Genomic DNA, 53,353 nt, shown 5'->3' with positions numbered 1-53,353 from the left:
CCGCCGGCGGTGGCGGCCTCCTTGCCCTGGTAGCCGGAGAGCAGCTGGATGACCTGCTGCCGGACCCGGTTCAGGTCGGCGCCCAGCTTGACCAGGACCTGCGCGGCGACGCCCTCGCCCTCGCGGATCAGGCCGAGCAGGATGTGCTCCGTACCGATGTAGTTGTGGCCGAGCTGGAGGGCCTCGCGGAGCGACAGCTCCAGGACCTTCTTGGCACGGGGAGTGAAGGGGATGTGGCCGGACGGAGCCTGCTGGCCCTGCCCGATGATCTCCTCCACCTGCTGGCGGACCGCCTCGAGCGAAATCCCGAGGCTCTCCAGGGCCTTAGCGGCGACACCCTCACCCTCGTGGATCAGGCCCAGGAGGATGTGCTCGGTGCCGATGTAGTTGTGGTTGAGCATCCGGGCTTCTTCCTGAGCCAGGACGACAACCCGCCGCGCGCGGTCGGTGAACCTCTCGAACATCGTTAATCGCTCCTCAGAGCGGTCAGGCAGTTAGGGGTCGGTCCCCTCCCTGTCCTTCCGCATGCTAGTCCCGCTGGGCGGGACAGCTCATTCCAACTGCCGACACCCGTCCTTGGCCTCCTGCCCCGAACAGCCGACATCTGCTCCAACCCGATGGTGGGAGACGATGTTCCCGCAGGCCAGGCATATACGCCCACCACCACTACGCCCACGGCGAACGCCCCCTCGGGCCGACACGCCCGCCCGCAGCCCCCCACCACCCATGGTGGCGCGCTCCGGGCGCCGCTATACCGCCTCTTCCCATGGGGAATGTCCTACCCGTGGGCACTGACACTCCATGCGGCGCGGGCCCATTCCATCCGCTACGGGCGAACACCCTCGCGCCACGGGGAGCGCCTGTGCGCCCCTCCCGGTCTATACGCAGCGTGCCCAACTCTCCACACTGCGTAACCTCTTGGGGATTCCACAGTTGCACCGTTCATGACGGTAGTCCTCCCGCGCCCATGTCGCCCCTCGGCCGAGTCGCCGCCGCCCGGTGGACGGCACTCCCGGCGGCACTGGCGCCAGTGGTACGAGTGCGTGCTCGGCTGGCCCACCTCGCCGGCCGCGGCGGAGCGGCCCGTGGAGCTGCTCACCGGGGTCCGGTTCGACGCCCTGGGGATGCCCGCGGAGGCCGGCTTCGCCGTGCTCGGGCGGGTGCCCGCCACGGGCCCGGTCGCGCTGGACCGGCGCGCCCGCAGGATGTGGTTCCTGACCGCCCCGGGCAGCGCCGACGAGCTGCCGGAGCTGCTCGGCTGGCTGGACTGGGGCGGAGTGGCCCTGGGCCTCGTGGCACGGGGGCCGGGCGGCCGGATCGTCGCGCCGGCGCCCTTCGACGAGCGGGCGGGCCGCCGTGGCCGCCTCGGGTCGCCCCGCCCTGAGGACGGGCCGTGCGGGCCGAACGGCCCGCGGAGGAGCCTGGGGGCCGTGGAGGCCGTATGGGTGCGACCTCCCGTACCCGGGTGCGAGGTCGAGCCGACGCTGCCGGTGACCGGCCTCGGGGGCGGTGGTGACGCCCCCGACCTCGTGCGGCTCGTGGGCGCGGCGGCCACGGAGTGCCACCGTGCCCGGCTGCTGCGCGCTGGGAAGGCGCGCAGGGACCGGCCGCCGGGGGATCGGCCTGGAAGGCCGGGGGATCAGGCGGACGATCAGGCGTTGGCCTTCTCGTACGCCTCACGGATCTCGGCGGGGACACGGCCGCGGTCGTTCACGCTGTAGCCGTTCTCCTTGGCCCAGGCGCGGATCTTGGCGGTGTCCTGGGTGGCACCCGTCGCGGCGGCGCGGGCCTTGCCCCGGCCGGTCGCGGCGCGGCCGCCCGTGCGACGGGCCGCCTTCACGTAGTCCTGGAGGGCATCGCGGAGCTTGTCCGCGTTGTCAGTGGTGAGGTCGATCTCGTAGGACTTGCCGTCGAGGGCGAACGTCACAGTCTCGTCGGCCTCGCCGCCGTCGATGTCGTCGACAAGAAGGACCTGGACCTTCTGCGCCACGGGGGATTCCTTTCGTCAGCGGAAAAGGGATTACGAAGGAATAGCAAACCGCCTTTCCCGGAAAAACACAAACCCCCCGGGAAGGTTCAGTCGGCCTTCGGCATGGGAACGATGGCTTCCGGGCTCACACGATAGGGGCGCGATTCGGACATAGGGACCGACGGTCACAGATGCAGAAGCATCCGGCTGTTGCCAAGGGTGTTCGGCTTCACTCGTTCGAGACCCAGGAACTCGGCAACGCCCTCGTCATAGGAACGCAGCAGCTCGCTGTAGACATCACCGTCCACCGGGGTCTCACCGATCTCGACGAAGCCGTGCTTCACGAAGAAGTCGACTTCGAAGGTGAGGCAGAAAATGCGGCGCACACCCAGCCACCGCGCCGTGCGCACCAGCTTGTCCAGCAGCAGGTGACCGACGCCCGCCCCCCGGACATCGGCGTCGACGGCAAGAGTGCGCACCTCGGCGAGGTCTTCCCACATCACGTGCAGAGCACCGCACCCGATGACCGCGGCGTCCTCGTCCCGCTCGGCCACCCAGAACTCCTGGATGTCCTCGTAAAGCGTCACGGTGGCTTTGTCCAACAGGATCCGGTCGCGCGCGTAGGTGTTGATGAGCCTGCGGATCGCCTGCACATCGCTGGTGCGAGCCCTGCGGACGGTGACGGCATTAGTGAGAGCGGACATGTCCGGACGCTATCGCCCCGGGACTCCCGGCGGCTCCCCGGGCCCGTCGAGTTGAGCGACCCGGATCGCATCGCGGAGGGCTTCGCGTTGTTCGGCCGACATCATGCCGAAGAAGGCGACGAGAGCGGCCGCGGGGTTGTCACTGAGGGACCAGGCTTCGTTCATCAGTGCGGCCGAGTAGGCGGCCCGGTTCGAGACCGCCTCATATCGATAGGCGCGGCCTTCGGCTTCCCGCCGGAGCCAGCCCTTCTGATACAGGTTGTCCATTACGGTCATCACGGTCGTGTAGGCGATGGACCGTTCCTGCTGAAGGTCTTCCAGCACTTCCCGAACAGTGACCGGCCGGTTCCACTCCCACACGCGCGTCATGACGGCGTCTTCCAGCTCACCCAGGCGTCGAACCACAAGCGAATAATAGTGGGAGATGTCTCGAATGCCGGTTTATCGGGGCGGCAATCCCCGCAGCAAAAAGGGCGTACGGGCCGGGAAATCGGGTTCCCGGCCCGTACGCCCCGGCGGGACGGCGCCCGCCGCCGGCTTTACGCGCCCTTGGCCGACTGCCGGGCGGCCTCGGCACGGGCCAGTGCGGCGTCGACGATGCCGTCTTCCTTGGCCTTGTTCGCACCACCCTGGCTCTTGACGATCGTCACGATCAGCGCAATGAAAGCCACCGCCATCACCACGGGCGGGACCAGCGCGGCGACATAGTCCATGGCCGTCGGCTCCTTCTGGGTCGGGGGGACCGGGATTTGTGCCCCTACTGAGCGACCCGTCCAGATTACGCGTCCGCCCGGCGGGCACCCCCGCCGGGCGGACCGCCGGTGGTTCAGACCGTCCGGGCGGCCACCAGAGAGCTCCCGGGCGGCGGCGCCGGCTTGCGGCGCGGCGGGAAGACCTCGCCCGGGGTCGGGATGGGCCGGTCGGGCCGGGGGGCCTTCGGGGGCGCGGGCGGCCTGGGCGCGGCCGGGGCGGGCTTCTCCGGCGGCGTCGCCCTCTCCGGCTCCGGGCCCGCACCCGTACGGGGCCCCGCCGGGTCCGTGCAGGGCCCGCTCCCGTCCCGGAGCGGGGGCGCCCCGGGCACCCCGGGACGGGGCCGGGCCTCGGGTACGGAGCCGGGCGCGCGGTCCGTCAGGCGGGCCCGTACGGCCGTCTCGGCGAGGGCCTCGCAGTGCCGCAGCAGCTCGCTGCGCCGGGCGGTCTCGGCCTCGCCGACCGGGACGGTGCAGAGGTGGCGCAGCGCGGCGAGGTCCTCGGCGCCGGGCCGGTAGCCCTCCGCCAGGGCGTCCCGGAGCCGTTCCGCGTAGCCGTGGGCGGCGCCGGGCAGAGCGGACCGGTAGCGGGCCAGGTCGGCGAGGAGGAAGGCGCGCAGCCTGCCGCCTTCGCGGTCGGCCTCGGCCACCGCCGCGGCGAGCCGGAGGCAGTCCCGCACCTCCGCCTCCCGCTCGGGAGCGGGCCGGGGGGCCGCGGAGTGGGGCCGGAGTGCGATGTCGAGGGCACGGCGCAGCACGCGCAGCTCGTCCGCGCTGAACGCCATGCCGCCGCGGGATCCATAGGGCGTAGGCATGAGGTGACTTTAAGTGCTAAGCGGAAAAAATTCGCATAATGCGAGCTTGTGGGCGTGGCTGGCGTGGCTGGGTGGCGGAGCGGCTAGTGCTCCCGGCGGCGGGACAGCCCCAGGGCTATCGCGCCGGCCGACAGCGCGGTCCCGGATGTGGTGGCGATCAGCAGGGTGCCCGGGACGCCCGCCTCCGCCACCAGGCCGCCGCCGACCGCGCCGTCGCGCGCGGTGGACACGACGGTGGCGGAGTCCGTGACCTCCACGAAGATCGGCGCCGCGTCGTTGTCCGGATCCGGGTCGGGCGGGGGGTTCTCGCCGCGGCCGACGATCCGCACCCAGCCCTCCGCGCCCTCGACCTTCCGGTCGATACGGACCCGGAAGCGCGGCGTCTCGCCCTCGCCCGCCGCGAAGTCCTCGTCGATCGCGCACACGTACGTCCGGGCGTCCTCGGCGCTCGCCGCGCAGCGCGGGGAGCGGGCCCGCCCCGGATCGGCGACCGAGACGATCGTGGTGCCCTGGGGGGCGGTGACCTCGTACGCCCGGTCGCCGGCCGCCGCCGCGACGGGGCCGCCGTTGCGCACCCCCAGCTCGACCTCGACGGTCTCGCCGACACGGCCCGCAACGGGGTGGGCGACGGCCTGGTAGTCGGGACGCACCCGGGTGTCCGCGGCGCGGGCCTGGGTGGCGGCGAGGGCCAGGCCCGCCGTCGCGAGGGCGGCTGCCGCCGCCAGTCGCCGTGTCCGCTTCACGCCGCGCCCCATTCGCCCCAGCCCGTTCGGCTGCCGATCCCGCTCTGACAGCTGTCATGACAGCGGCGATCGTCGGTTGGTTGCCTCAAGGGTGGTGATTCCGGGGGTGGGTGACGTGCTTTCGGACTTTCCCCGATCCCGCCCCTTCCCGGCTGTATCGATTTGCGGCTCCGCCGCGCGGGGGGCTTCGCCCCAGACCCCTGGACCGCGCTGCGCGCTGTGTCCTCGGGCGGAGCCCCCGAGCCTCGCCCCCGCGCGCAGCGCGAGGGGGGCTGGGGGCGCAGCCCCCAGTTTCGGGAAGGGGCGGGATCGGGGAAAGCGCCGCAGGCCCCAGCCCTCACGCTGCGCGCGGCGCGAACCCCCTGAACGTCAGCCCCGGGCCACGTTGCGTTCGTACACCAGGCGCAGGCCGATCAGCGTCAGCCACGGCTCGTGTTCGTCGATGACCGAGGCCTCGCCCAGGACCAGCGGGGCCAGGCCGCCCGTCGCGATGACGGTGACGTCGTCCGGGTCGTCCGCCAGTTCGCGGGCCATGCGGTTGACGACGCCGTCCACCTGGCCGGCGAAGCCGTAGAGGATGCCGGACTGCATCGCCTCGACCGTGTTCTTGCCGATGACGCTGCGCGGCCGGGCGATCTCGATCTTGCGGAGCTGGGCGCCGCGGACGCCCAGGGCCTCCGTCGAGATCTCGATGCCGGGGGCGATCACACCACCGACGTACTCGCCGCGCGCGCTGACCGCGTCGAAGGTCGTCGCCGTGCCGAAGTCGACGACGACGCACGGGCCGCCGTACAGCTCCACGGCCGCCACCGCGTTGATGATGCGGTCGGCGCCGACCTCCTTGGGGTTGTCCATGAGGATCGGCACGCCGGTCTTCACGCCCGGCTCCACCAGGATCGCCGGCACGTCGCCGTAGTAGCGGCGGGTGACCTCGCGCATCTCGTGCAGGACCGAGGGGACGGTCGAGCAGATGCAGATGCCCTCGATGCCGTCGCCCAGTTCGTCGCCGAGCAGCGGGTGCCGCCCCATCAGGCCCTGGAGCAGGACCGCCAGTTCGTCGGCCGTGCGACGCGGGTCGGTCGAGATGCGCCAGTGCTCCACGATGTCCTCGCCGTCGAACAGGCCGAGGACGGTCTGGGTGTTGCCGACATCGATGGTGAGCAGCATCAGGGGGTCTCCTCACGGAGGTCCAGGCCGATGTCCAGGATCGGGGAGGAGTGGGTGAGCGCGCCGACGGCCAGGTAGTCGACGCCGGTCCCGGCGTACGCGCGGGCGTTGGCGAGCGTGAGCCGGCCCGAGGACTCCAGCGCCGCGCGGCCCGCGACGAGTTCGACGGCCTCGCGGGTCTGCTCGACCGTGAAGTTGTCGAGCATGATGAGGTTCGCGCCCTCGGCCAGGACGGGCGGGATCTGGTCGATCCGGTCCACCTCGACCTCGATCGCCACGTCCGGGAACCCGTCCCGGACGGCCCGGAACGCCTCGGCGACGCCGCCCGCGGCGATGACGTGGTTGTCCTTGATGAGCGCGGCGTCCGACAGCGACATGCGGTGGTTGACGCCGCCGCCGCAGCGCACGGCGTACTTCTCCAGGGCCCGCAGGCCGACCGTGGTCTTGCGGGTGTCGCGGACGGCCGCCCCGGTGCCCTCCAGGGCGTCGGCCCAGGCGCGGGTCGCGGTGGCGATGCCGGACAGGTGGCACAGGATGTTGAGCATGCTGCGCTCGCCCGTGAGGAGGTCGCGGGTCAGGGTGCGGACGGTCAGCAGCTTCTGGCCCGCCTCCACCCGGTCGCCGTCCTCGACGTGCCGCTCCACCTCGAACTCGTCCGTGCAGACCACGGAGAGGATCGCCTCGGCGACGCGCAGGCCGGCAACGGTGCCCGCGTCCCGGGCGGTGAAGTCGCCGGTGGAGACGGCGTCGTCGGGGATGGTCGCGAAGGTCGTGATGTCCTTGCCGCCGTCGAGGTCCTCCTCGATGGCCAGGTGCGCGAGGTCCTCGATCTGGAGCGGGTTCAGGCCCGCCTCCAGCAGCAGGCGCGTGAGGTCGGGGTCGAGCCCGCACTCCAGCATGTCGTCGTCGTACGCCCCGCCGGCGCAGCCGCAGGCGTCGCCGCAGCCGCCGGCCGCTGCCGGCTCGTCGGGCTCCAGGCCGATCTGGTGCAGCGGACGGTCGTCGTTGTTGCTCACGCGGCTCTCCTTGGGGGCGGCGGGGACGGGAATCCCCCATGCCGATCAGGCTACGGGGACGGGCGGGAAGGCGGCCGATGCGGTGGCGGAGACCGCAAGGGTACGGTCCGGGCGCAGGGTCACGAGGAAGTGGCGGCGCGCATGCTCGTCGTCGCGGTGGGGGTGGTCCTCGCGCCAGTGGCAGCCGCGGGTCTCCTCGCGGCGCTGCGCCGCGGCGACGAGCACCTGGGCGACCAGGAGGAGATTGGTGGTCTCCCAGGCGTCCGTCCCGGGCTCGACCGCCTTCTCGGCGGCCTCCTCCCGGATGCGGGCCAGCTCGGCCGCGGCCCGCTCCAGGCTGTGCGCGGAGCGCAGGACGCCCGCGCCGTGGGTCATGGCGCGCTGGATCGCGATGCGGGCCTCGGGGGCGATCAGGGCCGCCTCCGGCCCGTCCGGCTCCCCCGCGGGGGAGCCCCCCGGCCGCGGGGCCGTGACGATGTCCGCCGCGATGCGCTCGGCGAAGACCAGGCCCTCCAGCAGGGAGTTGGAGGCCAGCCGGTTCGCGCCGTGCACGCCCGTGCAGGCGGCCTCGCCGCAGGCGTAGAGCCCCGGCACGGTGGTGCGCCCGTGCAGGTCCGTGCGCACCCCGCCGGAGGCGTAGTGCGCGGCGGGCGCCACCGGTATCGGCTCCGTCACCGGGTCGATGCCGTGGGCCCGGCACGCGGCCAGGATCGTGGGGAAGCGCCGCTCCCACATCTTCGCGCCGAAGTGGCGGGCGTCCAGGTACATGTGCTCGGCGCCGCGCTCGCGCATGCGCCGCATAATGCCCTTGGCCACGATGTCGCGCGGCGCCAGCTCGGCCAGCTCGTGTGCGCCCACCATGAAGCGGTGGCCGTCCGCGTCCACCAGGTGGGCGCCCTCGCCGCGCACCGCCTCCGACACCAGGGGCTGCTGCCCCTCCGCGTCGGGGCCGAGCCACAGCACCGTGGGGTGGAACTGGACGAACTCCAGGTCGGAGACCTCCGCTCCGGCCCGCAGAGCGAGGGCGACGCCGTCGCCGGTCGAGACGGCCGGGTTCGTGGTCGCGGAGAACACCTGGCCCATGCCCCCGGTGGCCAGCACCACCGCACCGGCCCGGACCGCGCCCACGCCGTCGTGCTGCCCCTCCCCCATGACGTGCAGGGAGACGCCCGCCGCGCGGCCCTCGGCGTCCTTGAGGAGGTCGAGGACCAGGGCGTGCTCGATGGTCTTGATGCCCGCCGCGCGCACGGCCTCCACCAGGGCCCGGGATATCTCCGCGCCCGTGGCGTCGCCGCCCGCGTGGGCGATGCGGTTGCGGTGGTGGCCGCCCTCGCGGGTCAGCAGGATCTCGCCGGTGTCCGCGTCGGTGTCGAAGCGGGCGCCGGTCGCGATGAGCCGGCGCACGGCGTCGGGGCCCTCCGTGACGAGGGTCCGCACGGCCTCCTCGGAGCAGAGGCCCGCACCCGCGACGAGGGTGTCCTCCAGGTGCTGCTCGGGGGTGTCGCCGTCGCCGAGGGCGGCTGCTATGCCGCCCTGGGCCCAGCGCGTGGAGCCGTCGTCCAGCCGCGCCTTGGTGACGACCGAGACCCGCGCGCCCGCGGCCGCGCAGCGCAGCGCGACGGTGAGCCCGGCCACGCCGGAGCCGATGACGACCACGTCGGCGTCGACCGTCCAGCCGGGGCGGGGCGCGTGGAGTCGTATGCCGGTCATCGCTGCACCCCGAGGGTCAGATGGACGTTGTCGATCAGGCGGGTGGTGCCCACCTTGGCGGCTACGGCGAGGACGGCCTCGCCGGTGTGGCCGTCGCGGGCCTCGGTGAAGTCGGCGGGGTCCACGAGGGCCAGGTAGTCGAGGACGACCGGCGGCTCCAGCTTCGCCGCGGCCTCCAGGACCGTGCGCGCGGCGTCGCGGACCGCCTCCGCGCCGCGCCGGGCAGCCGCCTCGGCCGCACCCGCGAACAGGGCGCGGGACAGCTCCAGCGCCGAGACCCGGTCGGCATCGGACAGGTACCGGTTGCGGCTCGACAACGCGAGGTTGTCGCCCTCGCGCACCGTCGGCACGCCGACGATCTCCACGGGGAAGTTGAGGTCGCGCACCATGCGGCGGATCAGGGCCAGCTGCTGGGCGTCCTTCTGGCCGAAGAGCGCCACGTCGGGGGCGGTGAGGTGCAGCAGCTTGGCGACGACGGTGAGCATGCCGTCGAAGTGGCCGGGGCGCGAGGCGCCTTCGAGGCGCTCGCCCATGGGGCCCGCGGTGATACGGACCTGGGGCTCGCCGCCGGGGTAGACCTCGTCGGCGGACGGGGCGAGGACGACGTCGGCACCGGCCTGCTCGGCGATCAGGAGGTCGGCGTCGAGGGTGCGCGGGTAGCGGTCGAGGTCCTCGCCCGGGCCGAACTGGAGCGGGTTGACGAAGACGGTGACGACGACCTGCCCGTCCGGCCCGGCCAGCCGGCGCGCCTCGCGCACGAGCGTGGCGTGCCCCTCGTGCAGGGCGCCCATGGTCATCACGACGGCGCGGCGCCCGGCACGCGGCAGGGCGTGCAGTTCCCCGGCGTCACGGGCGAGCTGAATGGTCACTTGGTGCCTCCGTCCGCGAGGACGCCGAGCAGGTCCTCCGCCAGTTCGGGCTTGAGCAGGCCGTGCGCGAGGGCGCGGTCCGCGGTCGTACGGGCCATGGCCAGGTATCCGGCGACGGCCTGGGGGGCATGGGCGCGCAGCTGCGCGATGTGGGCGGCGACGGTGCCCGCGTCGCCGCGCGCCACCGGGCCGGTCAGCGCGGCGTCGCCGCTGCGCAGGGCGTTGTCGAGGGCGGCGCCGAGGAGCGGGCCGAGCATGCGGGCGGGGTTCTCGACGCCCGCCGTGCGCAGCAGCTCCATGGCCTGGGCCACCAGGGTGACCAGGTGGTTGGAGCCGATGGCGAGGGCCGCGTGGTAGAGCGGCCGGGCGGCCTCCTCGATCCACTCGGGCTCGCCGCCCATCTCGATGACCAGGGCCTCCGCGGCCAGCCGCAGCTCCTCCGGGGCGGTGACGCCGAAGGAGCAGCCCGCCAGGCGCTGGACGTCGACCGGGGTGCCGGTGAAGGTCATCGCGGGGTGCAGGGCCAGCGGCAGGCCGCCCGCGCGGGTGGCCGGCTCGAGGACGGCGATGCCGTGCCGGCCGGAGGTGTGCACCAGCAGCTGCCCGGGGCGGACGGCGCCGGTCCGGGCGAGCCCGGCGACCAGGTCGGGCAGGGCGTCGTCGGGCACCGTCAGCAGGACCAGCTCGGCGCGGGCGAGCACCTCCGCGGGGGCCACGACGGGCACGTCGGGCAGCATCGCGGCGGCGCGCTTCAGGGAGGCGTCGGAGACGCCGGAGACGGCGACCGGGCGGTGCCCGGCGAGCTGGAGCGAGGCCGCCAGCGCGGGGCCGACGCGGCCGGCGCCGACGACGCCGACGGTGAGCCGGGCGGGGCGGTCCTGAGGGCTCGCAGGCTCGGGGGAGAGGTGTGCGTTCACGCGGCGGGAGGCCTTCCGTTCCAGTCCGCGGGGGTACCGGACGATTCGCTTGTCATGCTACGCGAGGCGGGCCGGATGGCCCCGGGCGTCCCCAGGGCTGTGGACAACTGCACACCGCGGGCGCTCCCGGTCGGACACGCCCCCTAGGCGGTGCCCCCACGGCTGCCCGCCGGGCAGCCGCCCGGGACGCGATCGGCGGGCGCGGCCTGCGGCCGGGGCGCGGGGACGGTGACCGGGCGGGCCGAGCGGGCCGCATGGGCCGCGCGGGCCGGCCGGAGGAAGCGGAAGGCCGCCGACCAGAAGGCCCTGCGGCGGGCGGCGCGCTCGTCGACCACGGCCCGGAAGGCGAACCAGGTCCGGAGCGACCGGACGGCCTGCCAGTCACCGGTGCCGGGCGCGGGCGGGGCCTGCTCGCCGAGACTGGCGGCGCGGTGGAGATCGAGGAGGTGCTGCTGCGTGGCGTTCATGTCCCCACCGTGCGACGGCCGCCGGGCCCCTGGCGCTTCGTTTGACGAGGACCGTCAAACGACGGCCCGACCTGCGGAAAGGAAGGCACGATGAGCACATGAGCGTGACGATCGACATCGCCGGGCTGCCGTCCGAGCGCCTGGTGTTCCGGCCCTCGCCCCTGGCCGAGCTGTGCACCTCGCTGCACGCCCTGGCCGAGCCCGGGCACCACCCCGGACTGCACGGCTGGACCACCGCGACGAGTTCCGCCCTCAAGCCCGACCTCGCGGACCGGCTCTGCGAGGCGGAGTTCCTGTGGGGCTCGACGTTCTCCGACATCAGCATGCCGTTCGCCGCGCTGCCGAGTGTGCAGGGCCAGCCGGGCGCCACGCTCGCCGAGGACCTGGACCTCCTGGACAGGCTGGACGACGAGGTGTTCGCCAACGCCGCCCTGGAGATCTCCTGCTCCAGCCAGTACACCAAGCGCGGCGCGTCGCCCCTGGTCAATGCGGAGGCCCGGGAGCTGGCGCTGGAGCGCGCCATCGCACGCGGCCCCCGCCAGCTGGAGTTCGCCAAGCGGCTGCTGGAGGACCCACCGGCCGTACGGGCCTGGATACGGCGCCTGTTCGAGGACTGCGGGGAGGCGTTCTTCAACGATGTCTGGCAGCGGGTGCGGGTCCAGCTCGCCGCCGACGCCCGGCACAAGACGGAGGTGCTGCGGCGCAGGGGCCTGGCCGAGGCGCTGGCCGAGGTGTCGCCCGCGCTGTCGCTGACGGAGGGCGGCTCCCGGATCACCGTCGACAAGATCGGCACCGGCCGTACGACCGCTGTCGACCCGGCGGTCGGCGCGGGCGTCACCTTCGTCCCGTCCTCCTTCGGCTGGCCCCACCTGTGGGTGCTGCACGCCCCCGACTGGCGCCCGGTGATCCACTACCCGGCGGCCGCGCCGGAGCTGCCGGGCCCCGCCTCCCTCGACCTGCTCAAGCTCCGCCTGGACGCGCTGGCCCACCCGATGCGGATGCGCATGTGCCGCTATCTGGCGCGGGCGCCGTTCACCACGGGCGAGCTGGCGACGGCGCACGACATCAGCGCGCCCGAGGTGTCCCGGCACATCGCGGCGCTGAAGAAGGCGGGCCTCGTCACCACGCGCCGCCGCGGCCGGTACGTGCTCCACCAGCTGGACCTGACGGTGGTGGCCCGCCTGGGCAGCGACTTCCTGGAGGGCGTGCTGCGCTAGGACGGGCCCCGACCGGGTCAGCGCAGCGGCCCGCCCCCGCCCGCGCGCACCAGCCCGCTCTCGTACGCCAGCACCACCACCTGCACCCGGTCCCGCAGCCCCAGCTTGGTGAGGATGCGCCCGACGTGCGTCTTCACCGTGGCCTCCGACAGCACCAGCCGCGCCGCGATCTCGCCGTTCGACAGCCCCTGGGCCACCAGCAGCATCACCTCGCGCTCCCGGTCGGTGAGGCGGCCCAGCTCGGCGCTGGTCGGCTCGTTGCCCGCGCTCGGCAGCATGGGGGTGAAGCGGTCCAGCAGCCGCCGCGTCGTGCTGGGCGCGACCACCGCGTCGCCGCTGTGCACGGCCCGGATCGCGCCCAGCAGCTCGGCCGGCGGCACGTCCTTGAGCATGAAGCCGCTGGCCCCGGCCTTGAGCGCGGAGAAGGCGTACTCGTCGAGGTCGAAGGTGGTCAGGATCAGCACCTTCGGCGGATCGGCCTGGACGCAGATGCGGCGGGTCGCCTCCACGCCGTCCAGCCTGGGCATGCGGACGTCCATCAGCACCACGTCCACGGGGGTGCGGGCCAGCACCTCCAGCGCCTCGGCGCCGTCCCCCGCCTCGGCGACGACCTCCATGTCGGGCTGCGCGGCCAGCACCATGCGGAATCCGGTGCGCAGCAGCACCTGGTCGTCGACGAGCATCACGCGGATGGACATGCGGGGGGTCCCTCTCGGATCGGATGTGTGCGGTTGCAGAGCAGTTGTGGCAGGTGGGGCGGGGTGGTGCGGACGTACGGGCGGGCCGGTCAGCGGCCTCCGGGCCTGATCGGCAGGAGCACACTGATCCGGAAACCGCCGCCGGGACGCGGCCCCGCGTCCAGGGTGCCCCCGACCATGCCGACGCGCTCGCGCATGCCGATCAGACCGTGCCCCATGCCGTCGGCGCCACCCGAGTCGTACAGCTCGTGCTGCGCGCCCCGCCCGTCGTCCTCGACCAGCAGCCCCAGCCCGTCGTCGAAATAAGTGAGCCGCACGCTGGCCGCCACGTCCGGGCCGCCGTGCTTGCGGGTGTTGGTCAGCGCCTCCTGGACGATGCGGTAGGCGGTCAGCTCGACGCCGCTGGGCAGCGGCCGGGGCGCGCCCTCGACCTTGAAGTCCACCGGCAGCCCCGCGCTCCGCACCTGCTCGACCAGGTCCCCGATCTGCTCCACGTCGGGCTGCGGGACGTACTCGCCGGTCTCCGCGCCCTCGTCGGTGCGCAGCACGCCCAGCAGCCGGCGCATTTCGGCCAGCGCCTGGCGGCCGGTGCCGGAGATCGTCTCCAGGGCCTGCTTGGCCTGCTCGGGCGAGGAGTCCAGGACGTAGGCGGCGCCGTCCGCCTGGACGACCATCACCGAGACGTTGTGCGCGACGACGTCGTGCAGCTCGCGGGCGATGCGCGCCCGCTCGGCGGTGACCGCGATCTGGGCCTGCCGCTCGCGGTCCTTCTCCAGGCTCCGGGCCCGCTCCTCCAGCTGGGCCCAGTAGGCGCGCCGGGTGCGCATCGAGTCGCCCAGGACCCAGGCGAGGACGAAGGGGACGGTGACGAAGACGGTCCCCAGGACGCCGACGCCCACGGACTGGCCGGGGGTGGGCCAGCGGACCGCGGCGATCCACGGCGCGAGCAGGCCGGCGACCAGGGCGAAACGCGAGGCCCAGCGGGTGTTGCCGGAGGCCACGGTGTAGACGATCACGAGCATCGCGAAGTCCGCCGGGACCACCGGGACGTTCAGGCCGACCTGGACGACTCCGACGGCGGCCGTCAGCAGCAGCATCTTCTCCGGCCACCGCCGCCGCAGCGCGACCACCGCGCAGAGCACGACGGACACGGCGGCATCGGCGGCGGCCGACCTCTGTCCGCTCTCCGCGATGATGGACAGTCCGCTGAGCCCGAGCAGCAGAAGGGCCCAGAAGGAGTCCACACCCGTGGGGTGTCTGCGGAGGAAGTCGTAGAGGCGCTGCACGTCACCCAGCGTAGGCACGCCGAGCCCCCGCCGGGGTCCGCCCGGCGATCGATCCGGTTCCGCCCCGTCTACTCCCCAAGGTGGAGGCACCGCGCCCGGCGGGCCCGCCCGCTCCGCCCGTCTAACGTGTGCATATGGCAAGCGGAACGAGAACCTGGCGGGAGGCGACCGAGGCCGCCCTGTACGGACCCGGCGGCTTCTACCGCCGCCCCGAGGGCCCCGCAGGTCACTTCCGCACCTCCGTGCACGCCTCCCCGCTGTTCGCCCGTGCCGTGGTGGAACTGCTGTGCCGCGTCGACGAGGCGCTCGGGCACCCCGCAGAGCTGGCGTTCACCGATATGGGTGCGGGGCGCGGCGAGCTGGTGACCGGGGTGCTGGCGCACTGCCCCGCAGAGCTGGCGGCCCGGCTGCGCCCGTACGCCGTGGAGATCGCGGACCGGCCGGCCGGGCTCGACCCCCGGGTGACCTGGCTGGACGCTCCCCCCGACGGGGTCCACGGCCTGCTGTTCGCCAACGAGTGGCTGGACAACGTGCCGCTCGACGTCGCCGAGGCCGACGGCTCGGGCACCCCCCGGCAGGTACTGGTCCAGCAGGACGGCGAGGAGCTGCTCGGCGACCCGGTGACCGGCGAGGACGCCGACTGGCTCGCCCGCTGGTGGCCGCTCGAGGGTGCGCCCCCCGGCTCCCGCGCCGAGATCGGCCACCCCCGGGACACCGCCTGGGCCCGGGCCGCCGGCGGGCTGCACACCGGGCTCGCGGTGGCCGTGGACTACGCCCACGGGCGCGCGGCCCGCCCGCCCTTCGGCACCCTCACCGGCTTCCGCGACGGCCGCGAGGTCCGGCCCGTGCCGGACGGCAGCTGCGACATCACCGCCCATGTGGCGCTGGACGCCTGCGCGGCGGCCGGGCCCGGCCCGGCCGGCACGGTGCTCCCCCAGCGCGAGGCGCTGCGCGCGCTCGGCGTGGACGGCACCCGTCCCCCGCTCTCGCTCGCTTCCTCCGACCCGGTCGCCTACGTACGGGCGCTCAGCGCGGCCGGCGAGGCGGCGGAGCTGACGGCCCCGGCCGGGCTGGGCGGCTTCGGCTGGCTGCTCCAGCCGGTGGGCGGCGTGTGCGCGGGGCTGCTGGACGCGGACCGGGGCTCGGCCGGACCTTCCGCGGAAGGCTGACAGACTGTTCCCATGAGGGAGACGACAGTCGGCATCGGCGGCGCCGCGGAGAGCACCGACATGGTGCTCAACATCGGGCCTCAGCACCCGTCCACGCACGGCGTGCTGCGGCTGCGCCTCGTCCTGGACGGCGAGCGGATCAGGCACGCCGAGCCGGTCATCGGCTATATGCACCGGGGCGCGGAGAAGCTGTTCGAGGCCCGCGACTACCGGCAGATCGTGGTGCTCGCCAACCGCCACGACTGGCTGTCGGCCTTCTCCAACGAGCTGGGCGTCGTCATCGCCGTCGAGCGGATGCTGGGCATGGAGGTGCCCGAGCGCGCGGTGTGGGCCCGCACACTGCTGGCCGAGCTGAACCGGGTGCTCAACCACCTGATGTTCCTCGGCTCCTACCCCCTGGAGCTGGGCGGCATCACGCCGGTCTTCCACGCCTTCCACGAGCGGGAGGTGCTGCAGACGGTCATGGAGGAGGTCTCCGGCGGCCGCATCCACTACATGTTCAACCGCGTGGGCGGCCTGAAGGAGGACCTCCCGGCGGGCTGGCTCGGCCGTGCCCGGCACGCCGTCGCCGAGGTCCGCTCCCGGATGGACGTCTACGACCGGCTCGTCCTCGGCAACGAGATCTTCCGGGGCCGTACGCGCGGGGTGGGCGCCCTGTCCCGCGAGACCGTGCACGCGTACGGGGTGAGCGGCCCGATCGCCCGCGCCTCGGGCGTCGACTTCGATCTGCGGCGGGACGAGCCGTACCTGGCCTACGGCGAGCTGCAGGACGTCCTGAAGGTCGTCACCCGGGAGGAGGGCGACTGCCTGGCCCGCTTCGAGTGCCTGCTGGAGCAGACGCACAACGCGCTGGACCTGGCGTCCGCCTGCCTCGACCGCCTGGCGGACCTGCCGCCCGGCCCGATCAACCAGCGCCTGCCGAAGGTCCTCAAGGCCCCCGAGGGCGCGACCTACGTCTGGACCGAGAACCCGCTGGGCCTCAACGGCTACTACCTGGTCTCCAAGGGCGAGAAGACCCCCTACCGCCTCAAGCTGCGCTCGGCGTCGTTCAACAACATCCAGGCCCTGACGGAACTGCTGCCCGGCACGCTGGTGGCGGACATGGTGGCGATCCTGGGCTCGATGTTCTTCGTGGTGGGCGACATCGACAAGTAAATCCAGCCCGTCCGGCGATTGAGGACCGGGGGTCCGGGGGCAGAGCCCCCCACGCGGCGGAGCCGCAAATCGGTACAGCCGGGAAGGGGCGGGGTGGGGAAAGGCGCCGCAGGCCCCTACGAGATCGCCGTCCGCAGCTCCGCCACGTCGATCTGCTCGGTCTCGTCATGCGCCGTCAGGTCGATGACCTCACCGTCACCCTTGTCCTCGGCCTCGGCCCCGGCCTCCGCACCCGCCTCCGCCAGCGCCTCCTCCCCGACGACGTCCGCCAGGTCCTGCTCCTCGACCGGCCGGGCCGCAGCCTTCTTCGCGCTGTTGCCGAAGAAGTCGAACCCGCCCTGCGTCCGCACCGCGGGACGCCGCGCCACGGGCACGTCCGACGGCAGGGCGACGGCAGCCCCCGTCTTCACCGGCGCCGCAGCAGCCTTGCGCCCGAGCGCCCGCAGCGCATCCGCCGCCTTGCGGTACGCCTCGGCGTCAAGGCCCGTACCGGGACCGGAAGGTCCGGACGTTCCGGACGTTCCGGACGGAGCAACAGGCGCAGACGGCGCGGCCGGCGCCGCAGCGGGCTCCAGCTCCTTCACGCCCGAACCCTTCGCACTCTCCGCCCCCTTGGCCAGCAGACGCCGCCCCTCGAGCGCACTGGCCCGCTCCGTCTCCGCCGTCGCATAGCGCCGCAGCAGATCCGCGTGCTCGGTGCGCAGCCGCGCCAGCTCGGCCCGCTTGGCGCGGAGCTTGCCCTCGAGCCGGGTGCGCACCAGGCGCGTCTCCTCGAGGTCGGTCTCCACCTCCGCCAGGCGCTCGTCGGTCTTCCACTCCTCGCGCGTACGAGCGGCGGTGAGCTGCGCGACGCGCTTGCCCGCGGCGTGGTCCCAGCGGCGCATCATCACCGAGCCGACGACGGTGGCCGCTGAAGCGGCCACCGCGAGGGCGCGGATGACGACCGTTTCGCTCACCACCAGCGTGCCGGCGGCGCAGACGACTGATGTCGCGGCGACCGCCAGCGGGGGAAGAAGCCGGTGCAGGGGTGCGGAATGGCGGTGGCGTCCTCGTGGCATGGCCTGAAACTTACCGTGCGTTGCGGCAGGAGTGTGACTCCACCACCAAACTCTTCCCTTGATCTTACTTCTCCCCTACTTCGTCACTTGGCCTCGTCACTTGGCCTGGTCACTTGACCAGAAGCTTCTTCTCCTTGAGGTAGCGGGCGGCCACATCGGCCGGCTTGCGCCGCTCCGCATCGACCTTCTTGTTGAGTTCGGTCAGATCAGCCGTGGTCAGCACCCTGTTCAGCTTGCCGAGGGCATCGGCGACCCCCTGCGCACCGGCCTTCTCGGCATTCATCACCGGCAGGACGTTGTCCGAGTTCTGGAGCTTCTTGTCGTCCTTCAGCAGAACGAGCCCGAACTGTTCGAGCGTGGCATCCGTGGTGGTCGTCAGCAGCAGTTGGTCCTTGCCCGCCTTGACCGCCTGCTTGGCCTGGGTGCTGCCCACCTCCAGCGGGTCGAGGCCCGTGATGCGGATGCCGTAGGTCTTCTCCAGACCGGGCCGGCAGAAGGGCCGCCGGGAGCATTCGTCACCGGCCGCCAGCTTGACCCCGACCTTCGCCTTTCCAAGATCAGAAAGGGTCTTGAGCTGGTGTTTCTCCGCGAACTCGGCGGTAACGGCGAAGGCGTTCTGGTCCACCGCGCGGCCGGGGTCGAGCACCTTCAGACCGCGCGGCTCGGCGAGTTTGCGGAGAGCCTTCACCGTGGCCGCGGCATCGGGGGAAGCGACCGGCGGGGCGTCCTTCCCGTTCTGCTTCTTGTTCAGGAATTCGGTGAGCGTCGCCGCATACTCCGGCACCACATCGATCCGGCCCTTCTCCAGCTCCGGTTCATACAGCTCACGCGCGTCCGCGGTCTGGATCGACGTGGAATATCCGGCGTCCCGCAGCAGCCCCGCGTATATCTCCGCGAGCACCCTGGACTCCGTGAAGCCGGCCGCCCCGACGACCAGCGAACCCTTCCCCCCGGCGCCTCCCCCGGCGGACTTCTCCAGGCTGTTGCCGGCGCATCCGGCGAGGGCCGCCGCCAGCACGGCCGCACCGGCCGCCGCCGGGAGGCCGCGGGCGGTGCGCGCGCGGCGAGGGCTGCTGGTCATACGGGCCTCCATTGGTCGGCAGGTTCAGGCCCCGGCGGGCCGGGCGGCGGCCGCCGCCCGGGGGCGCGGGCGCCGGCGCATCGGGTCGAGCAGCCGCTGCGCCAGCACGAACGCGCCCTCGACCAGCAGCGCGAGCGTCGCCACCAGCAGCGCCCCGGACACCACCTGAGCCGTGTCGGTCAGCCGGAACCCCGCCGTGATGATCCGGCCGAGCCCACCGCCGCCGGGCAGCGCGGCCAGCGTGGTCGTGGCCACCACCTGCACGGCGGCGGACCGTATGCCCGTCACGATGAGCGGAAAGGCCAGCGGCAGCTCCACCCGCAGGATCACCTGACCGCCTGTCATCCCCATGCCCCGCGCCGCCTCGACCATGCTCCGGTCCACCTCGCGCATGCCCACATAGGCGTTGGTGAGCAGCGGGGGTATCGCGAAGAGCACCAGCGCGATGACGGTGGGCCAGGAGCCGTGCGTGCCCAGCGGGCTGAGCAGCAACAGCACCAGCACGGCGAACGTGGGCACCGCTCGCCCCGCGTTGGCGAGGTTCACCGCCAGCGCCCCGCCCCGGCCCACATGGCCGAGCGCCACGGCGACCGGCAGCGCGATCGCACAGGAGATCAGCAAGCAGACGACCGTCAGGAAGAGGTGCTCGCCGAGCCGGTGCCACACCCCGTCCGTGCCGGACCAGTGCGCGCCGGTGGTCAGCCAGCTCCAGGTGCGCGAGACGACGTCCATCAGGCGGCCACCGCCTTCTCCGCGACGCGGCGGACCCTCGCCTGACGCTTCGCCCGGCGCTTCGTCCGCGTCCAGGGCGTCAGCAGCCGCTGGACGAGCAGCAGGGCCAGGTCTGCCACGACGGCCAGCAGCACGCACAGCACGGATGCGGTGAGCACCTGGGCCTTGAAGTAGCTGCGCATGCCCTCGTAGATGAGATTGCCCAGGCCGCCGTAGCCGATGATGGCGCCCACGGTGGTGAGCGAGACCGTGGAGACCGTGGCGATCCGCAGACCGGCCATCAGGGCCGGGACGGCCAGCGGGAGTTCGACGGCGAACAGCAGGCGTATCGGCCCGTACCCCATGCCCCGCGCCGCCTCCCGGGCCTCCTCCGGCACCGAGGCGAGGCCGGCGAGGATGTTGCGCACGAGGATCGTCAGCGAATACAGCACCAGGCCCGTGATCACCACGGCCGGCGACAGCCCGAAGACCGGCACCAGCAGCGAGAACATCGCCAGCGACGGCACGGTGTAGAGGATCGTGGTCGCCCCGAGGACGGGCCCGGCCACGCCCCGCCACCTGCGGGCCAGCAGCGCCAGCGGGAAGGCCACGAGCAGGCCGAGGACCACGGACGCGAGCGTGATGCCGATGTGCTGGAGCGTGGCGTCCAGCAGCTCCGGGCCCCGGCTCCGCACGTACTCGCCGCAGATCCAGGCGTTGCTGATGAGGCAGTTCTGGTCCGCCATCCGCGCCCTCACCTCCCCCTCGGCCTTCACCGTCGGTCACCAGCGACCCTAACCCCGGGCACTGACATTCGCCTCCGGCCACAATGGGGAACCATGATCCGATTCGAGCACGTCACCAAGCGCTACGCCGACGGCACGACCGCCGTGGACGACCTGTCCTTCGAGGTGGCCGAGGGCGAGCTGGTCACCCTCGTCGGACCGTCCGGCTGTGGCAAGACCACCACGATGAAGATGGTGAACCGGCTGATCGAGCCGACCGGTGGCCGGATCCTCGTCGGCGGCACCGACATCGCCTCGGTCGACCCGGTCGAACTGCGGCGCGGCATCGGCTATGTGATCCAGCAGGTCGGCCTCTTCCCGCACAAGACCGTGCTGGAGAACACCGCGACCGTGCCGCACCTGCTGGGCTGGCAGCGCAAGCGGGCCCGCGCCCGGGCGGCCGAACTGCTCGACCTCGTCGGGCTCGACCCGTCCGTCTACGGGGACCGCTACCCCGACCAGCTCTCGGGCGGCCAGCGGCAGCGGGTCGGGGTGGCCCGGGCGCTCGCCGCCGACCCGCCCGTCCTCCTGATGGACGAACCGTTCGGCGCCGTCGACCCGGTGGTGCGCGAGCGGCTCCAGACCGAGTTCCTGCGGCTGCAGTCACAGGTGCGCAAGACAGTGCTGTTCGTGACCCACGACATCGAGGAGGCTGTTCGACTGGGCGACCGCATCGCGGTGTACGGGGAAGGCCGGATCGAACAGTTGGACGCGCCCGCGGCGGTGCTCGGGGCGCCCGCCACCCCGTACGTCGCCGACTTCGTCGGGGCCGACCGGGGCCTGAAGCGCCTCTCGGTGACGGCCATCGAGGCCGGCGACCTCGAACAGCCGCCCGTCGTCCACCTCGACGACCGGCTCACCGAGGCGGCCGAACGGCTCGCCCGCGAAAACGCGCGCTGGGCCGTCGTCCTGGACGACGCCGAGCGGCTGCACGGCTGGATCTCCGCGGAAGCGGTGGCGTCCGGGGGCGCGACGGTGCGGGTGCGGGAGCGGGCGCGGCACATGGACGCGTGGCTGCCGCTGGGGGCTTCGCTGAAGCAGGCGTTCAGCACGATGCTCCAGCACGACGCGGGGTGGATCGCCGTCCTCGACGGGGACGAGGCGGACCACTTCCTGGGCGTGCTCACCCCGGCGCGCCTCCACGAGGCACTGCGCCGCTCGATCGAAGCCGACGCGCGGGGCGCTGCGCGCAGCGAGGCAGAGGTGGAAACGGTGCCGGGGGCGTAGGCAATTCCAGCCCGTCCGGCGTTTGAGGCTGCGCTCGATGTGCGGCTCCGCCGCGCGGCGCGCGCAGCGCGGTCCGGGGTCCGGGGCGCAGCCCCCCACGCGGCGGAGCCGCACATCGATGCAGCCGGGAAGGGGCGGGATCGGGGAAAGAAAACCCCGCCCCCTACGCTCGCGCCGCCCCCTCGCCCCCACCCTGATCGTCCTCGTCCTCCGGCAGCTTGCAGACCCGCTCCATGAAGAACGCCGCAGCTATCACGCACGCCCCCGCCAGCACCGACGCCCCCGCATAGATCGCCTGGTCGCGCCGCGCCGGGACGTCGAGGCCGTCGATGAGGAAGAAGACGCCCACGCCGCCGTACATGCCCGAGACCAGGGCCGCCACCAGCGCGCTGGCCTGGCCGAAGACGACCGCCCGCGCCGCCAGCAGCGGGTCGACGCCCTTCGCGCCGGGACGGCGCTCACGCTGCGCCCGCAGGCGGGCGCGCAGGGACAGGGCCGTCGCGAAGAGGACGACCGCGATGACCGCCAGCACGATCGGCGCCGCCACCGGCACGCTCGGCAGCGTGCCGAAGGAGTCCCACAGCCGGGCGGCCGCCCAGGCCAGTACCCCGGCCACGGCGAACAGCCCGGCCAGCACTCCGATCCGCAGTTGCTTCACCTGGCCGTCGCCCCTCATCGTCACATCGTCCCCAACGCACAGCAGCCCGCACGGGCCCACGGCCCACCGGGCCAACGGCTACTCCGGCAGCCGGAGTTCCAGGTCGGTGCGGGGCTCCACCCCGGCGAGCCCCACCACGGCCAGCAGCTCCACCACCGGCCCATGCCCCGGAACCGTGGCCTCCGGGTCCACGTCGTGCCACGGCGCCAGCACGAAGGCCCGCTCGTGCGCACGCGGGTGCGGCAGGGTGAGCCCCGGATCGTCGGAGACCACGTCCTGGTAGGTCACGATGTCGACGTCCAGGGTGCGCGGGCCCCAGCGCTCGTCCCGCACCCGCTCGAAGGCCTCCTCGATCGCGTGCCCCCGCTCCAGGAGCGAGTCCGGCGGCAGCGTGGTCTTCACCAGCACGACCGCGTTGAAGTACGACGGCTGGGAGCCCGGCTCGACGCCCCAGGGCTCGGTCTCGTAGACCGGGGAGACGGCCTTGACCCGCAGGCCGGGGGTGTCCTCCAGGGCGTCGATGGCGCCCTGGAGCGTCTCCAGACGGTTGCCCAGATTGCTGCCGATCGAGATCACGGCTCGCTTGGGATTGCTCAGCGTCACATCCGCGGCGTCCACGCGCTCCACTACGGAGGCGGGCACCGGCTGCACGGTCGGGTCGCTGCTGCTCATACTCGGCTCCGGGTGATAGTGACGGTCACGTCGTCGAACGGGACGGTGATCGGGGCGTCCGGCTTGTGCACGATGACCTCGACCTCCCGTACCGGATCGTGCTTGAGGCACTGCTGGGCGATCCGCTCGGCCAGCGTCTCGATGAGGTCGACGGGCTCGCCCTCGACGATGGCCACGACCTCCTCCGCGACGATGCCGTAGTGCACTGTCTTCGCGAGGTCGTCGTCGACCGCGGCAGGGCGGGCATCCAGGCTCAGCACCAGGTCCACGATGAAGGTCTGGCCTTCCTCGCGCTCACGGGGGAACACCCCGTGGTGGCCACGAGCCTTCAAGCCGCGCAGCGCGACACGATCCACACGAATCACTCCAGCTGGTTGTCGGTATGGGAGCGCGCCCGCCGCGGCCGGCGCATCGCCCTTCCCTGCCTTCGGCCGGGTTGCCCACTCTCGAATCTACCTGCGGGCACCGACAGCGCCCGGCCGCGGGTGTCCCGACGGCTCCCGCCGCGCTTACCCGAAGATCCTGCGCTTCACCCCTACCCAGGCCAGGAGAAGCTCGAACGAGTGGTCACATTCCCCCACACTGACACGTGGCGGCAAATCGGACACAAGCCTCGAACAAAGCGGAAACAAAGCGGAAACATCCTGGCAGAGACGGAAGATCACACGATCGACTGGCAGGTCACGCCATCGGCCGGAAGGTCACACGCCCGAACCGCCCGGTTCGTCCTCCTCCTCGTCCTCCTGCCCCGCCAGCACCGGCGAGCCGTGGTGCGACCACACCTTCCACTCGTCCCCCGCCCGCCGGAACACGTTGGTGGCCACCACCAGCTGTCCCACCAGCGGCCCCAGCTCGCCCTCCTTCTCCGCCGGGGCACTGCTGAGGATGTTCTCGGTGCAGGTCACCAGCGCCGTGTCGCCGGCCACCGACACCTCGACGTCCGTCAGGAAGAACTGGATGTAGTCGGTGCTCGCCATGATCAGGGCGTACGAGCGCAGGACCTCGCTGCGCCCCCGCAGCACCGGCCAGCCGGGGTGCACGCACGAGACCTCGGTGCCGGGGTCGTTCAGCCAGAGCCGGTCCATGGCCGTGGTGTCGCCGCGCTCCATCGCCTCGTACAGGGCGGTGTTCGCCAGCTCGACCCGCTCGCCGTCCGTACGGGCGGTGCTCACACAGCCCCCTCGGCGGCCGCCGCGCGCTCCACCGCCCGGACCACCCGGACCGCGTCCGCGCTGGCCCGCACCTCGTGCACCCGGACCGCCCACGCGCCCTCCCGGGCCGCGAGCGCGGAGACGGCGGCCGTGGCCGCGTCCCGCTCGCGGGCCGGCGGCGGATCGGCGTCGGGGCCGGCCAGCACCCGGCCGAGGAAGCGCTTCCGGGAGGCCGCCACCAGCACGGGCAGCCCCAGCTCCCGGCGGAACCGGCCCATCCGGGCGACCAGCGCCAGATCCTGCTCGGCGTTCTTGGCGAAGCCCAGGCCCGGGTCGACCACCAGCCGCTCGGGGGCGATGCCGCCGTCGACCACCGCGTCGATGCGCTGCCGCAGCTCGTCGATGACCTCGCCGGCCACATCGGGCCCGTAGACGGCCCGGCTGTTCATGTCCTCGCTGAAGCCGCGCCAGTGCATCACCACGAACGGCACCCCGGCCGTCGCGACCACGGGCACCATCGCCGGATCCGCCAGGCCGCCGCTCACGTCGTTGACGAGCACCGCGCCCGCCTCGATCGCGGCCTCGGCCACCGAGGCGCGCATGGTGTCCACCGACACCACGACGCCCTCGCCGGCCAGCTCGCGGACCACCGGCACCACCCGGCGCAGCTCCTCTTCCTCGTCGACCCGCAGCGCGCCCGGCCGGGTGGACTCCCCGCCCACGTCGACCAGATCGGCCCCGCCCCGGACCAGCTCCAGGCCGTGCTTCACGGCGAGGGCGGTGTCGAACCAGCGGCCGCCGTCCGAGAACGAATCGGGCGTGACGTTCACCACGCCCATCACCGCACAGCGATCCCACTCGGGCAGTCCCACCGGCCCCGGACGGCCGTGCAACGACGTACTCATACCAACCAGCCTAGGGCGTGCGGACCCGGCGCCACCCCCCGGCCGGAGACCCCGGAACGGAAGGACCCTCCCCGGACGGTGTCCGGGGAGGGTCCTCGACGGGAAGACGGGCGGGAGACGCCGCCCGGCGTCACGCGGCGCGCGTGACCTCGCTCTGCACCCGCTCGTCGCCCTCGTCGTGCATGAGGGTCTCGGGAGCGACGGGGCGGCGGCGCAGCAGGCGCGGCAGCTCCAGGAAGCCCTCCGCCTGCATCATGGCGAAGCCGATGCGGGGCAGGTCGCGGCTGTTCGGGAAGACGATGAAGCGGGGCTCCCAGCGGGGCCGGAACTTCTCGTTGAACTTGTACAGCGACTCGATCTGGAACCAGCGCGAGAGGAAGAGCAGCACCGTGCGCTGGATGCGGACCACCGGGCCCGCGCCCAGCTTCCCGCCGCGCTCGAGGGCGGAGCGGAAGAACGCGAAGTTCAGCGACAGGCGCTTGACCTTCAGCTCGGGCGCGGCCTGCAGGAAGGCGACGATCAGCAGCTCGTTCATGCCCGGGTCGGCGCTGCGGTCACGGCGCATCAGCTCGAGCGAGCTGCCGTCCTTGCCCCACGGCACGTAGTGCTGCATGGCGCGGAGGTCGCCGAAGGGGAGGTCCTCGCCATCCTCCGGGTCCTTGTGGGCCGTCGCGATGATCGCGTCCAGGTCCTTGGGGTCGCCGATGCGGCCCAGGGCCATGGAGAAGCCGCGCTCGTCCTCGGTGTCGCGCCAGGCGTTGGCGGCCTTCTGGACGGCGTCCAGCTCCTCGGGGGTCAGGTCCCCGACGCGGCGCACCTTGGTGGAGTAGCCGTTGCGCTCGATGCGCTTGACCATCTGGCGGACGTTGCGCATGGAGCGGCCGGTCAGGCTGAAGTCGGCCACGTCGACGATGGCCTCGTCGCCCATCTCCAGGGCGTCCAGACCGGTCTCGCGGGTCCACACCTCGCCGCCGGTCTCGCTGCAGCCGGCGACGGCGGGCGTCCAGGAATGGCGCTTGGCCAGCTCCATGAACTTCTCGATCGCGCCCGGCCACGCCTCGACGTCACCGATCGGGTCACCGCTGGCGAGCATCACGCCGGAGACGACGCGGTAGGAGACGGCGGCCTTGCCGGAGGGCGAGAAGACGACGCTCTTGTCGCGGCGCAGCGCGAAGTGGCCGAGCGAGTCGCGCTCGCCGTGCTTGGCCAGCAGCTCGCGCAGCCTGTCCTCATCCTCCTCGGTGAGGACGGGCGCCGGGTACGCCGGGCGGAAGGCCAGGAACGCGGTGGTGGCGACGGTCAGCAGGCCGAGGGCGCCGAGGGAGTAGCCGACGGTGTAGTCGACGTGATCGGTGTAACGGATCGAGCCCTCGAAGCCGAAGAGGCCCCATATGACGTGCTCGATCTGCTCGAGCACCGGCGGGTCGCCGATCATCCTGTTCGAGTGGGAGCCGACGATCACCCAGCCGAGGCCGAAGCTGGCCCCGCCCATGACCACGAAGTTGACCGGCGCCATCCAGCGGCTGCGCGGGTCCGGCAGGGCCACGAAGGACTTCTTGTGCCGGAGGAGGTAGATCCAGAGCAGCAGGGAGAGGGTGCTGCCGATGTACGAGTGCCGGTATGCCACTTGCGCGACGATGCCGATCGGCAGCAAGATCACGGCTGCCAGCCAGGCCTGCTGCTTGGCGCGCTTGAGGCCGTGGGAGAGCATCAGGAGCAGGATGCCGACGATGATCGAGCCGGCCGCGGCCAGCTGGGTCACCGAGCCGGGCAGCACCTCGGACAGGGCGTGCACCTTGCTCCAGCGGTACCGGGGGATCACCCCGGCCGCTATGTCGGCGAGACCGATGAGGGCCCCGACGGTGCCGACGACGGCAGGCACGTTCTCGGGCTTGGGCCCCTTGACGATACGTGCAAGCCCCGACAGCCGCTTAGGTCCCGGAGGAACCTCGTCGGACTTTTTGCCATCTACCCTGACAGACATCTCTTCCCGTCGTCCTGTCGAGTGGGCCTGCGCCATCTGGCGGCAGCACCCGGACAATGTGCGCCCTGTAGGACGACGGTTTCGGGGTTGAGGTTCCGTGGGGGGCCGAGCCCGGAAAGAAGTAACCATTCCGCGACTCGGCGCCGGGTCGCCTCGGCAGAAAGCACCTCATGGGTCTCACCAGCATGCCAGTACTGCTGCTGGCCATCGCATCTGCGGTAGCACTCTTCGCTCTGACCATTTGGCTCTGGCCCCGCCTCGGCAAGAAGGGCGTCGGCTCCGTCCTCGGCCGGGTGGGCATGATGCTGGCCACCCAGATCTCCCTCTTCGCCGCGATCGGCCTGTGGGCGAACCAGTCCTTCGGCTTCTACGGCTCCTGGGCCGACCTCTTCGGCCAGGTGAAGGACGAGGGCGTCGTCGTCGACCACAGCGCCTCCGGCAAGCGGGTGCAGGTCGTCGGCGTCCAGGCGGTGAAGGTGCCGCGCGGCAACGTGCCGCGGGTGGGCGGCAAGATCGAGAAGATCAACATCGCCGGCGTGGACTCGAAGGTCAACGGCCCGGCCTATGTCTACCTCCCCCCGGAGTACTTCCAGCCGCAGTTCGCGAACAAGACCTTTCCGGCCTCCGTCGTCCTGACCGGCTACCCGGGCACCGCCGAGGCCCTCGTCAAGGGCCTCGACTACCCGGTGCGCGCGCACAAGCTGGCCAAAGAGAAGAAGATGCAGCCCACCGTCCTGGTGATGATGCGTCCCTCGGTCGTGGGCCAGCGCGACACCGAGTGCATGGACATACCCAACGGCCCCCAGGTCGAGACCTTCTTCACCAAGGACCTCCGCAAGGCCATCTCCCAGCAGTACCGGGTCGGCGAGAAGCCCGCGAACTGGGGCATGATCGGCGACTCCACCGGCGGCTACTGCGCCCTCAAGATCGCCATGCGCCACCCCGACTCGTACGGCGCCGCGGCCGCGCTCTCCGGCTACTACAAGGCTCCGCAGGACCCCACCACCGGCTCCCTCTTCGGCGGCAGCAAGCAGCTGGAGAACGAGAACGACCTGCTGTGGCGCCTGAAGAACAAGAGCCTGCCGCCCGTCTCGCTGCTGGTGACCACCAGCAAGAAGGGCGAGCACAACTACAAGGACACGATGAAGTTCATCGAGATGGCGGCGAAGAACCCCACCCACGTCTCGTCGATCGTCCTGGACACGGGCGGTCACAACTTCAACACGTGGCGCCGTGAGCTGAACCCGACCCTGAAGTGGATGGGCAGCCGACTGACCGCGTGACGCCTTGCGGCTCATAGGGGGCGGGGAGGGACGTCGACCGGCTGCGTGTCGGCTGTGGCTGGTGGCGCAGCTCCCCGCGCCCCTTACGGGGCGCTAGCGCGCCATGATCAGGCTCATCGCCTCGGCGCGGCTCGCCGCGTCGCGCAGCTGGCCCCGCACCGCGGAGGTCAGCGTCTTGGCGCCGGGCTTGCGGATGCCCCGCATGGACATGCACATGTGCTCGCACTCGATGACCACGATCACGCCGCGCGGCTCCAGGATCTCCATCAGGGAGTCGGCGATCTGCGTGGTGAGGCGCTCCTGCACCTGCGGGCGGCGGGCGTAGACGTCCACCAGCCGGGCCAGCTTCGACAGCCCCGTGATCTTGCCCGTCGTGGACGGGATGTAGCCGATGTGCGCCACTCCGTGGAACGGCACCAGGTGGTGCTCGCAGGTGCTGTACACCTCGATGTCCCGGACCAGCACCATCTCGTCGTGGCCGAGGTCGAAGGTCGTGGTCAGCACGTCCTCCGGCTCCTGCCAGAGCCCGGCGAATATCTCCTTGTAGGCCCGCGCCACCCGTGCCGGGGTCTCCCGCAGCCCCTCCCGGTCGGGGTCCTCGCCGACCGCTATCAGCAGTTCACGGACGGCGTTCTCGGCCCGCTTCTCGTCGAAAACGCCGATGGAGTGCTCGGCGTCCAGCGTCACCGGGTCGGTCATGGGCTTGCCTCGTTCTCTCGTACGTCACGCCGTCTGCGGCCACAGGGAACGCGGCCCGGCGCGAAAATGCGCGATGCCGCGCCCCCAAGGCTAAAACCTGGGTGGCGCGGCATCCATTCCGGGCCTGGTGGGCCCGGGCACACTTGCACGGACCGGGTGGCGCTTACGCCTCCGGCGTGCTCGGACTGTCCTTCGACAGCTCGACCGAGTCGACGGTCGCGGCGCCGTTGCTCGGGGCCAGCTCCTTGGGGGAGAGCACCGGCGGGCGGCTCGACGGCGTGCGGCGCGAGGAACCCGTCCAGGCCGGGCGGGCCGGGCGCTTCACGACGTGCCGGAAGATCTCGGCGATCTCCTCCTTGTTCAGCGTCTCCTTCTCCAGGAGGGCCAGAACCAGGTTGTCGAGAATGTCGCGGTTCTCGACCAGGATCTCCCAGGCCTCGTTGTGCGCGGTCTCGATGAGCTTCTTGACCTCTTCGTCGACCAGCGCGGCGACCTCTTCGGAGTAGTCCCGCTGGTGCGACATCTCGCGGCCCAGGAACGGCTCGGAGTTGTCGGAGCCGAACTTGATCGCGCCGAGCCGCTCGGTCATGCCGTACTGGGTGACCATCGCGCGGGCCGTGGCGGTGGCCTTCTCGATGTCGTTCGCGGCGCCCGTGGTCGGGTCGTGGAAGACCAGCTCCTCGGCCGCGCGGCCGCCCAGCATGTAGGCCAGCTGGTCGAGCATCTCGTTGCGCGTGGTCGAGTACTTGTCCTCGTCCGGCAGCACCATGGTGTAGCCGAGCGCACGGCCCCGGGACAGGATGGTGATCTTGTGGACCGGGTCGGAGTTCGGGGAAGCCGCCGCGACCAGGGCGTGACCGCCCTCGTGGTACGCGGTGATCTTCTTCTCCTTGTCGCTCATGATCCGGGTCCGCTTCTGCGGGCCGGCCACGACGCGGTCGATCGCCTCGTCCAGCATGTGGTTGTCGATCAGCTTGCGGTCGCTGCGGGCCGTCAGCAGGGCGGCCTCGTTCAGGACGTTCGACAGATCGGCACCGGTGAAGCCGGGGGTACGGCGGGCGACGGCCGCGAGGTCGACGTCCGGGGCGACCGGCTTGCCCTTCTGGTGGACCTTGAGGATCTCCAGACGGCCCTGCATGTCCGGGCGGTCGACGGCGATCTGCCGGTCGAAGCGGCCCGGGCGCAGCAGCGCCGGGTCGAGGATGTCGGGCCGGTTGGTGGCGGCGATCAGGATGACGCCGCCCTTGACGTCGAAGCCGTCCATCTCGACGAGCAGCTGGTTCAGCGTCTGCTCACGCTCGTCGTGGCCGCCGCCGAGGCCCGCACCGCGGTGCCGGCCGACGGCGTCGATCTCGTCGACGAAGACGATGGCGGGGGCGTTGGCCTTGGCCTGCTCGAACAGGTCACGGACCCGGGAGGCACCCACACCGACGAACATCTCGACGAAGTCGGAGCCGGAGATCGAGTAGAAGGGGACGCCCGCCTCGCCCGCGACGGCGCGCGCGAGCAGCGTCTTACCCGTACCGGGCGGGCCGTAGAGCAGCACGCCCTTGGGGATCTTGGCGCCGACGGCCTGGAACTTCGCGGGCTCCTGGAGGAACTCCTTGATCTCGTGGAGCTCCTCGACCGCCTCGTCGGAGCCGGCCACGTCGGCGAACGTCGTCTTCGGCGTGTCCTTGGTGATCAGCTTGGCCTTGGACTTCCCGAAGTTCATCACCCGGGAGCCGCCGCCCTGCATCTGGTTCATCAGGAACAGGAAGACCACGACGATCAGGACGAACGGCAGCAGCGAGAGCAGCACCCCGACGAAGGGGTTCTGCTTCGACGTCGCGATGTTGTAGCCGTCGGGCAGGGTCTTGGGGTCGTCGTCGTCGGCACGGGCCTGGAGGTCCTTGGAGATCTCGACGCCCTGGTCGCCGATGTAGTTCGCCTGGACCTTGCTGCTGCCCTTGATCTTGTAGCCGGGCTTGAGCTCGACCTTGATCTTGTTCTCGTCGCCCGTCGTCAGCTCGGCCGACTTCACCTGGTTCTTGTCGATCGCGTTGACGACAAGGCTGGTGTCCACCGACTTGTAACCGCCGGACGAGCCGACGACCTGCATCAACACGACCACGGCGAGGACGGCCAGCACGATCCACATGACCGGCCCACGGAAGTAGCGCTTCACGTCCATCCATACGGGGCGCATGCGCCCCGTCCCTCCTGCCACAGTGAGGCACGGCCACCCCGGGACGGGGTGCCTGTGCGTGCGGTGTCCTGCTCGACCTTCTCGACCTTGCAGTGCCTGAAAAAGAGTGCTTGAAAAAGGCTGACCTTCGGACGGTACCCCAGCATTGTCACCCGACGCCGCCGCGGACGGTCAACAAATCCGCCCTCGCATGCTCCAACGGCGGGAAACCGGGATGGGTTCCCGCACGCCGGGAGGCACACGAGGGGCACGGTCCGGGAACCGGGGTGCTCAGCCGCCGTAGACGTGCGGCGCAAGCGTGCCCACGAAGGGCAGATTGCGGTACTTCTCGGCGAAGTCGAGACCATAACCGACGACGAACTCATTCGGAATGTCGAAGCCGACCCACTTCACGTCGATGGCCACCTTCGCCGCCTCCGGCTTGCGCAGCAGCGTCACGACATTGAGGGACGCGGGCTCGCGGGAGCCGAGGTTCGACAGCAGCCAGGACAGGGTCAGCCCGGAGTCGATGATGTCCTCGACGATCAGGACGTGCTTGCCCTTGATGTCGGTGTCCAGGTCCTTGAGGATGCGCACCACACCGGAGGACTGGGTGCCCGCGCCGTAGGAGGACACGGCCATCCAGTCCATCGTGACCGGGTTGGACAGCGCGCGCGCCAGGTCGGCCATCACCATGACGGCGCCCTTGAGGACGCCGATGATGAGCAGGTCCTTGCCCGCGTACTCCGCATCGATCTTCGCGGCCAGCTCGGCCAGCTTCGCGTCGATCTCTTCCTTGGTGATGAGCACCGACTTCAGGTCGGTGCCCATGTCCTTCTCGTCCACCCGCGCCACTCTCGCTCGTTCACGACTCGTCCGGCCTGCGGAGTTCGCTGCACCCCGCGCGCATCAGCCCCGCGCATCAGCCCTGCCGGAGGACCAGTCTGCCACCCTGCCTGCGAACCGCGACGCGCCCGGGCAGGTTGATCGCGCCCTGACCGCGCCAGCTCGTGATCAGCCGGTCGACTTCCTCCAGGTGCCGGGCGAAGAGCGAACCGGCCGGGGAGCCCGCTGCGATGGCCGCGCGGCGCAGCACCCGGCGGCGGACCGCAGGGGGAAGGGCGAAGAGCTTGGCGACCTCCAGAGCGCCGGAGTCGTCCCGGACGGACGGCTCGACGGCGGCGGCCCAGGAGTCCAGCGCGTCCGCGTCGTCCCGGGAGAGCTGGGCGGTCCGGGCGAGGGCCTCGACGACGCCCTTGCCGAGCGCCTTCTCCAGGACGGGCAGCGCCTCGTGGCGGACCCGGGAGCGGGTGTAGGCGGGGTCGGCGTTGTGCGGGTCGTCCCACACGGGCAGGGACTGGACCATGCACGCCTTGCGCGCGGTCTGGCGGTCCAGCTCCAGGAAGGGCCGGCGGTAGCGGCCGCCGACGCCGGAGGCGACGGCCATCCCGGACAGCGACCGGATGCCGGAGCCGCGGGCCAGGCCCAGCAGGACCGTCTCCGCCTGGTCGTCGCGGGTGTGGCCGAGCAGGATCGCGGCGGCGCCGTGCCGCTCGGCGACGGCGTCCAGCGCGGCGTAGCGGGCGTCGCGGGCGGCGGCCTCGGGGCCGCCCTCCCGGCCCACGTCGACCCTGACGGCCTCCACGGGGTCCAGGTCGAAGGCGGCGAGCCGGCTGACGACCTCGGCGGCGCGGAGGTCGGAGCCCTCCTGGAGGCCGTGGTCGACGGTCACCCCGCCCGCCCGGACCCCCAGCCGGGGCGCCTCGAAGGCGAGGGCGGAGGCGAGCGCCATGGAATCGGCACCGCCGGAGCAGGCGACCAGGACGAGCGGCTGCTCCCCGGCCGCGCCGGAGAGGGAAGCGGGCGGGGACATGCTGAGAACGTCGTGGAGTGCGCGGCGGACCGCCAGGCGTATCGCCGCGACCGCGGGGTGTGGACCCATGTCCGTGTGTCCAATCGTTCCATCGGGAGGGGGACGGAGTCGTTCTGACGTCGAGATGACCTCGGGGTGACCTCGAGCCTCAGTCACGCTGTGTGCGTCGATGGTGACAGAGACGAGCCATTACCCGAGCATCGCACGCCCACCCTTGACACACGGTCCCTCGGACGGGTGATTACGGGAGCGTTCTTCCGGTACGGGGCGTGACGACGTCACGCGCCGGTCCGCCCGTGCACCCGTGCGACCCAGTCCGCCGGTTTGGCGATCTCGGCCTTGGTGGGAAGCGTGTTCGGGGACGTCCAGACCCGGTTGAAGCCCTCCATGCCGACCTCGTCGACGACGGCCCGTACGAACCGCTCGCCATCACGGTACTGCCGCAGCTTGGCGTCCAGTCCCAGCAGCTTGCGCAGTGCCGCGTCCAGCCGGCCCGCACCGCTGGCCCGCCGCTTCTGGAACTTCTCCCGGATCTCGGTCACGGACGGCACGACCTGGGGGCCGACCCCGTCCATCACATAGTCCGCGTGCCCCTCCAGCAGCGACATCACGGCCGTCAGCCGGGCCAGGATCTCCCGCTGGGCGGGCGTCTGCACCAGCTCCACGATGCTGCGGCCGCCCTCCTCCTCCGGCGGCCTGCCGCCCGCCCAGGACTGGGCGGCCTCCCTGATCCGCTCCAGCAGCGTGACGGGATCGACCTCGGTCTCGCCCAGGAACGCCTGGATCTCGCCCTCGAGGTGGTCGCGCAGCCAGGGCACCGCCGTGAACTGCGTCCGGTGCGTCTCCTCGTGCAGGCACACCCACAGCCGGAAGTCGTGCGGCTCGACCTCCAGCTCGCGCTCGACGTGCACGATGTTCGGCGCCACGAGCAGCAGCCGGCCGCCCCCGGCGGCGGAGCCCGGCAGCTCCCTGCTGGCCGGCGCGAACGTCTCGTACTGCCCCAGCACCCGGGAGGCCAGGAACGACAGCAGCATGCCCAGCTCCACGCCGGTGACCTTGCCGCCGACGGTGCCGAGCACGTTCCCGCCGGGCAGGTTGGTGCGGCGGTCCTGCATCTTCTCCAGCAGCGGCCCGAGGACGGCCCGGAAGCCGGCGACGTTCGCCCTGATCCATCCGGCGCGGTCCACCACCAGCACGGGCGTGTCCGCGCCCCCGCCCGCGGGGGGCGCCATGCGCGTGAACGCCCGTACGTGCTCCTCCGACGACCGCGCGTGCCGCCGCAGCTCGGCGACCACCTCGCGGGCCTCGTCCCGGCTGACCTCCGGCCCCGGCCGTACGAGCCGAGTCGCGGTCGCCACCGCGAGCTTCCAGTCGACCATCTCCGTACCACCGACGCTAGTCATGCCTTCACGTTACGTGCTGAGCGGGCCGGTGGGAGGGGGTCACCCGGACTGCGCGAGCGCCGACGCCAGGCGGTCCAGCGCCGCCTGCGCCGACCCGGGGTCCGTCGTCCCCGAGGCCATGAACGCGAAGGCGAGCAGCCGGCCCCCGGGCGTCACGGCCGTGCCGGCCAGCGTGTTCACCCCGGTCAGCGTCCCGGTCTTGGCGCGCACGGCGGCCCGTCCCGCCGCCTCCCGCGGGTACCGGTCCCGCAGCGTCCCGGTGAAGCCCGCCACAGGCAGCCCCGTGAGGACCGGCCGCAGCCGTCCTCCGTCCGGCCCCGATGCGCGCACCAGGAGCCGCGCCAGGAAGTCCGCGGAGGCCCGGTCGGTGCGGTCCAGGCCGCTCCCGTCGGCGATCCGCACGCCCGCCATCGGCAGGCCGAGCTTCTCCAGCCGGTCCCGCACCGCATCCGCCGCGCCGTCGAAGCTGGCCGGGCGGCCGGAGGCCAGGGCCGTCTGGCGGGCCAGGGCCTCGGCGATGTCGTTGTCGCTGTTGGTGAGCGCCCGCTCGACCAGGTCGGCGAGCGGCGCGGAGGCCACCGCCGCGAGCCGCTCCGCCTTCGGGTCCGCGTGCCCCTCCGCCGGCTCGCCGTCGACCTCCACGCCGCGCTCGCGCAGCAGCGCGGCGAACTTCCGGGCCGCGTCCCCGGCGGGGTCGGCCGTGCGGTCGGCGACCCCGCGGTCCGAGTCGTCCAGGCGGCCCTCGTCGGCCATGAGCGCGCTGACGGGGGCGAGGTTCTCGTTGGGGCCGATCGGGTGCTGGGCCGGGCCCGAGTAGCGGGAGGCGTCGTAGGCCAGCCCGACCCGGTTCGTCCCGCGCTCCTTCAGCGCCCGCGCCGTCGCGTCCGCGAGATCGCGCAGGCTCGCGAACCGCGGCCCGTCGCCCTGCGCCGGACGCGCCGTGAGCGTCGGGTCGCCGCCGCCGACGAGCACGATGCCGCCGGGCCCGGCGACCACCGCGGTCTCGATGCGGTGGTCGGGCCCCAGCGCCGCGAGCGCGGCCGCCGCCGTGGCCAGCTTTATCGTCGAGGCGGGGGTGTACGAGCCGTCCTGCCCGGCCCCGTACAGCGGCTCGCCCGTGACCGCGTCGTACACGGCCGCCGACGGCTCGGACCCCAGCGCGGCATCCTTCAGGAGCGGTTCGAGCACCCCGGCAAGGGCGCCCTTCGCCCCGGCGGCGCCGGCGGAACGGCCGAGCGCACCGAGCACGGGCGGCGCAGCGGCAACACCGGAACCGCCCCGTCCCCCGTGACCCTCGCCACCCGGGTGTGATCTCGCACCGGCGCGGTCCCGTTCGGCCTTACGCTGACCTCCGTCCCAGGGACCGGCGGCGGCCACCGCACCGGTCGCCACCACGAGGCCGGCCACGGTGGACACGGCGACGTACCGCACGGTGCGGCGCTGTGACACGGGGGCGTCCCGCCAGCGTCTGAGCCACCACCCGACCTGCCAGCGTCCGGCCTCAGGCACGACGGACCAGCCCCTTTCGCCACCACACACCTGCGTGAGGGACACTTAATCACCAGACGTATGTGTTGATCATGAAGGAGCCACCCGTGGAGTTCGACGTCACCATCGAGATCCCGAAGGGTTCGCGGAACAAGTACGAGGTGGACCACGAGACCGGTCGCATCCGTCTGGACCGCCGCCTCTTCACCTCGACCAGCTACCCGGCCGACTACGGCTTCGTCGAGAACACCCTCGGCGAGGACGGCGACCCGCTGGACGCGCTGGTCCTTCTCGACGAGCCGACCTTCCCCGGCTGCCTCATCAAGTGCCGCGCCATCGGCATGTTCCGCATGACGGACGAGGCCGGCGGCGACGACAAGCTGCTGTGCGTCCCGGCGAACGACCCGCGCATGGAGCACCTCCGCGACATCCACCACGTCTCGGAGTTCGACCGCCTGGAGATCCAGCACTTCTTCGAGGTCTACAAGGACCTCGAGCCGGGCAAGTCCGTCGAGGGTGCCGACTGGGTCGGCCGCGCCGAGGCCGAGGCCGAGATCGAGGCCTCCTACAAGCGCCTCGAGGCTGCGGGCGGCGCGCACCACTGAGCCTGAGCGCTCGACCCGATCGGACGCGCGGCTTCTGAAAGCTTCCAGCAGCTTTCAGATTTCAGAAGCCGCGCGTCCGCTTCGCTGCCCGGCGCCCCGCACCCTCGCCGGGCACCTTCAGGAACAGCCGGGCCATCTCGGACCCCAGGTTCACCCCGATGGCGATCGCCAGTGCGAGGGCGGCGGCCTTGGTGAGGCTGGAGATGCCGGTGTTCAGCTCGTTCTTGGCGAAGTTCAGCAGCGCGAAGTAGACCGCGCTACCGGGCAGCAGCGGCCCGATCGCCGCCGTCACATACGGCAGCACCGACGCGTGCCGGTAGCGCGCCATCAACTGGCCGAAGAGGCCCACGAGACCGGCGGCGACCGCCGTGGCGGGCACCGGATCGGCCCGGATCGTGTCGGCGAGCGCCCCGTAGATCACCCAGGCGACCCCTCCGTTGAGCGTGACCACCCACACGGTGTGACGTTCCTGCTGGAGCAGCACCGCGAAGGCGAAGACCAGCACCATCGCCGCGATGATCTGGATGACGGGCCGTTCCCGGTGCTGCAGCGCCGCCTCCGGGCTGAGCGTCCTGCCGCCGATGTGCACACCGCCGTAGAGCACCACGAGCACGCCGCAGACGATCCCGACGATGAGGTAGCCGACCTCCAGCAACCGGGCCGCGGCCGTGATGTAGAAGCCCGTCAGACCGTCCTGCACGCCCGCCACCAGGGCCCGCCCGGGGATCAGGGCGAACAGCCCACCCGTGATCACCGCGGACGCCTGTACGGGCGCATGGCTGGCGCTCAGCGCCACGCCCATCGCGGCGGGCGCCATCGCCGCCGCCACGAACTGGTAGAACTCCGGCAGCCCACGCCCCGAGGCCAGCCACGCCAGCCGGTCGCCGAGCATCGCCCCGGCCGCGGCCGCCAGGAACACCACGACCCCGCCGCCCACGAGCGTGCTCGCCGCGCCCGCGAGCAGTCCGGCGGCCGCGGTGAGCGCCCAGCCGGGGTAGGGGTGGCGGTTGCGGCGTATCTCGGCCAGCCGGCGGTACGCCTCCTCCAGGGTGAGGCCCTGCGAGGTGATGTCGTGGACGAGCCGGAAGACGGCGTTCAGCCGGGTGTAGTCGGTGCCGCGCCGCCGCACCGTGCGGTTGGCGGTGACGGGGTCGTCGACGAGCGAGGGCTGGTAGCTGACGGTCAGCAGGGTGAAGGTGACGGTCGGCTCGCAGCGCGCCAGACCGTAGGCGTGCGCAACGCCGAACATCGCCGCCTCCACGTCCTCGGCGCCCTCGCCGCCCGCGAGCAGCAGCTCGCCGATGCGCAGCGTCAGGTCGAGCACGCGGGGTACGGGCGGGCCGGGCTCCTCCGGCTTCTCCGGCCGCTCCGGCACCGGCCGCTCGCCGAGCGGCATGCGCAGCATGGTGCGCATGCGGTCCGGCCAGGGCTCCTCCTTGACGAGGCTGATCTTGGGTATGCCGTGGGGCGGGGTGAAGGCGGGGTAGGCCGCGGTCTGCGTGGCGCCGGCGGCGCCCTCGGCCTTGCCGCCCGGCTTGACACCGGGCCTGGCGAACGCCGACCCCTCGCGCTCGCCTTCCGGCTCCGGGGTGACGCCCTCCGGCAGGGCGAACTCCGAGGTGGGGTGCTCGTCCTCGGGCGAGGGCGGCAGGGGCACGCCGAGTGGGGGCGTGAAGGCGCTGTGCGCCTCGTCGGACTGCGGTTTCCGGTCCTCGATGGGATCCGGGTCCGTAGCGCCGCCCCGCTGCCGATCCGCCACCGCGTGCTCCTCGTTACGCCCTCCTGCTAGGGCCACCATGCCTGATGGGACCTACGGGCGCGCACCGGGGGCCGGTTAACCGGAATGGAAACCTCAGCGACGGGCGTGACGGCCACGCGAGGTGGGCGGCCAGTCGGGGCCGCCGCCGTCCTGGTCACCGCCGTGGCCGCCGTGACCGTCGCCGTGGGCGGGGTCGTCGTAGTAGTAGGCGTCGGCCTGGGGCTCGCCGTAGCCGCCGGGGGCGGGGGCGGGGGCGCCGTAACCGCTGTTCTGGGGCGGCACGCCGTAGCCGCCGGGGTGGGGGGCGTTGTAACCGCCGGGAGCGGGGGCGGGCGCGGGCGCGGCGTAGTGGCCACCGGCCTGCGGCGGCACGCCGTAACCACCCGGGGCGTCCCCGTAGCCACCGGCCTGGGGAGCGCCGTAACCGCCGGGGGCGGGGGCGCCGTAACCGCTGCTCTGCGGCGGCACGCCGTAACCACCGGCCTGGGGGGCACCGGGGACGTAGCCGCCCTGGGGCCCCCGGACACTGCCCTGCCCACCGTGCCCGCCGGGCACGGCACCGAAGACGTCGCTCCGCACACCCCCCGGAAGCCCGGCACTGCCGAGGGGCGGAACGGGAGCAGCAGCCTCGGCGTCGACCTCCCCGGCGGCCGCGGCCTTCTTCGCCTTCGACCGGGCCCGCAGGAACTCGATGGCGATCGGCACGACCGAGATCAGCACGATCACGACCAGCATGGCCTCGATGTTCTTGTGGACGAACTCGACCTTGCCCAGCGCCGCGCCCAGCGCCGTCACACCGGCGCCCCACAGGGTGCCGCCGATGATGTTGAAGATGAGGAACGAGCGGTAGTTCATCCGGCTCACGCCCGCGATGATCGGCGTGAAGGTCCGGATCACGGGCACGAAGCGCGCCAGGACGAGCGACTTCGGCCCGTACTTCTCGAAGAATTCGTGGGCCTTCTCGACGTTCTCCTGCTTGAAGAGCTTCGAGTCGGGGCGCCGGAAGAGCGAGGGCCCCACCTTCCGGCCGAAGAGGTAGCCGGCCTGGTCACCGAGGACCGCCGCGAGCGCGACGAGGGCGCACACCATCCAGATCGGGTACTTCAGCTCCCCCGTGGTGACCAGCAGGCCGGTCGTGAAGAGGAGGGAGTCGCCCGGCAGGAAGAAGCCGATGAGGAGGCCCGACTCTGCGAAGACGACGGCCAGGACGCCGACCAAGCCGAAATGGTTGATCAGGTAGTCCGAGTCCAGCCACTGGGGGCCGAGCGCAAGGGTGGTCGGGGTCACGGGTGTGAGGCTCCTGGGTCGGGGGCGCAGGCTCGTGCGAGGCCCGGGCACAGGCGGTGGGGTGGCGGTTGCCTGATGTGGTGCCCCAAGTTATCAACGCGCCCGTCGCTCCCCCGGTTCCAGAGGACCACCGGCCCCCCGCCCCCGATCGGAGCAACCACGCCCCTCCAGAGTGCGTCAACGACGGCGACCGGCAAAACTGCACAGACAGACGAGAGGCGGAGCGATGGGCATCGACGAGTACGGCGGCGGCCAGCACGAGAAGTCGGATGTGCTCGTGGTCACGACCAACGACGTACCCGGCTACCGGGTCGACCGGGTGATCGGGGAGGTCTTCGGACTGACCGTCCGGTCCCGGCACATCGGCAGCCAGATCGGAGCGGGCCTGAAGTCCCTCGTCGGCGGCGAACTGAAGGGCCTCACCAAGACCCTGGTCGAGACCCGGAACCAGGCGATGGACCGCCTGATCGAGCAGGCCCGCGCGCGGGGGGCCAACGCCGTGCTCATGTTCCGCTTCGACGTCACGGAGGCGGCGGACGTCGGCACGGAGGTGTGCGCCTACGGCACGGCGGTGGTGATCAGCCCGCACGCGTGACGGGTGTGCGGGACGGATCGGTTGGCGATGGCCGCGTCCCTCAGGAACGCGGCCATTCCCGGCATGATCGGCGCCGGGATCGTCCAGCGGGACCGCCACCTCTCGGAAGTGCAAGTCGCTCCGCCGAGGGGCAGAGGAACGGTTACCCAGTCACTCGTGTGAGCGGTGCCCGGCCCTTTCCGGGATATGCGCCCGTTCCTCGTACACGATCACGGTCCATGGAGGCCAAAGAGCGAGCCACTTCCGAGAACTGGCTGAACCCGCCAGGAGGTGGCTGGACCTGCGACCACGTGGAAGACCTGGCCCTGCCCTTCGACTGGGAACTGCGGGACGGAAGGATCGTGCCGTGTGGCGACACCCCGTGGTGGCACGATCAAGTGCGGGACGGACTGTACTGCCGGCTCCGGCCCGCCAGGCGCGAACCGTTCAGCCTCAATGTCGCGCGGTGGACCTCATTCGGTAAGGACACTGCGCTCACACCCGATGTCGTGGTCTTCGACAGGCACAGCCTCGACATCACCCCTCTGGCTTGGCTCCCTGCAGAGAATGCCGTCCTCGCCATCGAAGTGGTCGCCCCCCATTCCCGCAGCGACGACGCATATCTGAAGCCGGGCCTGTACGCCAAGGCCGGAATCGAGCGCTATTGGCGTATCGAGCGCGGCCAGGACGACTTTCCCGAGGTGTACGAGCACCGGCTGACCCCTAGGACAGGTCGCTACTCAATCGAGCCCACGCACCATGTCGGCAGCTTCAAGACCGACTTCCCCTTCCCCGTCGAGATCGACCTCCGCAGCCTGATCGAGGTCTGACTGACCCAGTGGCCGACACCTATCTATGACCGACCTGCCTGACTGGCTGCGCCCGCCGCGTGCGGAAGGCTGGTTCGCGGAGGACTTGGACCACCATCCGGAGGCGCCACGCCACACCGAGCTGACGGACGGAACCTCGTGTTCCACATGTGGCCGCAGCGGTGGTGGCACAGCCGTGTCGTCACCATCGACCTGAACCGGCTCACGCCCGGCCGGAGCGACTGACGGGCCGGAGCCCTCCCGGCAGCATCAGCTCGCACCACACCGTCTTGCCGACCCCGTGCGGGCGCGGCACCGCCGCCCAGTCGTCGGCGAGCTTGGCCACGAGCGCCAGCCCCCGCCCCGCCTCGTCGTCCGCCGACGCTTCGCAGGGCTCCGGGAAGCCCTCGCACGCGTCCGCCACTTCCAGCCGCAGCTTTCCGCCACTCACGACGCAGAGCGCGTACACCTCACGGCTCGCGGACGTGCACGCCTGCTTGCATGCGTTCGTCATCAGCTCGCTGAGCAGCAATGTCGCCGTCTCGACCGCCCCTTCCGGCACCCGCCACGCACGCCCCTGTTCGCGCAGCAGCCTGCGGGAGAGGCCGACGCTGCGCGGGTGGTGCGGGAGGTACCACCAGACGTACTTCAGCGGGGCGTCGGCGTCGGGATGTTCGGTCGTCATCGGTGTCCTCGTTGCTCAGGCATCACTCGGGAGCGCGCAGTTTCCCCACCGCGCGGCTCAAACAGTGCTGTCCTGGGCAAGGCTTGGGGAGTAACGAGGTGGGTACGGAGACGTGCTGTACCCCTCGCGTACCGGGAGCGGAGCGGGAGAGGCGGGGGTGTGATGACGGGCGACACCGCCCAGCCGCCGATGGCGTGGCGCTATTGCGGCAACCAGATCAAGCTCTGGCGCATGCAGGCAGGGGTCAGCCGGGAGGCGCTGGGCAAGGAGGCCGGGTACGAGTACGAGACCGTCAAGTCGATGGAGCAGGGGCGGAGACGGCCGACGGTTCGGATGCTTGAGGTTGCGGATGAGATGTGCGGGGCGCGGGGGAAGTTGTTGGCTGCGCAGGAGTACCTGAAACCGGAGAGATACGCCTCGTTCTCGCTGGATTTCATCCGCTACGAAGCCGAAGCGATTGCCCTCACCTCATACCAGCCCCTGCTCATTCCGGGGTTGCTCCAGACCGAAGAGTACGCACGCACATTGATCAGCGCGCACTGGCCGCCTCTGGACGACGAGACGATCGAAGAGCGCGTCACTGCCCGTCTGGAGCGTCACGCCTTACTGGACAAGCAAGCAAGTGCCTTCTCCTTCGTCATCGGGGAGGCACCGCTCTGCCATCCCCTGAGCAGTGAAGCGGCGCACAAACGACAACTGCGGCATCTTCTGGAGGCAGGCAATCGGCGAAATGTGACCATCCAAGTCATGCCCAGCCGAGGTGCGCACGCCGGGCTCAGTGGCCCTCTCGTGTTGATCGAGACATCTGAGCATGAGCGTCTCGCCTACGAGGAAGGGCAGACGGACGGCGTACTGTATGCCAACCAGCAGAGGGTCAGCATTGCCACCCAGCGCGTCGGCATGATCTCCAGGCAAGCCCTCAGCCCAGAGGAATCAAAGGGCTACATCGGGAAGTTGGCGGAGGAAGCATGAAGACGGAGCTGGCCTGGTTCAAGTCCAGTCATAGCGGGTCCGAGGGCGGAGACTGCGTTGAAGTCGCCCTGTCGTGGCTCAAGTCGAGCCACAGCAGCAGCGGGGGCGGCGAGTGCGTCGAAGTCGCCGCCCTCCCCCACACCGTCCACGTCCGGGACTCGAAGCTCGGGCCCCGGCGCAGCCCCCAACTCGCCGTCCCTCCCCACGCCTGGGCGGCATTCATACGCGGCATACGCACCCCGTGAACGCCCCGCAAACCACCCGAGCTTCGGGCCCCGGGACCCAAGCCCTCTATCCAAGGAATGGGCGGTGAGTACAACCCACCCACCCTCCCAATTCCCGCGCCAGCACACCCGGATGACTTTCCGCAACTGAGTCGCCACACCCCGCACCCGCCCTGTAGCGTGCGCAGCAACAAGCAACCCCCGCCGGTGCTCGCAACACCAGACGGGGGTCTAACCATCAAGATCGCTGTTGCCTAAAGGACCGATCCAATGGCTGTTGCCAACCCTACCGTCACCCCCTGCCCGTCCACTCCCCCAATGGCCTCCCCGGGCTACGGAAAACGCTCCGCACCCGACCAGGAGCCCCGCACCCGGGACACCTTCGCCAGCCTCCCCGCCCGCGAGGCGTACATCGCTTCGTACGTCGACCGGCTGCCCGACGGCGCGGCCATGGACGCGAAGACCTTGGCCAAGGAGCAACCCCTCTACGGCCAGCAGGCCGTCCGCAGCGCCCTCAACGCACTCTCCGAGGCCGGGTACCTCCGCCGCATCAGCGAACCCGTTGGCAAAGGGCGCACCCAGCTGGTGACCCGCACCTACTTCTCCCGTACGCCGCGCAGCGACGCATGGTGGGAGCAGCTCCTGGCCGGAAACGTGCCGAAGCCGGAGAAGGAGACGGCGGCACGGCCTGCGGGCAAACCCCGCCGCTCCGAGGCGTACGACGCACTGGCCGCCCTGGGCCGCACTGAACCCCGCATGGCCCTCTCGGCCGCGGAATGCGAGTCGTTGACGGCCCTCGCCGCGGAGTGGCTAGCGCGCGGCGCGTCCAAGGAGCACCTGATCCGCTCCCTCACGTCCGGGCTCCCGGAGCCGCTGCACTCCCCGGGCGGGCTGGCCCGCAAACGCCTCATCGCCAAGCTGCCTCCCGAGCCGGCCCCGGCCGCCCCCGCCCCGGCCGGGCGCCGACTCATGGAGTGCACGAACTGCGGGGTCCCGGGCTACCCGGAAGCGCTCCCCGGCGGCCTCTGCCGCCCCTGTCACGGGGAGCGGGAAACCGCAGACTGCGCAGACGTCGCCGCAGACGTACGGGCGCGTACCGACGCCCTGCGGGCAGCCAACCGCGCCGGGCGGGACAGATACCGCGCCCGTACCTCTACTGCGGCCGCGTCAGGAACTCCAGCTGGTGCCCGTCCGGGTCGGTGACATAGAAAGCACGGCTGCCGTTCAGGCTGTTCACCTCCTGCGGCCTCTTGTGGTACGGGTCGGCCCAGTAAGGGAGTTCGCGCTCGACCACGCGGGCGTGAATGGCGTCGAACTCCTCGTCCGAGACGTGGTAGGCGAAGTGCTGGAGCACTATCTTGTCGGCCGGGACGACGTGGTCCGCGTAGTCGATGGTCACGCCGTTGTCGAGGCGGATGGCGGCGAAGGGGCCGTTGACCTCGGCATCGGATATGCCCAGCAACTCCGTGAGGAAGCGGGCGCCTTCGAAGCGGTTGCTGCTGTTGACGATGGTGTGGTCGAGACGAATAGGCATCCTGGACTCCTTGAACAGTCTCTGCTGTAAGGGACACTTCCGGTCTGCACCACTGACGCTACTCACGCCCGGGGACAGTCCACATCGGGCGTTGGGCCTAGGTCCCGGGACGCAGCGCCCGAGGTTCACCGGAGAAGCGTTTTCCCGTTCAGATAACCGAATTTGATATTGCGTCATTCACGGCCGAGCGCCACAGAACAGGCACTAGGGTTCCTGTTTGCGCGCCGAGCGCGCCCCCCTTCAGAGAGGGCCGATTCACGTCGGGCTCGGGGAGGGCCCGATAACGGGTTCCTCCGGTAGCGGTCACCGGGCTTTGGCCGCGCTGCATGAAGGGGGGCGCCATGGGGCGTCACCGAAAGATCCGCCTGTCGATCTGGAAGCGCACTGCGCGGAAGGTGAGGCGGTGATTCGCGGGCCGATGACCTGCCAGTCCTCAGAAGGATTGAGGGCTGACAGGTAGGCCCATCGGGTCGGCCCTTGTCATGGATGCCTGGTCCACGGCGGGGGCCACTTCATTGCCAGTGCTCACGCCCTCGACGGAAGTCCGGCCGACCGAAGGCGTTACCGAGCGCAGCGCCCCGTCAGGGATACCGCCGAGCAGCACCATACCGGGCCCGCCAGCCACACGGAACGGGAACACCCGTTGCCCCTCGGGGGATACCCCGCCGGAACGCAGTCCTGACGGATGCAAGAAAACAGGTGTGCCGGAATCGTTGACCGGACGGCTCCGACACACCTGATGGAGGCCCCATCCCTGGGGCGTCACCGGAAGAACATCACCGTACGCTCACGCTGCCCGGCAAGAACACCTTTGGCCAGGCCCTGACTACTCCACGGTCCCCGCCCACGGATCACCCTCATCCGCCATCACGTACGCCCCGCCCTCCAGCCGCTCGATCAGCCCGCGCGTCCACTCCGCACCGCTGTCCAAGGAGTGCACCCACATGCCCGGGATCTCGCCGATGTGGCCCCAGTCCTCGCCCTCGGCGGGGGTCCAGCGCTTGCGGATGTCCTCGCGGCGCTCCTCCAGCGCCGCCAGGCGGCGCTTCAGCAGGGCCACGGCCTCGGCCCGCGGCAGGTCGACGATGAAGCCGACACCCGCCGTGAGGACGTCGACCTTCTCGCCGAAGGAGCAGAGGGACTCGCGCAGCAGCTTGAAGTACTCCTCCTCACCCGCCGCAGTCAGCTCGTACTCCGTCCGCGGCGGGCCGCCGGCCTCGCTGGGGGCCGTGTCGTGGGCCAGCAGGAGGCCCTGCTTCGCCATGGCCTTGAGCGCGTGGTAGATCGACCCGGGCTTGGCGTTGGACCACTCCTGGGCGCCCCACATCTCCAGATCGCCGCGGACCTGGTAGCCGTGGGCACGGCCGTGCTGGCGGACGGCGCCCAGCACGAGCAGCCGGATGGCCGACATGGTCGCTCTCGTCTCCTCGTCGCCGCGCACTGCCACGTATGGCTTCTACGCGGCCCAGCGTAGGCCCCGGCGGTCGCACCGGCCGGGCGGGCCCTACTCCGCCTGCTGCTTCTCTTCCTCCGCCACCAGCTCGAACGCCGTCCTGCCGTCCAGCGACTCGCGGATCACATCCGCGTGCCCCGCGTGCCGCGCCATCTCCTCTATGAGGTGCAGGACCAGCCACCGCATGGACACCCGGGCCTTCGGGAACCAAGGGGCGTCGGGCAGGGCGAAGGAGTCCTCCAGGCTCGGCACGGACTGGATGAAGCGCTCGGTCTCCGCCGCCGCGTCCGCCCAGCAGGCCAGCTGGCCCGCCACCGTCTCGTCCTCGACCAGGCGGAAGCTGTCCGGCCAGTTCGACTCGTCCCGCTTGATGTGCGGCTCCAGGCCCTGCGCACGGCGGACCCAGAACTGCTCGACCTCCGCGACGTGCTTGAGCAGCCCGCCCAGCGACAGCTCGCTCGCGCTGGGCTTCGCGGCCGCCTGCTCGTCCGTCAGGCCGAGCAGCGCGCGGCGCAGGCCGCCGCGCTGGGCCTCCAGAAAGGCCAGCAGCGTGGCGCGCTCGTCGGAGAAGTCCTTCTCGATCACGTGCGTGGGCATAATCCGTCCGCCTTCCTCAGCCTTCGCCGTCCTTCGGCGAGACCAACACTAGGAGGGGATGCGGTCAGATCCTGTCCTATATCCACAGGCGATCCGGAATCGTCGGATCATCAGAACGGGAACCGGCTCCGCCCATGCTGGATCGAGATCCACTTCGTCGTGGTGAACGCCTCCACGAACGACTCCCCGTTCAGCCGCCCCACCCCCGAGTGCTTCTCACCGCCGAACGGCACGATCGCCTCGTCGTGCACCGTCCCGTCGTTGACGTGCACCATCCCGGATTCGATGCGCTTCGCGACCCGTACGCCGCGCTCCACGTCGCCCGTGTGCACCGCGCCGCTCAGCCCGTACGGCGTGGCGTTGGCCAGGCGCACGGCCTGGTCCTCGCTGTCGAAGGGGACGATCAGCGCCACCGGGCCGAAGATCTCCTGGCCCAGGATCGGCGCGTCCTCCGGCAAGCCCGTGAGGACGGACGGCCAGACCATCGTGCCCTCCGTCGCCCCGCGTACGAGCGCCGTGGCGCCGTCCGCAACGGTCTGCTCCACGAGCGTGGTGATCGCCTCCGCCTGGCCGGCGTTGATGAGGGGACCGATGTGCGTAGCCGGGTCGCAGGGGTCGCCGACCTTCAGGGTCCGCACCTTGGCGACGAACTTCTCCGTGAATTCGCGCTCCACCGAGCGGTCGACCAGCACCCGGTTGACCGCCATGCACACCTGGCCCTGGTGGATGAAACGGCTGAAAACCGCGGCGTCCACGGCATAGTCCAGATCGGCGTCGGCGAGGACGATCAGCGCGCTGTTGCCGCCCAGCTCCAGGATCGTCCGCTTGAAGTGCGAGGCGGCGACGGTCGCGACGTGCCGGCCGACCTTGTCGGAGCCGGTGAAGGAGATGACCTTCGGCACGGGGTGCTCGATGAGCGCGTCCCCGATCTCCGCGATGTCGGTGACCACGACGTTGAGCACGCCGCCCGGCAGCCCGGCCTCCTCGAAGAGCTTCGCGACGAGGCCGCCGCCGCATATGGGCGTGTTCTGGTGCGGCTTGAGGACCGCGGCGTTGCCCAGGGCGAGCGCGGGCGCCACCGACTTGAGCGACAGGAGGAAGGGGAAGTTGAAGGGGCTGATGATGCCCACCACCCCGACCGGCACCCGGTAGAGCCGGTTCTCCTTGGTGTCGTCCGGGGACGGCAGGATCCGCCCCTCCGCCTGCAGCGCGAGGTGGATCGCCTCCCGGAGGAACTCCCGGGCCAGGTGCAGTTCGAACCCCGCCTTCACGGCCGTGCCGCCGCACTCCGCCATGATGGCCGCGCTCAGCTCGGCCTCGTGGTCGTCGATGATGCGCAGCGCCCGTTCGAAGACGAGCCGCCTGGTGTACGGATTGGTCGCCGCCCAGCCGGGCTGTGCGCGCTCGGCGGCGCGGTAGGCCTGGTCGATCTCGGCGGTGCTGGCCACGGTGATGGAGGCGAGTTTCTCCCCGTTGTAGGGATTGAAGTCGACGATGTCCCACGAGCCGCTGCCGACCCGCCATTCCCCGTCGATGTACTGCCGGTCCAATGCGTCGAAGCAGGTGCCGAAGCCGTAGGACATGCGCCATCCCGTCTGCGAAAAGCGGGGCGCTTGCGACGCCCGTAAACGATGTGCGTGCTCCTGATGCGACGTCATCGTACTGATGTGTCAGATCAGTTGAAGTAGACGGACGATGAGATCCCGGCTCTTTTCCGGCGAGAGGCTGTCGGCGTGCAGCCGCTCCATGACCCGCTCGTACTGGGCCACGTCCTCGGCCTTGTCCAGGTAGAGCGCGCTGGTCAGCTGCTCCAGGTAGACCACGTCGGAGAGGTCCGACTCGGGAAAGCGCAGCATGGTGAAGGCGCCGCTTTCACCCGCGTGCCCGCCGTGCGCGAAAGGCATCACCTGGAGCGTCACATTGGTCTGTTCGGAGATGTCGACGAGGTGCTGGAGCTGATTGCGCATGACCGTTTCGCCACCGTACGGACGGTGCAGCGCCGCCTCGTCCAGCACGGCGTGGAACCGCGGCGCACGCTCGGAGAACAGCAGCTTCTGGCGCTCCATCCGCAGCGAGACCCGGCGCTCGATCTCGGCGTCGCACGCCTTGGGCTGGCCGCGCACGACGACGGCATGAGCGTAGCCCTCGGTCTGGAGCAGGCCGTGCACGAACTGCACCTCGTAGATTGAGATGTGCGAGGCCGCGCCCTCCAGCCCCACATATGTCTGGAACCAGCCGGGCAGCACATCGCCGTAACTGTGCCACCACCCCGCGACGTTGGCCTCGCGGGCCAGGCCCAGCAGGGCCTCCCGCTCGGCGCCGTCCGTGACCCCGTAGAGCGTGAGGAGATCCTCCACGTCCCGCGCCTTGAAGCTCACCCGGCCCAACTCCATACGGCTGATCTTCGACTCCGACGCACGGATCGAATACCCGGCTGCCTCACGCGTGATGCCACGCGATTCGCGCAGCCGCCTGAGCTGAGAGCCCAGGAGTATGCGTCGCACCACCGAACCGCTCGACTCGCTCGTGGCCATCTCTGCGACCCTTCCCCTTCCGGTCCTGTCCGGTGTTGCCGCTTCCGCCCTCCTGAGGGCGACCCCCGCTACCCCCGGCGCCGAAGTCTGCCACTTCCGGGCTCCGCCCCGTGCATGTCCGGTTACCCAGACAAGCCAAGGGCCGATGCGCTACGGCAGGGGGCGTAGGGAGAATTGCCCCCAACCACCTTGTGCGCCCCCAAATCCACCCCGTGCACGTGCATCTGCCCTTGCATCCGCCCCCCGCATTGGCAACCATGGACCTCGCACACGTGCACGTCACGTCCTCGATTGCCAGGAGTGCCTCGGATGGGTACCGAAGGATCGACTGTGCTCTCCCCTTTATGGAGAGGACTCCCCCCGATCGACTCATCCGCCGTCTCCAACTCGGCCTCCTGTACGTTGCCGCCCCGCTTCGAAGCGGTCGGAGCGGCACGCGGGTTCACCAGGAACACGCTCGCCCAGTGGGGACTGGGCGGGCTCTTCGACGATGTCGCGCTGGTCGTCTCGGAGCTGGTGACCAACTCGATGCGGTACGCCATACCGGCGGAGCTCGTAGGCACCGAGTACGAGCCGCCTGTACGCCTGCACTTGATGCGCTGGGCGTCGCGGCTGGTGTGCGCCGTACGCGATACGAGCGAGGCCGGCCCGGTCACGGGCGAGGCCGGCACGGGGGACGAATGCGGGCGCGGGCTGTTCCTGGTGGAGGCGTTCAGCGACGCCTGGGGATGGCATCCGCTCGCGGGGGCGCTGCACGGCAAGGTCGTCTGGGCTCTGTTCCGGCTGCCTCGCGACCACGAGCGGCCCGACTAGATCACGGGGTTGGTCGGTCCGTCGTCAGTCGCGGATCAGGTAGTCGAATTCGCCGTCCTTGATGCCCAGCACCATGGCTTCGATCTCGGCGGGTGTGTACACGAGCGCCGGACCGTCCGGGTGGCGGGAGTTGCGCACGGCGACCCCGCCACCCGGCAGCTTCGCGAACTCCACGCAGGAACCCTGCGAGTTGGAGTGCCGGCTCTTCCGCCAGACGACATCTTCGATGTCCGAGGCGGCCATGCCGTTGTACGCCTGGGGCACTGGACTCTCCCGGAGCATTGCAGGGGGCATCCTCGGCCCAGAACACGGTTTCGAGGATGACAACTGCTCCGGATCATAGCGGCGTTCACGTGCCCTTGCATGAGCCGATGCACGTGCACTCAGCCCGCAGAAGTAGCAGAGAACCCTCCGGAATACGGCAGGAGTGCCATCTCGCGGGCATTCTTGATCGCCCTGGACAGTTGCCGCTGCTGTTGCACGGTGACCCGGGTCACCCGGCGGCTGCGGATCTTCCCCCGGTCCGAAATGAACTTCCGGAGGAGATCCGTGTCCTTGTAGTCGATGTACGTGATTCCGTCGGCGTCCAGCGGGTTGGGGCGCGGCCTGGGGTTTCTACGGCGGTCGGTGCGGCGGGGCATGGATTGTCCTTTCGGAATCGGGGCCGGATCGGGGACGGATCGGACCCGGATCAGATCCGGGGCCGACCCGGGTCGGCCCCGGATCGGGGCACGGCACCGGGAACGGCACCGGGAACGGCACCGGGAACGGAACCCGGTCAGGAAACCGGATCGAGGAGTTCGTCGAATGCGTGCGGGAGGTGCCGCCAGCTCTCCGGGCCCGCCGCGTATTCGGCGTCGGTGAGCAGACACGACTTCAGCAGCGAGCGCAGCCCCTCCCCGTCCAGACCCGGCGAGGTGAAGGTCAGGCACTGGGTCCGGTCGCCGTGCTCGGGATGCCAGTCCAGGGCTGCGGCGACGCGCCGGGCAGCGGGCACCAGCTCCCAGGCCGCGTCCGGCAGCGCGGCCAGCCAGGGCCCGGCGTTCTCCACGCACAGGGCGCCGCCCGCCGCGTCCCACGACAGCAGCGTGTCGGGCCGGTCGGCGAGCCAGAACCGGCCCCTGCTGCGGGCGGCAGCGCAGGTCAGGTCCTCCAGCGCCGCGTACAGGCGGCCGGGATGGAAGGGCCGGTGGCCGCGCCACACCAACGTGGCGACGCCGTCCGCGTCGGCCTCCTGCGGCAGCAGCGCGCAGGCCGGATGCCGGCGGGCCGCGGCCGCCTCCACGTCGAAGCCGGCCATGGCGGCCGCGGCCAGCTCGACGGAGCCGACCGGGATGTGGCGGCCGCCGGGGGCGAGTTGAGCGAGCAGCGCACGGTCCGCGGCGTCGGCGGGCTCGGGCCCGTCCACGAGGGCCAGCACAGTCACGTACTCCAGCTGCCGGGCGAAGGTGTCCGCCACCGTCCGCCCGTCCGTGGGGGCGGCCGCCAGTCCCGCTTCGGCCAGGTCGTCGCCGTTGCCGAGCGAGGCCGGCACGAGCGCGGGGTCCACCGCCGTGAACACACCGGTCAGCCGGGCCTCCGGGGCCCCGTGCGCGGCCACGACCTCGGCCATGGCCTTGGGTTCGACGGAGTCCCACAGCTCGACCACCGCGAGCCGGCACGTCCCGCCCTCTGCGAGCCGCTCCAGCTCGGGTACGAGGTCCTCGCGCAGCGCGCAGCAGGCGCAGTCGTTGACCAGCGGCGCCTCGCCCTCGCCGAGGAGACCGCTGCGGTCCCATACGGTCCGGCGGACGGCCCCGGCCGTTGCGGCGGCCGACAGGTCGTGGTGGAGCGCCACGCTGCCCGGCACGGTGCGCAGCAGCTGCTCCACGGTCGCCCTGCGGGCGTCGGCGTGCAGGCCGCCGACGAGCACGACGGGCAGCGGGGTGCCGCGGGTGAAGTCCGCCATCACCGGCCGCCGCTCAGGGGCTTGCGCGCGCCGTAGCGGCGCTCGAAGCGCTCGACGCGACCGGCAGTGTCCATGACGCGCGCCGTGCCCGTGTAGAAGGGGTGGCTCGCCGAGGAGATCTCCACGTCGATCACGGGGTAGGTGTTGCCGTCCTCCCACTCGATCGTCCTGTCGCTCGTCGCCGTCGAGCGGGTGAGGAAGGCGAAGTCCGCGGCGCGGTCACGGAAGACGACGGGGCCGTAGGGCGGGTGGATTCCGGGCTTCATGGCGGGTCAGCGCTCCTCTCGGAAGACGACGTGGCGGCCGACGACGGGGTCGTACTTGCGCAGCTCCAGTCGGTCGGGGTCGTTACGGCGGTTCTTTCGGGTCACGTACGTATAGCCGGTCCCGGCGGTGGACCGGAGTTTGACGACGGGGCGTACTTCGTTGCGGGCCATGGGGGCTACTATACAGAAATGGTTTCCATTTTCATTAGGAGGTGTGGCCCATGTCCGCCCACTGCCAACTGACCGGCCGCAGGCCCGGGTTCGGCAACACCGTGTCCCACTCGCACAAGCGCAGCAGCCGCCGCTTCGACCCGAACGTCCAGCGCAAGCGCTACTGGCTCGCGAGCGAGGGGCGCCATGTGCGGCTCACGCTGAGCGTGAAGGGGATCAGGACGGTGGACGCCATCGGCGTCGAGGCCGCGGTGGCCCGCATTCGGGCCCGGGGGGAGAAGGTCTGATGGCGAAGAAGAGCAAGATCGCGAAGAACGAGGCGCGGCGCCTGGTCGTGGCGCGCTACGCCGCGCGGCGGGCCCTGCTCAAGGCGGTGATCCGCAGCCCGGAGAGCACGGCGGAGCAGCGCCTGGCCGCCCAGCACGAGCTGCAGCGCCAGCCGCGTGATGCGAGCGCGACACGGGTGCAGAACCGGGATGCGGTGGACGGGCGGCCGCGCGGGTACTTCCGCGCGTTCGGCCTGTCCCGGGTGTCGCTGCGCGAGCAGGCGCATGCGGGGTATCTGCCGGGGGTGCGGAAGGGGAGCTGGTAGGGGGCTCCTTCCCCGATTCCGCCGGATTCAGCCCGTCCGGGGAACCTCCTGGGGATACCCCCAGCGGTAGCTGGGGGAGGTAGCCGGGGGAGTTCGAGGAGCGGGGTCCGCGGGCGGAGCCCCCGCCCGCGGCGGAGCCGCATACCGGATACAGCGGGAAGGGGCTGGGCGGGGGAACAAACCCCCCGCTCAACCCCCGGGCATCAGCAGCAACTCATCCGCGTAGCACCACGCCCAGTTCTCCCCCGGCTCGAAGGACCGCGCAACGTCATGCCCCGGCTCCGCCGCCGCATGCGCACGCGCATGCCGATGCGGCGAGCTGTCGCAGCAGCCCACGTGCCCGCACGTCAGACACTCCCGCAAGTGCACCCACGTGGACCCGATCCGCAGGCAGTCCTCGCACCCCTCCGTCGTGCTCGGCTCCACCTCCCGGACCTCGCCGAGGTGGCTGCACTCCTGCCGGGTCGGACGGCCCTCCACATCCGCGGCGACCTGCCACGCCCGCGGCATCACTGGTTCGCTCATATCTTCGAGCGTAGGCCGGACAGGGGGCCCGCGCATGGCGAACGCCGAGGTCAGCGCGATTGTCAGACCCCCCTGGCAGACTCACTCCCGTGAGCCGGGGTACGGAGGCGGGCGACGGGGGTGCCCGTCTCCGCACCCCACTCGCCCCACTCGCCCCGCCCCCCTGACGCCTCATCACGCCCCGCCCCGGCTCCCCCGTGCGGCGCATC

General features: G+C 71.5%; 59 protein-coding genes and 2 pseudogenes (1 of these 61 running past the window's edge). 16 read left to right on the top strand and 45 right to left on the bottom strand.

Annotated elements, in window-relative coordinates; translation table 11 throughout:
* On the bottom strand, positions 1–464 hold the 5' portion of the coding sequence (locus AC1Z4A_RS17270) for an ATP-dependent Clp protease ATP-binding subunit (protein WP_483679870.1). 2,062 nt of this gene lie to the left of the window's left edge; 464 of the gene's 2,526 nt are visible here — the first part of the coding sequence; its start codon is at positions 462–464; the stop codon falls past the left edge of the window.
* Between the two features lie 480 nt (positions 465–944).
* Between AC1Z4A_RS17270 and AC1Z4A_RS17265 the strand changes: the two genes are divergently transcribed.
* Complete coding sequence (locus AC1Z4A_RS17265; protein WP_483679869.1) at positions 945–1,721, top strand: SCO3374 family protein; 777 nt, start codon at positions 945–947, stop codon at positions 1,719–1,721.
* Here AC1Z4A_RS17265 and AC1Z4A_RS17260 read toward each other — a convergent pair.
* The 12 genes from AC1Z4A_RS17260 to AC1Z4A_RS17205 all read right to left on the bottom strand — a co-directional run bounded on the left by AC1Z4A_RS17260 (position 1,652) and on the right by AC1Z4A_RS17205 (position 11,126).
* Complete coding sequence (locus tag AC1Z4A_RS17260) at positions 1,652–1,990, bottom strand: histone-like nucleoid-structuring protein Lsr2 (protein ID WP_483679868.1); 339 nt, start codon at positions 1,988–1,990, stop codon at positions 1,652–1,654. The two genes, AC1Z4A_RS17265 and AC1Z4A_RS17260, sit on opposite strands and share 70 nt — an antisense overlap.
* A gap of 164 nt (positions 1,991–2,154) precedes the next feature.
* Positions 2,155–2,673: an amino-acid N-acetyltransferase gene (locus AC1Z4A_RS17255; protein ID WP_483679866.1), complete on the bottom strand. Its 519-nt coding sequence runs from the start codon at positions 2,671–2,673 to the stop codon at positions 2,155–2,157.
* A gap of 9 nt (positions 2,674–2,682) precedes the next feature.
* On the bottom strand, positions 2,683–3,078 hold the full coding sequence (locus AC1Z4A_RS17250) for a BlaI/MecI/CopY family transcriptional regulator (RefSeq protein ID WP_483679865.1): 396 nt from the start codon (positions 3,076–3,078) through the stop codon (positions 2,683–2,685).
* A gap of 134 nt (positions 3,079–3,212) precedes the next feature.
* Positions 3,213–3,386, bottom strand: coding sequence for a hypothetical protein (locus AC1Z4A_RS17245; RefSeq protein WP_483679863.1), 174 nt, complete (start codon positions 3,384–3,386; stop codon positions 3,213–3,215).
* 113 nt (positions 3,387–3,499) lie between these two features.
* Positions 3,500–4,237 carry a hypothetical protein gene (locus AC1Z4A_RS17240; RefSeq protein WP_483679862.1) on the bottom strand — a complete coding sequence of 246 codons (738 nt, stop codon included), beginning with the start codon at positions 4,235–4,237 and terminating at the stop codon, positions 3,500–3,502.
* Positions 4,238–4,320: 83 nt separating this feature from the next.
* Complete coding sequence (locus AC1Z4A_RS17235; protein WP_483679860.1) at positions 4,321–4,980, bottom strand: hypothetical protein; 660 nt, start codon at positions 4,978–4,980, stop codon at positions 4,321–4,323.
* 369 nt (positions 4,981–5,349) lie between these two features.
* Entirely contained in the window at positions 5,350–6,147 is a 798-nt protein-coding gene (locus AC1Z4A_RS17230) for a type III pantothenate kinase (protein ID WP_483679859.1), read from the bottom strand.
* A complete protein-coding gene (gene nadC / locus AC1Z4A_RS17225) occupies positions 6,147–7,163 on the bottom strand; it encodes a carboxylating nicotinate-nucleotide diphosphorylase (RefSeq protein ID WP_483679857.1) in 1,017 nt (338 codons plus the stop codon). The genes AC1Z4A_RS17230 and nadC overlap by 1 nt, the downstream gene beginning before the upstream one ends.
* Before the next feature lie 45 nt (positions 7,164–7,208).
* On the bottom strand, positions 7,209–8,873 hold the full coding sequence (locus AC1Z4A_RS17220; RefSeq protein WP_483679856.1) for an L-aspartate oxidase: 1,665 nt from the start codon (positions 8,871–8,873) through the stop codon (positions 7,209–7,211).
* Positions 8,870–9,742 (bottom strand): pantoate--beta-alanine ligase, encoded by an 873-nt coding sequence (gene panC / locus AC1Z4A_RS17215; protein WP_483679855.1) that lies wholly within the window; start codon positions 9,740–9,742, stop codon positions 8,870–8,872. Before panC ends, AC1Z4A_RS17220 begins: the two co-directional genes overlap by 4 nt.
* Entirely contained in the window at positions 9,739–10,659 is a 921-nt protein-coding gene (locus tag AC1Z4A_RS17210) for a Rossmann-like and DUF2520 domain-containing protein (protein ID WP_483679854.1), read from the bottom strand. The genes panC and AC1Z4A_RS17210 overlap by 4 nt, the downstream gene beginning before the upstream one ends.
* A gap of 143 nt (positions 10,660–10,802) precedes the next feature.
* Positions 10,803–11,126, bottom strand: coding sequence for a hypothetical protein (locus AC1Z4A_RS17205; RefSeq protein WP_483679852.1), 324 nt, complete (start codon positions 11,124–11,126; stop codon positions 10,803–10,805).
* A gap of 98 nt (positions 11,127–11,224) precedes the next feature.
* Between AC1Z4A_RS17205 and AC1Z4A_RS17200 the strand changes: the two genes are divergently transcribed.
* Complete coding sequence (locus AC1Z4A_RS17200) at positions 11,225–12,343, top strand: DUF5937 family protein (protein WP_483679850.1); 1,119 nt, start codon at positions 11,225–11,227, stop codon at positions 12,341–12,343.
* A gap of 17 nt (positions 12,344–12,360) precedes the next feature.
* Here the strand turns inward: AC1Z4A_RS17200 and AC1Z4A_RS17195 are convergent, their stop codons facing one another.
* Entirely contained in the window at positions 12,361–13,041 is a 681-nt protein-coding gene (locus AC1Z4A_RS17195; protein ID WP_483679849.1) for a response regulator transcription factor, read from the bottom strand.
* Between the two features lie 89 nt (positions 13,042–13,130).
* Complete coding sequence (locus AC1Z4A_RS17190) at positions 13,131–14,327, bottom strand: sensor histidine kinase (RefSeq protein WP_483683620.1); 1,197 nt, start codon at positions 14,325–14,327, stop codon at positions 13,131–13,133.
* A 134-nt stretch (positions 14,328–14,461) separates the two neighbouring features.
* Between AC1Z4A_RS17190 and AC1Z4A_RS17185 the strand changes: the two genes are divergently transcribed.
* Together AC1Z4A_RS17185 and AC1Z4A_RS17180 are read left to right on the top strand one after the other, a co-directional pair.
* The gene (locus AC1Z4A_RS17185; RefSeq protein WP_483679847.1) at positions 14,462–15,496 is read left to right on the top strand and encodes an SAM-dependent methyltransferase; all 1,035 of its coding nucleotides are present in this window, start codon (positions 14,462–14,464) and stop codon (positions 15,494–15,496) included.
* A 12-nt stretch (positions 15,497–15,508) separates the two neighbouring features.
* Positions 15,509–16,651 (top strand): NADH-quinone oxidoreductase subunit D, encoded by a 1,143-nt coding sequence (locus tag AC1Z4A_RS17180; protein ID WP_483679846.1) that lies wholly within the window; start codon positions 15,509–15,511, stop codon positions 16,649–16,651.
* A 116-nt stretch (positions 16,652–16,767) separates the two neighbouring features.
* Here AC1Z4A_RS17180 and AC1Z4A_RS17175 read toward each other — a convergent pair whose 3' ends face one another.
* The 4 genes from AC1Z4A_RS17175 to AC1Z4A_RS17160 all read right to left on the bottom strand — a co-directional run bounded on the left by AC1Z4A_RS17175 (position 16,768) and on the right by AC1Z4A_RS17160 (position 20,247).
* Entirely contained in the window at positions 16,768–17,709 is a 942-nt protein-coding gene (locus AC1Z4A_RS17175) for a hypothetical protein (RefSeq protein ID WP_483679845.1), read from the bottom strand.
* A 109-nt stretch (positions 17,710–17,818) separates the two neighbouring features.
* Positions 17,819–18,790, bottom strand: a complete 972-nt coding sequence (locus AC1Z4A_RS17170; RefSeq protein ID WP_483679843.1) for an ABC transporter substrate-binding protein — start codon at positions 18,788–18,790, stop codon at positions 17,819–17,821.
* Between the two features lie 24 nt (positions 18,791–18,814).
* Positions 18,815–19,522: an ABC transporter permease gene (locus AC1Z4A_RS17165; RefSeq protein ID WP_483679842.1), complete on the bottom strand. Its 708-nt coding sequence runs from the start codon at positions 19,520–19,522 to the stop codon at positions 18,815–18,817.
* A complete protein-coding gene (locus AC1Z4A_RS17160; RefSeq protein ID WP_483679840.1) occupies positions 19,522–20,247 on the bottom strand; it encodes an ABC transporter permease in 726 nt (241 codons plus the stop codon). Before AC1Z4A_RS17160 ends, AC1Z4A_RS17165 begins: the two co-directional genes overlap by 1 nt.
* 93 nt (positions 20,248–20,340) lie before the next feature.
* On the opposite strand from AC1Z4A_RS17160, the gene AC1Z4A_RS17155 reads away from it, so the two are divergent.
* A complete protein-coding gene (locus tag AC1Z4A_RS17155; RefSeq protein WP_483679839.1) occupies positions 20,341–21,513 on the top strand; it encodes a betaine/proline/choline family ABC transporter ATP-binding protein in 1,173 nt (390 codons plus the stop codon).
* A gap of 163 nt (positions 21,514–21,676) precedes the next feature.
* Here AC1Z4A_RS17155 and AC1Z4A_RS17150 read toward each other — a convergent pair whose 3' ends face one another.
* The 6 genes from AC1Z4A_RS17150 to AC1Z4A_RS17125 all read right to left on the bottom strand — a co-directional run bounded on the left by AC1Z4A_RS17150 (position 21,677) and on the right by AC1Z4A_RS17125 (position 26,883).
* Positions 21,677–22,171, bottom strand: a complete 495-nt coding sequence (locus AC1Z4A_RS17150) for a DUF3180 domain-containing protein (protein WP_483683619.1) — start codon at positions 22,169–22,171, stop codon at positions 21,677–21,679.
* Positions 22,172–22,249: 78 nt separating this feature from the next.
* Positions 22,250–22,843: a 2-amino-4-hydroxy-6-hydroxymethyldihydropteridine diphosphokinase gene (gene folK / locus AC1Z4A_RS17145; RefSeq protein ID WP_483679837.1), complete on the bottom strand. Its 594-nt coding sequence runs from the start codon at positions 22,841–22,843 to the stop codon at positions 22,250–22,252.
* A complete protein-coding gene (folB, locus tag AC1Z4A_RS17140; protein ID WP_483679835.1) occupies positions 22,840–23,199 on the bottom strand; it encodes a dihydroneopterin aldolase in 360 nt (119 codons plus the stop codon). The genes folK and folB overlap by 4 nt, the downstream gene beginning before the upstream one ends.
* A gap of 345 nt (positions 23,200–23,544) precedes the next feature.
* Positions 23,545–24,015, bottom strand: coding sequence for a nuclear transport factor 2 family protein (locus AC1Z4A_RS17135; RefSeq protein ID WP_483679833.1), 471 nt, complete (start codon positions 24,013–24,015; stop codon positions 23,545–23,547).
* Positions 24,012–24,899 carry a dihydropteroate synthase gene (folP, locus tag AC1Z4A_RS17130; RefSeq protein WP_483679832.1) on the bottom strand — a complete coding sequence of 296 codons (888 nt, stop codon included), beginning with the start codon at positions 24,897–24,899 and terminating at the stop codon, positions 24,012–24,014. The genes AC1Z4A_RS17135 and folP overlap by 4 nt, the downstream gene beginning before the upstream one ends.
* Positions 24,900–25,029: 130 nt before the next feature.
* Positions 25,030–26,883 (bottom strand): phosphatidylglycerol lysyltransferase domain-containing protein, encoded by a 1,854-nt coding sequence (locus AC1Z4A_RS17125; protein ID WP_483679831.1) that lies wholly within the window; start codon positions 26,881–26,883, stop codon positions 25,030–25,032.
* Positions 26,884–27,053: 170 nt separating this feature from the next.
* Here AC1Z4A_RS17125 and AC1Z4A_RS17120 point away from each other — a divergent pair, with 170 nt between their 5' ends.
* Positions 27,054–28,166 carry an alpha/beta hydrolase gene (locus tag AC1Z4A_RS17120; protein ID WP_483679830.1) on the top strand — a complete coding sequence of 371 codons (1,113 nt, stop codon included), beginning with the start codon at positions 27,054–27,056 and terminating at the stop codon, positions 28,164–28,166.
* Between the two features lie 93 nt (positions 28,167–28,259).
* Here AC1Z4A_RS17120 and folE read toward each other — a convergent pair whose 3' ends face one another.
* The 6 genes from folE to dacB all read right to left on the bottom strand — a co-directional run bounded on the left by folE (position 28,260) and on the right by dacB (position 35,817).
* Positions 28,260–28,865, bottom strand: coding sequence for a GTP cyclohydrolase I FolE (gene folE / locus AC1Z4A_RS17115; RefSeq protein ID WP_483679828.1), 606 nt, complete (start codon positions 28,863–28,865; stop codon positions 28,260–28,262).
* A gap of 163 nt (positions 28,866–29,028) precedes the next feature.
* Positions 29,029–31,038 carry an ATP-dependent zinc metalloprotease FtsH gene (ftsH, locus tag AC1Z4A_RS17110; protein ID WP_483683618.1) on the bottom strand — a complete coding sequence of 670 codons (2,010 nt, stop codon included), beginning with the start codon at positions 31,036–31,038 and terminating at the stop codon, positions 29,029–29,031.
* A 285-nt stretch (positions 31,039–31,323) separates the two neighbouring features.
* Entirely contained in the window at positions 31,324–31,863 is a 540-nt protein-coding gene (hpt, locus tag AC1Z4A_RS17105; RefSeq protein ID WP_478645962.1) for a hypoxanthine phosphoribosyltransferase, read from the bottom strand.
* Positions 31,864–31,954: 91 nt separating this feature from the next.
* Positions 31,955–32,974, bottom strand: coding sequence for a tRNA lysidine(34) synthetase TilS (tilS, locus tag AC1Z4A_RS17100; RefSeq protein ID WP_483679827.1), 1,020 nt, complete (start codon positions 32,972–32,974; stop codon positions 31,955–31,957).
* 209 nt (positions 32,975–33,183) lie between these two features.
* The gene (locus AC1Z4A_RS17095) at positions 33,184–34,308 is read right to left on the bottom strand and encodes a zinc-dependent metalloprotease (protein WP_483679826.1); all 1,125 of its coding nucleotides are present in this window, start codon (positions 34,306–34,308) and stop codon (positions 33,184–33,186) included.
* 39 nt (positions 34,309–34,347) lie between these two features.
* Positions 34,348–35,817 carry a D-alanyl-D-alanine carboxypeptidase/D-alanyl-D-alanine endopeptidase gene (gene dacB / locus AC1Z4A_RS17090; RefSeq protein ID WP_483679824.1) on the bottom strand — a complete coding sequence of 490 codons (1,470 nt, stop codon included), beginning with the start codon at positions 35,815–35,817 and terminating at the stop codon, positions 34,348–34,350.
* A gap of 86 nt (positions 35,818–35,903) precedes the next feature.
* Between dacB and AC1Z4A_RS17085 the strand changes: the two genes are divergently transcribed.
* Positions 35,904–36,401 carry an inorganic diphosphatase gene (locus AC1Z4A_RS17085; protein ID WP_483683617.1) on the top strand — a complete coding sequence of 166 codons (498 nt, stop codon included), beginning with the start codon at positions 35,904–35,906 and terminating at the stop codon, positions 36,399–36,401.
* A 61-nt stretch (positions 36,402–36,462) separates the two neighbouring features.
* Here the strand turns inward: AC1Z4A_RS17085 and AC1Z4A_RS17080 are convergent, their stop codons facing one another.
* Together AC1Z4A_RS17080 and AC1Z4A_RS17075 are read right to left on the bottom strand one after the other, a co-directional pair.
* Positions 36,463–38,199: a threonine/serine exporter family protein gene (locus tag AC1Z4A_RS17080; protein WP_483679823.1), complete on the bottom strand. Its 1,737-nt coding sequence runs from the start codon at positions 38,197–38,199 to the stop codon at positions 36,463–36,465.
* Between the two features lie 609 nt (positions 38,200–38,808).
* Positions 38,809–39,447, bottom strand: a pseudogene (locus tag AC1Z4A_RS17075) (DedA family protein); the annotation flags it as partial.
* Between the two features lie 226 nt (positions 39,448–39,673).
* Between AC1Z4A_RS17075 and AC1Z4A_RS17070 the strand changes: the two are divergent.
* From AC1Z4A_RS17070 to AC1Z4A_RS17060, 3 genes and pseudogenes are all read left to right on the top strand, one after another.
* The gene (locus AC1Z4A_RS17070; RefSeq protein ID WP_483679822.1) at positions 39,674–40,042 is read left to right on the top strand and encodes a YbjQ family protein; all 369 of its coding nucleotides are present in this window, start codon (positions 39,674–39,676) and stop codon (positions 40,040–40,042) included.
* 218 nt (positions 40,043–40,260) lie between these two features.
* Positions 40,261–40,851 (top strand): Uma2 family endonuclease, encoded by a 591-nt coding sequence (locus tag AC1Z4A_RS17065; protein ID WP_483679821.1) that lies wholly within the window; start codon positions 40,261–40,263, stop codon positions 40,849–40,851.
* Positions 40,852–40,876: 25 nt separating this feature from the next.
* Positions 40,877–41,037 (top strand): annotated as a pseudogene (locus tag AC1Z4A_RS17060) (Uma2 family endonuclease); the annotation flags it as partial.
* 16 nt (positions 41,038–41,053) lie between these two features.
* Here AC1Z4A_RS17060 and AC1Z4A_RS17055 read toward each other — a convergent pair.
* Positions 41,054–41,515, bottom strand: coding sequence for an ATP-binding protein (locus AC1Z4A_RS17055; RefSeq protein WP_483679820.1), 462 nt, complete (start codon positions 41,513–41,515; stop codon positions 41,054–41,056).
* Positions 41,516–41,677: 162 nt separating this feature from the next.
* On the opposite strand from AC1Z4A_RS17055, the gene AC1Z4A_RS17050 reads away from it, so the two are divergent.
* The 3 genes from AC1Z4A_RS17050 to AC1Z4A_RS17040 all read left to right on the top strand — a co-directional run bounded on the left by AC1Z4A_RS17050 (position 41,678) and on the right by AC1Z4A_RS17040 (position 43,914).
* Positions 41,678–42,487: a helix-turn-helix domain-containing protein gene (locus AC1Z4A_RS17050; protein WP_483679819.1), complete on the top strand. Its 810-nt coding sequence runs from the start codon at positions 41,678–41,680 to the stop codon at positions 42,485–42,487.
* Positions 42,484–42,732, top strand: a complete 249-nt coding sequence (locus AC1Z4A_RS17045) for a DUF397 domain-containing protein (protein WP_483679818.1) — start codon at positions 42,484–42,486, stop codon at positions 42,730–42,732. Before AC1Z4A_RS17050 ends, AC1Z4A_RS17045 begins: the two co-directional genes overlap by 4 nt.
* 249 nt (positions 42,733–42,981) lie before the next feature.
* The gene (locus tag AC1Z4A_RS17040; RefSeq protein WP_483679817.1) at positions 42,982–43,914 is read left to right on the top strand and encodes a hypothetical protein; all 933 of its coding nucleotides are present in this window, start codon (positions 42,982–42,984) and stop codon (positions 43,912–43,914) included.
* On the opposite strand, the gene AC1Z4A_RS17035 is transcribed toward AC1Z4A_RS17040, so the two are convergent.
* From AC1Z4A_RS17035 to AC1Z4A_RS17015, 5 genes are all read right to left on the bottom strand, one after another.
* Entirely contained in the window at positions 43,865–44,245 is a 381-nt protein-coding gene (locus tag AC1Z4A_RS17035; protein WP_483679816.1) for a VOC family protein, read from the bottom strand. The genes AC1Z4A_RS17040 and AC1Z4A_RS17035 overlap by 50 nt on opposite strands.
* Positions 44,246–45,071: 826 nt before the next feature.
* Positions 45,072–45,656 (bottom strand): PadR family transcriptional regulator, encoded by a 585-nt coding sequence (locus AC1Z4A_RS17030; protein ID WP_483683616.1) that lies wholly within the window; start codon positions 45,654–45,656, stop codon positions 45,072–45,074.
* A 93-nt stretch (positions 45,657–45,749) separates the two neighbouring features.
* Positions 45,750–46,295, bottom strand: coding sequence for a DinB family protein (locus AC1Z4A_RS17025; RefSeq protein WP_483679814.1), 546 nt, complete (start codon positions 46,293–46,295; stop codon positions 45,750–45,752).
* A 110-nt stretch (positions 46,296–46,405) separates the two neighbouring features.
* Entirely contained in the window at positions 46,406–47,878 is a 1,473-nt protein-coding gene (locus AC1Z4A_RS17020; protein ID WP_483679812.1) for an aldehyde dehydrogenase family protein, read from the bottom strand.
* Between the two features lie 87 nt (positions 47,879–47,965).
* Positions 47,966–48,829, bottom strand: coding sequence for a helix-turn-helix domain-containing protein (locus AC1Z4A_RS17015; protein WP_483679810.1), 864 nt, complete (start codon positions 48,827–48,829; stop codon positions 47,966–47,968).
* Between the two features lie 309 nt (positions 48,830–49,138).
* Between AC1Z4A_RS17015 and AC1Z4A_RS17010 the strand changes: the two genes are divergently transcribed.
* Positions 49,139–49,642, top strand: a complete 504-nt coding sequence (locus tag AC1Z4A_RS17010) for an ATP-binding protein (protein ID WP_483679809.1) — start codon at positions 49,139–49,141, stop codon at positions 49,640–49,642.
* Positions 49,643–49,666: 24 nt separating this feature from the next.
* Here AC1Z4A_RS17010 and AC1Z4A_RS17005 read toward each other — a convergent pair whose 3' ends face one another.
* The 5 genes from AC1Z4A_RS17005 to rpmG all read right to left on the bottom strand — a co-directional run bounded on the left by AC1Z4A_RS17005 (position 49,667) and on the right by rpmG (position 52,027).
* Positions 49,667–49,906: a DUF397 domain-containing protein gene (locus AC1Z4A_RS17005; protein ID WP_483679808.1), complete on the bottom strand. Its 240-nt coding sequence runs from the start codon at positions 49,904–49,906 to the stop codon at positions 49,667–49,669.
* Between the two features lie 119 nt (positions 49,907–50,025).
* Entirely contained in the window at positions 50,026–50,283 is a 258-nt protein-coding gene (gene rpsR / locus AC1Z4A_RS17000; protein WP_483679806.1) for a 30S ribosomal protein S18, read from the bottom strand.
* Between the two features lie 137 nt (positions 50,284–50,420).
* Positions 50,421–51,590: a CobW family GTP-binding protein gene (locus tag AC1Z4A_RS16995; protein ID WP_483679804.1), complete on the bottom strand. Its 1,170-nt coding sequence runs from the start codon at positions 51,588–51,590 to the stop codon at positions 50,421–50,423.
* Complete coding sequence (locus AC1Z4A_RS16990) at positions 51,590–51,856, bottom strand: type B 50S ribosomal protein L31 (RefSeq protein ID WP_483679802.1); 267 nt, start codon at positions 51,854–51,856, stop codon at positions 51,590–51,592. The genes AC1Z4A_RS16995 and AC1Z4A_RS16990 overlap by 1 nt, the downstream gene beginning before the upstream one ends.
* Before the next feature lie 6 nt (positions 51,857–51,862).
* Complete coding sequence (gene rpmG / locus AC1Z4A_RS16985) at positions 51,863–52,027, bottom strand: 50S ribosomal protein L33 (RefSeq protein ID WP_483679800.1); 165 nt, start codon at positions 52,025–52,027, stop codon at positions 51,863–51,865.
* 50 nt (positions 52,028–52,077) lie between these two features.
* On the opposite strand from rpmG, the gene rpmB reads away from it, so the two are divergent.
* Both rpmB and rpsN read left to right on the top strand, forming a co-directional pair.
* On the top strand, positions 52,078–52,314 hold the full coding sequence (rpmB, locus tag AC1Z4A_RS16980) for a 50S ribosomal protein L28 (protein WP_483679798.1): 237 nt from the start codon (positions 52,078–52,080) through the stop codon (positions 52,312–52,314).
* Positions 52,314–52,619 (top strand): 30S ribosomal protein S14, encoded by a 306-nt coding sequence (gene rpsN, locus AC1Z4A_RS16975; protein WP_483679797.1) that lies wholly within the window; start codon positions 52,314–52,316, stop codon positions 52,617–52,619. The genes rpmB and rpsN overlap by 1 nt, the downstream gene beginning before the upstream one ends.
* A 189-nt stretch (positions 52,620–52,808) precedes the next feature.
* On the opposite strand, the gene AC1Z4A_RS16970 is transcribed toward rpsN, so the two are convergent.
* A complete protein-coding gene (locus AC1Z4A_RS16970; RefSeq protein ID WP_483679795.1) occupies positions 52,809–53,144 on the bottom strand; it encodes a UBP-type zinc finger domain-containing protein in 336 nt (111 codons plus the stop codon).
* Positions 53,145–53,353: the final 209 nt, after the last annotated feature.

Source organism: Streptomyces sp. 17_S59 (assembly GCF_056930295.1).
This window is presented reverse-complemented; position numbering and strand designations above follow the sequence as displayed.

Bases quoted from the DNA above. Each gene is read 5' to 3' on its own strand.
- AC1Z4A_RS17265 (WP_483679869.1), top strand. From the start codon at position 945: ATGACGGTAGTCCTCCCGCGCCCATGTCGCCCCTCGGCCGAGTCGCCG.
- AC1Z4A_RS17255 (WP_483679866.1), bottom strand. From the start codon at position 2,673: ATGTCCGCTCTCACTAATGCCGTCACCGTCCGCAGGGCTCGCACCAGC.
- AC1Z4A_RS17245 (WP_483679863.1), bottom strand. From the start codon at position 3,386: ATGGACTATGTCGCCGCGCTGGTCCCGCCCGTGGTGATGGCGGTGGCT.
- AC1Z4A_RS17240 (WP_483679862.1), bottom strand. From the start codon at position 4,237: ATGCCTACGCCCTATGGATCCCGCGGCGGCATGGCGTTCAGCGCGGAC.
- AC1Z4A_RS17230 (WP_483679859.1), bottom strand. From the start codon at position 6,147: ATGCTGCTCACCATCGATGTCGGCAACACCCAGACCGTCCTCGGCCTG.
- AC1Z4A_RS17220 (WP_483679856.1), bottom strand. From the start codon at position 8,873: ATGACCGGCATACGACTCCACGCGCCCCGCCCCGGCTGGACGGTCGAC.
- AC1Z4A_RS17205 (WP_483679852.1), bottom strand. From the start codon at position 11,126: ATGAACGCCACGCAGCAGCACCTCCTCGATCTCCACCGCGCCGCCAGT.
- AC1Z4A_RS17200 (WP_483679850.1), top strand. From the start codon at position 11,225: ATGAGCGTGACGATCGACATCGCCGGGCTGCCGTCCGAGCGCCTGGTG.
- AC1Z4A_RS17195 (WP_483679849.1), bottom strand. From the start codon at position 13,041: ATGTCCATCCGCGTGATGCTCGTCGACGACCAGGTGCTGCTGCGCACC.
- AC1Z4A_RS17185 (WP_483679847.1), top strand. From the start codon at position 14,462: ATGGCAAGCGGAACGAGAACCTGGCGGGAGGCGACCGAGGCCGCCCTG.
- AC1Z4A_RS17180 (WP_483679846.1), top strand. From the start codon at position 15,509: ATGAGGGAGACGACAGTCGGCATCGGCGGCGCCGCGGAGAGCACCGAC.
- AC1Z4A_RS17175 (WP_483679845.1), bottom strand. From the start codon at position 17,709: ATGCCACGAGGACGCCACCGCCATTCCGCACCCCTGCACCGGCTTCTT.
- AC1Z4A_RS17170 (WP_483679843.1), bottom strand. From the start codon at position 18,790: ATGACCAGCAGCCCTCGCCGCGCGCGCACCGCCCGCGGCCTCCCGGCG.
- AC1Z4A_RS17165 (WP_483679842.1), bottom strand. From the start codon at position 19,522: ATGGACGTCGTCTCGCGCACCTGGAGCTGGCTGACCACCGGCGCGCAC.
- AC1Z4A_RS17160 (WP_483679840.1), bottom strand. From the start codon at position 20,247: ATGGCGGACCAGAACTGCCTCATCAGCAACGCCTGGATCTGCGGCGAG.
- AC1Z4A_RS17155 (WP_483679839.1), top strand. From the start codon at position 20,341: ATGATCCGATTCGAGCACGTCACCAAGCGCTACGCCGACGGCACGACC.
- folK (WP_483679837.1), bottom strand. From the start codon at position 22,843: ATGAGCAGCAGCGACCCGACCGTGCAGCCGGTGCCCGCCTCCGTAGTG.
- folP (WP_483679832.1), bottom strand. From the start codon at position 24,899: ATGAGTACGTCGTTGCACGGCCGTCCGGGGCCGGTGGGACTGCCCGAG.
- AC1Z4A_RS17125 (WP_483679831.1), bottom strand. From the start codon at position 26,883: ATGTCTGTCAGGGTAGATGGCAAAAAGTCCGACGAGGTTCCTCCGGGA.
- AC1Z4A_RS17120 (WP_483679830.1), top strand. From the start codon at position 27,054: ATGGGTCTCACCAGCATGCCAGTACTGCTGCTGGCCATCGCATCTGCG.
- folE (WP_483679828.1), bottom strand. From the start codon at position 28,865: ATGACCGACCCGGTGACGCTGGACGCCGAGCACTCCATCGGCGTTTTC.
- ftsH (WP_483683618.1), bottom strand. From the start codon at position 31,038: ATGGACGTGAAGCGCTACTTCCGTGGGCCGGTCATGTGGATCGTGCTG.
- hpt (WP_478645962.1), bottom strand. From the start codon at position 31,863: ATGGGCACCGACCTGAAGTCGGTGCTCATCACCAAGGAAGAGATCGAC.
- tilS (WP_483679827.1), bottom strand. From the start codon at position 32,974: ATGGGTCCACACCCCGCGGTCGCGGCGATACGCCTGGCGGTCCGCCGC.
- AC1Z4A_RS17095 (WP_483679826.1), bottom strand. From the start codon at position 34,308: ATGACTAGCGTCGGTGGTACGGAGATGGTCGACTGGAAGCTCGCGGTG.
- AC1Z4A_RS17080 (WP_483679823.1), bottom strand. From the start codon at position 38,199: ATGGTGGCCCTAGCAGGAGGGCGTAACGAGGAGCACGCGGTGGCGGAT.
- AC1Z4A_RS17070 (WP_483679822.1), top strand. From the start codon at position 39,674: ATGGGCATCGACGAGTACGGCGGCGGCCAGCACGAGAAGTCGGATGTG.
- AC1Z4A_RS17065 (WP_483679821.1), top strand. From the start codon at position 40,261: ATGGAGGCCAAAGAGCGAGCCACTTCCGAGAACTGGCTGAACCCGCCA.
- AC1Z4A_RS17055 (WP_483679820.1), bottom strand. From the start codon at position 41,515: ATGACGACCGAACATCCCGACGCCGACGCCCCGCTGAAGTACGTCTGG.
- AC1Z4A_RS17050 (WP_483679819.1), top strand. From the start codon at position 41,678: ATGACGGGCGACACCGCCCAGCCGCCGATGGCGTGGCGCTATTGCGGC.
- AC1Z4A_RS17045 (WP_483679818.1), top strand. From the start codon at position 42,484: ATGAAGACGGAGCTGGCCTGGTTCAAGTCCAGTCATAGCGGGTCCGAG.
- AC1Z4A_RS17040 (WP_483679817.1), top strand. From the start codon at position 42,982: ATGGCTGTTGCCAACCCTACCGTCACCCCCTGCCCGTCCACTCCCCCA.
- AC1Z4A_RS17035 (WP_483679816.1), bottom strand. From the start codon at position 44,245: ATGCCTATTCGTCTCGACCACACCATCGTCAACAGCAGCAACCGCTTC.
- AC1Z4A_RS17030 (WP_483683616.1), bottom strand. From the start codon at position 45,656: ATGTCGGCCATCCGGCTGCTCGTGCTGGGCGCCGTCCGCCAGCACGGC.
- AC1Z4A_RS17025 (WP_483679814.1), bottom strand. From the start codon at position 46,295: ATGCCCACGCACGTGATCGAGAAGGACTTCTCCGACGAGCGCGCCACG.
- AC1Z4A_RS17020 (WP_483679812.1), bottom strand. From the start codon at position 47,878: ATGTCCTACGGCTTCGGCACCTGCTTCGACGCATTGGACCGGCAGTAC.
- AC1Z4A_RS17015 (WP_483679810.1), bottom strand. From the start codon at position 48,829: ATGGCCACGAGCGAGTCGAGCGGTTCGGTGGTGCGACGCATACTCCTG.
- AC1Z4A_RS17010 (WP_483679809.1), top strand. From the start codon at position 49,139: ATGGGTACCGAAGGATCGACTGTGCTCTCCCCTTTATGGAGAGGACTC.
- rpsR (WP_483679806.1), bottom strand. From the start codon at position 50,283: ATGCCCCGCCGCACCGACCGCCGTAGAAACCCCAGGCCGCGCCCCAAC.
- AC1Z4A_RS16995 (WP_483679804.1), bottom strand. From the start codon at position 51,590: ATGGCGGACTTCACCCGCGGCACCCCGCTGCCCGTCGTGCTCGTCGGC.
- AC1Z4A_RS16990 (WP_483679802.1), bottom strand. From the start codon at position 51,856: ATGAAGCCCGGAATCCACCCGCCCTACGGCCCCGTCGTCTTCCGTGAC.
- rpmG (WP_483679800.1), bottom strand. From the start codon at position 52,027: ATGGCCCGCAACGAAGTACGCCCCGTCGTCAAACTCCGGTCCACCGCC.
- rpmB (WP_483679798.1), top strand. From the start codon at position 52,078: ATGTCCGCCCACTGCCAACTGACCGGCCGCAGGCCCGGGTTCGGCAAC.
- rpsN (WP_483679797.1), top strand. From the start codon at position 52,314: ATGGCGAAGAAGAGCAAGATCGCGAAGAACGAGGCGCGGCGCCTGGTC.
- AC1Z4A_RS16970 (WP_483679795.1), bottom strand. From the start codon at position 53,144: ATGAGCGAACCAGTGATGCCGCGGGCGTGGCAGGTCGCCGCGGATGTG.